Source organism: Bacillus sp. ISL-51 (assembly GCF_018613535.1).
Lineage (GTDB): Bacteria > Bacillota > Bacilli > Bacillales > Bacillaceae > Bacillus.
Map to the genome: position 1 here is coordinate 114,667 of NZ_JAGGQB010000002.1, position 57,671 is coordinate 172,337.

47 protein-coding genes and 5 pseudogenes (2 of these 52 only partly in view) are annotated in these 57,671 nt (G+C 42.4%); 17 read left to right on the forward strand and 35 right to left on the reverse strand.

What is annotated here, in order from left to right; translation table 11 throughout:
- Window positions 1-1,384, reverse strand: the 5' portion of a protein-coding gene (locus J7E26_RS00710) for an ABC-F family ATP-binding cassette domain-containing protein (protein ID WP_214812892.1). Its footprint begins 506 nt before the window's first position; only the first 1,384 of its 1,890 coding nucleotides appear in the window; its start codon is at window positions 1,382-1,384; the stop codon falls past the left edge of the window.
- Window positions 1,385-1,633: 249 nt separating this feature from the next.
- Here J7E26_RS00710 and paiA point away from each other — a divergent pair.
- A pseudogene (gene paiA, locus J7E26_RS00715) lies at window positions 1,634-2,136 on the forward strand (spermidine/spermine N(1)-acetyltransferase).
- A gap of 23 nt (window positions 2,137-2,159) precedes the next feature.
- Window positions 2,160-2,782 (forward strand): annotated as a pseudogene (locus J7E26_RS00720) (FMN-binding negative transcriptional regulator).
- 178 nt (window positions 2,783-2,960) lie between these two features.
- On the opposite strand, the gene J7E26_RS00725 reads toward J7E26_RS00720, so the two are convergent.
- Together J7E26_RS00725 and yfmT are read right to left on the reverse strand one after the other, a co-directional pair.
- Window positions 2,961-3,815, reverse strand: a complete 855-nt coding sequence (locus J7E26_RS00725) for a methyl-accepting chemotaxis protein (protein WP_214800451.1) — start codon at window positions 3,813-3,815, stop codon at window positions 2,961-2,963.
- Window positions 3,816-3,830: 15 nt separating this feature from the next.
- Window positions 3,831-5,288 carry a benzaldehyde dehydrogenase gene (yfmT, locus tag J7E26_RS00730; protein ID WP_214800452.1) on the reverse strand — a complete coding sequence of 486 codons (1,458 nt, stop codon included), beginning with the start codon at window positions 5,286-5,288 and terminating at the stop codon, window positions 3,831-3,833.
- A gap of 247 nt (window positions 5,289-5,535) precedes the next feature.
- Here yfmT and bcaP point away from each other — a divergent pair, with 247 nt between their 5' ends.
- Window positions 5,536-6,921 carry a branched-chain amino acid transporter BcaP gene (gene bcaP / locus J7E26_RS00735; RefSeq protein WP_214800453.1) on the forward strand — a complete coding sequence of 462 codons (1,386 nt, stop codon included), beginning with the start codon at window positions 5,536-5,538 and terminating at the stop codon, window positions 6,919-6,921.
- Window positions 6,922-7,040: 119 nt separating this feature from the next.
- Entirely contained in the window at window positions 7,041-8,270 is a 1,230-nt protein-coding gene (locus J7E26_RS00740; RefSeq protein WP_214800454.1) for an MFS transporter, read from the forward strand.
- A 31-nt stretch (window positions 8,271-8,301) separates the two neighbouring features.
- On the opposite strand, the gene J7E26_RS00745 is transcribed toward J7E26_RS00740, so the two are convergent.
- The 6 genes from J7E26_RS00745 to ltaS all read right to left on the reverse strand — a co-directional run bounded on the left by J7E26_RS00745 (window position 8,302) and on the right by ltaS (window position 15,269).
- The gene (locus J7E26_RS00745) at window positions 8,302-9,240 is read right to left on the reverse strand and encodes a putative nucleotide-diphospho-sugar transferase (RefSeq protein WP_214800455.1); all 939 of its coding nucleotides are present in this window, start codon (window positions 9,238-9,240) and stop codon (window positions 8,302-8,304) included.
- A 15-nt stretch (window positions 9,241-9,255) separates the two neighbouring features.
- Entirely contained in the window at window positions 9,256-10,416 is a 1,161-nt protein-coding gene (locus J7E26_RS00750; RefSeq protein WP_214800456.1) for a glycosyltransferase family 2 protein, read from the reverse strand.
- A 28-nt stretch (window positions 10,417-10,444) separates the two neighbouring features.
- Window positions 10,445-11,356 carry a putative nucleotide-diphospho-sugar transferase gene (locus tag J7E26_RS00755; protein WP_214800457.1) on the reverse strand — a complete coding sequence of 304 codons (912 nt, stop codon included), beginning with the start codon at window positions 11,354-11,356 and terminating at the stop codon, window positions 10,445-10,447.
- A 24-nt stretch (window positions 11,357-11,380) separates the two neighbouring features.
- Window positions 11,381-12,349: a GDP-mannose 4,6-dehydratase gene (locus tag J7E26_RS00760; protein ID WP_214800458.1), complete on the reverse strand. Its 969-nt coding sequence runs from the start codon at window positions 12,347-12,349 to the stop codon at window positions 11,381-11,383.
- A gap of 6 nt (window positions 12,350-12,355) precedes the next feature.
- Entirely contained in the window at window positions 12,356-13,120 is a 765-nt protein-coding gene (locus tag J7E26_RS00765) for a glucose-1-phosphate cytidylyltransferase (RefSeq protein ID WP_214800459.1), read from the reverse strand.
- 220 nt (window positions 13,121-13,340) lie between these two features.
- Window positions 13,341-15,269, reverse strand: a complete 1,929-nt coding sequence (ltaS, locus tag J7E26_RS00770; protein WP_214800460.1) for a lipoteichoic acid synthase — start codon at window positions 15,267-15,269, stop codon at window positions 13,341-13,343.
- A 659-nt stretch (window positions 15,270-15,928) separates the two neighbouring features.
- On the opposite strand from ltaS, the gene J7E26_RS00775 reads away from it, so the two are divergent.
- From J7E26_RS00775 to J7E26_RS00790, 4 genes are read left to right on the forward strand one after another with little or no spacing between them, the layout of a single operon-like run.
- Window positions 15,929-16,522: a hypothetical protein gene (locus tag J7E26_RS00775; protein WP_214800461.1), complete on the forward strand. Its 594-nt coding sequence runs from the start codon at window positions 15,929-15,931 to the stop codon at window positions 16,520-16,522.
- Window positions 16,515-16,808 carry a winged helix-turn-helix domain-containing protein gene (locus J7E26_RS00780; RefSeq protein WP_214800462.1) on the forward strand — a complete coding sequence of 98 codons (294 nt, stop codon included), beginning with the start codon at window positions 16,515-16,517 and terminating at the stop codon, window positions 16,806-16,808. The genes J7E26_RS00775 and J7E26_RS00780 overlap by 8 nt, the downstream gene beginning before the upstream one ends.
- A gap of 19 nt (window positions 16,809-16,827) precedes the next feature.
- Window positions 16,828-17,718, forward strand: a complete 891-nt coding sequence (locus J7E26_RS00785) for an ABC transporter ATP-binding protein (protein ID WP_214800463.1) — start codon at window positions 16,828-16,830, stop codon at window positions 17,716-17,718.
- Between the two features lie 14 nt (window positions 17,719-17,732).
- A complete protein-coding gene (locus tag J7E26_RS00790) occupies window positions 17,733-18,473 on the forward strand; it encodes an ABC transporter permease (protein ID WP_214800464.1) in 741 nt (246 codons plus the stop codon).
- A 215-nt stretch (window positions 18,474-18,688) separates the two neighbouring features.
- Here the strand turns inward: J7E26_RS00790 and J7E26_RS00795 are convergent, their stop codons facing one another.
- Window positions 18,689-21,874 (reverse strand): bifunctional cytochrome P450/NADPH--P450 reductase, encoded by a 3,186-nt coding sequence (locus J7E26_RS00795; RefSeq protein WP_214800465.1) that lies wholly within the window; start codon window positions 21,872-21,874, stop codon window positions 18,689-18,691.
- 161 nt (window positions 21,875-22,035) lie between these two features.
- On the opposite strand from J7E26_RS00795, the gene J7E26_RS00800 reads away from it, so the two are divergent.
- Window positions 22,036-23,106 (forward strand): DUF3900 domain-containing protein, encoded by a 1,071-nt coding sequence (locus tag J7E26_RS00800; RefSeq protein WP_214800466.1) that lies wholly within the window; start codon window positions 22,036-22,038, stop codon window positions 23,104-23,106.
- 36 nt (window positions 23,107-23,142) lie between these two features.
- Here J7E26_RS00800 and J7E26_RS00805 read toward each other — a convergent pair.
- The 5 genes and pseudogenes from J7E26_RS00805 to J7E26_RS00825 all read right to left on the reverse strand — a co-directional run.
- Window positions 23,143-23,280 (reverse strand): annotated as a pseudogene (locus J7E26_RS00805) (oxidoreductase); the annotation flags it as partial.
- Between the two features lie 132 nt (window positions 23,281-23,412).
- Window positions 23,413-24,057: a Bax inhibitor-1/YccA family protein gene (locus J7E26_RS00810; protein WP_214800467.1), complete on the reverse strand. Its 645-nt coding sequence runs from the start codon at window positions 24,055-24,057 to the stop codon at window positions 23,413-23,415.
- 91 nt (window positions 24,058-24,148) lie between these two features.
- Window positions 24,149-24,450: pseudogene (ribR, locus tag J7E26_RS00815) on the reverse strand (FMN riboswitch-binding regulator RibR).
- A 31-nt stretch (window positions 24,451-24,481) separates the two neighbouring features.
- Complete coding sequence (locus J7E26_RS00820) at window positions 24,482-24,655, reverse strand: YezD family protein (RefSeq protein WP_214800469.1); 174 nt, start codon at window positions 24,653-24,655, stop codon at window positions 24,482-24,484.
- A gap of 179 nt (window positions 24,656-24,834) precedes the next feature.
- Window positions 24,835-25,698 carry an STAS domain-containing protein gene (locus tag J7E26_RS00825; RefSeq protein ID WP_214800470.1) on the reverse strand — a complete coding sequence of 288 codons (864 nt, stop codon included), beginning with the start codon at window positions 25,696-25,698 and terminating at the stop codon, window positions 24,835-24,837.
- A gap of 161 nt (window positions 25,699-25,859) precedes the next feature.
- On the opposite strand from J7E26_RS00825, the gene J7E26_RS00830 reads away from it, so the two are divergent.
- The gene (locus tag J7E26_RS00830) at window positions 25,860-26,222 is read left to right on the forward strand and encodes a VOC family protein (protein ID WP_214800471.1); all 363 of its coding nucleotides are present in this window, start codon (window positions 25,860-25,862) and stop codon (window positions 26,220-26,222) included.
- A gap of 83 nt (window positions 26,223-26,305) precedes the next feature.
- Complete coding sequence (gene hmoA / locus J7E26_RS00835) at window positions 26,306-26,632, forward strand: antibiotic biosynthesis monooxygenase family protein (protein ID WP_214800472.1); 327 nt, start codon at window positions 26,306-26,308, stop codon at window positions 26,630-26,632.
- A 33-nt stretch (window positions 26,633-26,665) separates the two neighbouring features.
- Here the strand turns inward: hmoA and J7E26_RS00840 are convergent, their stop codons facing one another.
- From J7E26_RS00840 to J7E26_RS00880, 9 genes are all read right to left on the reverse strand, one after another.
- Window positions 26,666-27,355 (reverse strand): YetF domain-containing protein, encoded by a 690-nt coding sequence (locus J7E26_RS00840; protein WP_214800473.1) that lies wholly within the window; start codon window positions 27,353-27,355, stop codon window positions 26,666-26,668.
- 97 nt (window positions 27,356-27,452) lie between these two features.
- Window positions 27,453-27,731 (reverse strand): YesK-like family protein, encoded by a 279-nt coding sequence (locus J7E26_RS00845; RefSeq protein WP_214800474.1) that lies wholly within the window; start codon window positions 27,729-27,731, stop codon window positions 27,453-27,455.
- A gap of 32 nt (window positions 27,732-27,763) precedes the next feature.
- Window positions 27,764-28,297 (reverse strand): GNAT family N-acetyltransferase, encoded by a 534-nt coding sequence (locus J7E26_RS00850; protein WP_214800475.1) that lies wholly within the window; start codon window positions 28,295-28,297, stop codon window positions 27,764-27,766.
- A 91-nt stretch (window positions 28,298-28,388) separates the two neighbouring features.
- Window positions 28,389-28,958 (reverse strand): spore coat protein CotJC, encoded by a 570-nt coding sequence (cotJC, locus tag J7E26_RS00855; RefSeq protein WP_214800476.1) that lies wholly within the window; start codon window positions 28,956-28,958, stop codon window positions 28,389-28,391.
- 14 nt (window positions 28,959-28,972) lie between these two features.
- Window positions 28,973-29,236 carry a spore coat protein CotJB gene (cotJB, locus tag J7E26_RS00860; protein ID WP_214800477.1) on the reverse strand — a complete coding sequence of 88 codons (264 nt, stop codon included), beginning with the start codon at window positions 29,234-29,236 and terminating at the stop codon, window positions 28,973-28,975.
- The gene (locus J7E26_RS00865) at window positions 29,220-29,468 is read right to left on the reverse strand and encodes a spore coat associated protein CotJA (RefSeq protein WP_061520246.1); all 249 of its coding nucleotides are present in this window, start codon (window positions 29,466-29,468) and stop codon (window positions 29,220-29,222) included. Before J7E26_RS00865 ends, cotJB begins: the two co-directional genes overlap by 17 nt.
- Before the next feature lie 210 nt (window positions 29,469-29,678).
- On the reverse strand, window positions 29,679-30,536 hold the full coding sequence (gene ant(6) / locus J7E26_RS00870) for an aminoglycoside 6-adenylyltransferase (RefSeq protein ID WP_214800478.1): 858 nt from the start codon (window positions 30,534-30,536) through the stop codon (window positions 29,679-29,681).
- Window positions 30,537-30,807: 271 nt separating this feature from the next.
- On the reverse strand, window positions 30,808-31,104 hold the full coding sequence (locus J7E26_RS18575; protein WP_214984624.1) for a hypothetical protein: 297 nt from the start codon (window positions 31,102-31,104) through the stop codon (window positions 30,808-30,810).
- A gap of 159 nt (window positions 31,105-31,263) precedes the next feature.
- On the reverse strand, window positions 31,264-31,983 hold the full coding sequence (locus J7E26_RS00880) for a YebC/PmpR family DNA-binding transcriptional regulator (RefSeq protein ID WP_214800479.1): 720 nt from the start codon (window positions 31,981-31,983) through the stop codon (window positions 31,264-31,266).
- 320 nt (window positions 31,984-32,303) lie between these two features.
- Between J7E26_RS00880 and J7E26_RS00885 the strand changes: the two genes are divergently transcribed.
- The 3 genes from J7E26_RS00885 to J7E26_RS00895 all read left to right on the forward strand — a co-directional run bounded on the left by J7E26_RS00885 (window position 32,304) and on the right by J7E26_RS00895 (window position 35,421).
- A complete protein-coding gene (locus J7E26_RS00885; protein ID WP_214812894.1) occupies window positions 32,304-34,310 on the forward strand; it encodes a T7SS effector LXG polymorphic toxin in 2,007 nt (668 codons plus the stop codon).
- A 19-nt stretch (window positions 34,311-34,329) separates the two neighbouring features.
- On the forward strand, window positions 34,330-34,785 hold the full coding sequence (locus J7E26_RS00890; protein ID WP_214800601.1) for a TIGR01741 family protein: 456 nt from the start codon (window positions 34,330-34,332) through the stop codon (window positions 34,783-34,785).
- A gap of 174 nt (window positions 34,786-34,959) precedes the next feature.
- Window positions 34,960-35,421 carry an antitoxin YezG family protein gene (locus J7E26_RS00895; protein WP_214800481.1) on the forward strand — a complete coding sequence of 154 codons (462 nt, stop codon included), beginning with the start codon at window positions 34,960-34,962 and terminating at the stop codon, window positions 35,419-35,421.
- 482 nt (window positions 35,422-35,903) lie between these two features.
- Here J7E26_RS00895 and brxL read toward each other — a convergent pair whose 3' ends face one another.
- The 7 genes from brxL to J7E26_RS00930 all read right to left on the reverse strand — a co-directional run bounded on the left by brxL (window position 35,904) and on the right by J7E26_RS00930 (window position 49,199).
- Complete coding sequence (gene brxL, locus J7E26_RS00900; RefSeq protein WP_214800482.1) at window positions 35,904-37,961, reverse strand: protease Lon-related BREX system protein BrxL; 2,058 nt, start codon at window positions 37,959-37,961, stop codon at window positions 35,904-35,906.
- An 18-nt stretch (window positions 37,962-37,979) separates the two neighbouring features.
- The gene (gene pglZ, locus J7E26_RS00905) at window positions 37,980-40,538 is read right to left on the reverse strand and encodes a BREX-1 system phosphatase PglZ type A (RefSeq protein ID WP_214800483.1); all 2,559 of its coding nucleotides are present in this window, start codon (window positions 40,536-40,538) and stop codon (window positions 37,980-37,982) included.
- 78 nt (window positions 40,539-40,616) lie between these two features.
- The gene (gene pglX, locus J7E26_RS00910) at window positions 40,617-44,138 is read right to left on the reverse strand and encodes a BREX-1 system adenine-specific DNA-methyltransferase PglX (RefSeq protein ID WP_214800484.1); all 3,522 of its coding nucleotides are present in this window, start codon (window positions 44,136-44,138) and stop codon (window positions 40,617-40,619) included.
- 14 nt (window positions 44,139-44,152) lie between these two features.
- On the reverse strand, window positions 44,153-47,737 hold the full coding sequence (gene brxC / locus J7E26_RS00915) for a BREX system P-loop protein BrxC (RefSeq protein ID WP_214800485.1): 3,585 nt from the start codon (window positions 47,735-47,737) through the stop codon (window positions 44,153-44,155).
- A 19-nt stretch (window positions 47,738-47,756) separates the two neighbouring features.
- The gene (locus tag J7E26_RS00920) at window positions 47,757-48,323 is read right to left on the reverse strand and encodes a DUF1788 domain-containing protein (protein WP_214800486.1); all 567 of its coding nucleotides are present in this window, start codon (window positions 48,321-48,323) and stop codon (window positions 47,757-47,759) included.
- 11 nt (window positions 48,324-48,334) lie between these two features.
- A complete protein-coding gene (locus J7E26_RS00925; protein WP_214984628.1) occupies window positions 48,335-48,952 on the reverse strand; it encodes a DUF1819 family protein in 618 nt (205 codons plus the stop codon).
- Window positions 48,953-48,962: 10 nt separating this feature from the next.
- Window positions 48,963-49,199, reverse strand: a complete 237-nt coding sequence (locus tag J7E26_RS00930) for a TIGR04540 family protein (RefSeq protein ID WP_214984630.1) — start codon at window positions 49,197-49,199, stop codon at window positions 48,963-48,965.
- A gap of 190 nt (window positions 49,200-49,389) precedes the next feature.
- Here J7E26_RS00930 and J7E26_RS18130 point away from each other — a divergent pair.
- Both J7E26_RS18130 and J7E26_RS18135 read left to right on the forward strand, forming a co-directional pair.
- Window positions 49,390-49,845 (forward strand): annotated as a pseudogene (locus J7E26_RS18130) (recombinase family protein); the annotation flags it as partial.
- A complete protein-coding gene (locus J7E26_RS18135; protein ID WP_214984632.1) occupies window positions 49,785-50,129 on the forward strand; it encodes a recombinase family protein in 345 nt (114 codons plus the stop codon). The pseudogene J7E26_RS18130 and the gene J7E26_RS18135, both read left to right, overlap by 61 nt.
- 488 nt (window positions 50,130-50,617) lie before the next feature.
- Here J7E26_RS18135 and rlmD read toward each other — a convergent pair whose 3' ends face one another.
- The 3 genes from rlmD to J7E26_RS00950 all read right to left on the reverse strand — a co-directional run bounded on the left by rlmD (window position 50,618) and on the right by J7E26_RS00950 (window position 56,267).
- Window positions 50,618-51,997, reverse strand: a complete 1,380-nt coding sequence (gene rlmD / locus J7E26_RS00940; RefSeq protein WP_214800487.1) for a 23S rRNA (uracil(1939)-C(5))-methyltransferase RlmD — start codon at window positions 51,995-51,997, stop codon at window positions 50,618-50,620.
- Window positions 51,998-52,054: 57 nt separating this feature from the next.
- Complete coding sequence (locus tag J7E26_RS00945) at window positions 52,055-52,966, reverse strand: diacylglycerol kinase (protein ID WP_214800488.1); 912 nt, start codon at window positions 52,964-52,966, stop codon at window positions 52,055-52,057.
- A gap of 154 nt (window positions 52,967-53,120) precedes the next feature.
- Entirely contained in the window at window positions 53,121-56,267 is a 3,147-nt protein-coding gene (locus J7E26_RS00950) for an efflux RND transporter permease subunit (protein ID WP_214812895.1), read from the reverse strand.
- Window positions 56,268-56,395: 128 nt separating this feature from the next.
- Here J7E26_RS00950 and J7E26_RS00955 point away from each other — a divergent pair, with 128 nt between their 5' ends.
- Window positions 56,396-57,241 (forward strand): TetR/AcrR family transcriptional regulator, encoded by an 846-nt coding sequence (locus J7E26_RS00955; protein WP_214812896.1) that lies wholly within the window; start codon window positions 56,396-56,398, stop codon window positions 57,239-57,241.
- A 73-nt stretch (window positions 57,242-57,314) separates the two neighbouring features.
- Here J7E26_RS00955 and gatB read toward each other — a convergent pair whose 3' ends face one another.
- On the reverse strand, window positions 57,315-57,671 hold the end of the coding sequence (gene gatB, locus J7E26_RS00960; protein WP_214800491.1) for an Asp-tRNA(Asn)/Glu-tRNA(Gln) amidotransferase subunit GatB. It continues 1,074 nt past the right edge of the window; the window shows 357 of its 1,431 coding nt (coding positions 1,075-1,431); the start codon falls outside the window, past its right edge — the gene reads right to left on this strand; it ends in the stop codon at window positions 57,315-57,317.

The window sequence follows — 57,671 nt, forward strand, 5'->3', positions numbered from 1 at the left end:
GCACATTCGGCTCCTGCATCAAAACGTTCAGCAAGTACAGACGCCGTTTTTCCCCGCCTGACAGCTTTCTGATATACGTCTGCTGCATCGGGCGCGGGAACAGAAAGCGTTCGAGCATTTGTTCCGCGGTGATGATATCACCTTCGGCCGTTTTGACGATTTCCGCGGTTTCTTTTATATACTCAATGACTTTCATGTCACCGTTCATTTCACTATGGTCTTGGGTATAGTAGCCGATTCTTACCGTCTGCCCGATGGTGATGCTGCCGATGTCAGGTTCAATCCGCCCGGCGAGGCTGTTCAGCAAGGTTGTTTTTCCGATGCCGTTCGGCCCGATGATACCGATTCTTTCTCCCGGTATGACAAGCTCGTTAAATTGGCTGATGAGCGCTTGTCCGCTATAAGTTATCGTCACGTTTTCGGCTTCAATCACCTGTTTGCCGAGGCGGTGGGAGCCTATCGCAAAGTCGAGTGAGCCGGAAACGGCGGGCCCTTTTTGCTCCTTGAGCGCCTCCGCTCTGTCAACTCTCGCTTTTTGTTTCGTCGAGCGTGCTTTTGCGCCTCGTCTGAGCCAGGCCAGTTCACGGCGCAGCAGGTTTTGGCGCTTTGTTTCCTTTTGTTCGGCCAGCACTTCCCGCTCGGCGCGTTTTTCCAGAAATACTTCATAGTTTCCTTTATACGTATAAAGGCTCCCTCTCTCAAGCTCATATATTCTGTTCGTCACCCGGTTTAAAAAATATCTGTCGTGCGTCACGAGCATAACAGCGCCGGGATATTGGGACAGATACCCTTCCAGCCATTCAATTGTTTCATTGTCCAAATGGTTTGTCGGCTCATCCAAAATGAGCAGATCAGCAGGCTGAATGACATTTTTCGCAATAGCGACCCGCTTTTTCTGGCCTCCGGACAGCTCGCTGACATCCTTCATCAAGTCCGTGACGCCAAGCTTGGTTAAGACTGTTTTGGCTAACGTGTTTGCCTCCCACGCGTTGTTTGCATCCATCTTGCCTTGCGCATCAAGCAGATTTTTCTGGCGTTTTTCATTTTCCGGCTCTTCATTCAGCGTCTGAAGCGCTTTTTCATATTCTCTCAGCGTTCTCATGACGGCAGAATCACCTGAATAAATGTGCTCAAGCACGGTTTGTCCGGCCGGAAGCTCCGGGTCCTGATGCAAAAATTCAATATGCACGCCGCCTGATGCCGTAATGGTGCCTTCTTCGGTTGATTCGATGCCGGCAATGGCTTTCAGCAGCGTTGACTTGCCCGTTCCGTTCGGTCCGATTAAGCCGATTCTCTCATTCTCTTCAATATGAAAGGAAATATGATCAAATAATGTCTTATCTCCGTATGTTTTATAAAGGTTTTCCGCTTTTATGATGCTCATGGTTCCTATCAATCCTCACGTAAGTTCATGTGTTCATTTTAAATCAGGCGCTGGAATAAAACTAGTAAAAGGACAGACAAATTTCTTGAAGAGGATGATTTTGCCCGAAGAATGTTTGCGCGTCTCCTTCTATACACCAGAGGGGAAGAGGTGATGACATGATCAGCATCAGTTTGTGCGTAATCGTGAAAAACGAAGGAAGTGCTGGCAGGCTGAAGTATTGATGATATAAAGGAGCGGCATATATAAATGACGATAAATATAAAAAAGTGCACCGTTGAAGATTCACGCAACCTTCAAGAAATAAGTTATGAAACATTTCATACGACATTTAAGCATCAGAATTCACCCATTTGGAAAAGGCATTTGACTTAAAACAATTAGAAAAAGAATTATCCAATATTTCTTCGCAATTCTTTTTTGTTTATTTTCATAATGAAATCGCTGGATATTTAAAGGTCAATACCAATCATGCTCAGTCTGAAGAAATGGGTGATGAATCACTTGAAATCGAGAGGATTTATATAAGGAATAAATTTCAAAAACATGGACTTGGTAAATATCTGCTAAATAAAGCGCTGGAAATTGCGCTGGAACGTAATAAAAAGAAAATCTGGCTGGGCGTATGGGAAAAAAATGAAAATGCTATTGCTTTTTATAAGAAAATGGGGTTTGTTCAAACCGGAACCCATTCTTTTTATATGGGTGATGAAGAACAAATTGACTTTATCATGACCAAAACACTCATATAACTTTTTTTGAAAGGCGGATGATGATGTATATTCCAAAATATTTTAAGGTCACAAATGCTGATGAAATTTGGGATTTTGTTCAAAAAAACTCTTTTGGCACAATCATCACAACAGAACAAAGGAAACCGATTGCCACTCATTTGCCTTTGGGGTTAAATAAAAAAGGTGATGATTACTATATTACTGGGCATTTGGCTTATGGAAATCCCCAGTGGAGAACATTTGAAACTTGCGAAGATGTGCTTGTTATGTTTCAGGGGCCACACGCTTACATCTCTTCTTCTTGGTATGGGCATGAAGAAGTTCCGACATGGAATTATCAAGCCGTCCATGTATATGGCAAAGCAAGCATTTTAGAGAAAGATGAATTAATAGAGGAATTAACAACAATGATGGAAAAATATGAAAAACACCGAGAAAATCCAATTTTATGGGATGAACTTTCTCCTCAACTCCTAGAAAACCAACTGAAAGGTATTGTTGGGTTTAAGATTAAGGTGGGAGAAATTCAGGCTGCATATAAAGTAAGCCAGAACCGAAATGAAACGGATATATGAACATCATTGACCAATTACAAAATGAAGGAAATCCAAATTCGAAACAAATGGCAGAACTGATGGAAAAGAGATTTAAAAAAGAAATATAAGGCCGCTTTTATTAACTTCTCAGGTACAAGGATGAAAGAACGGAGCTGTCATATTGGCAGTTTCTCTTCAGATGTTGAAGAAGAAATTTTAAAAAAAGCCTGTATCACTGATTACTTGGTAATCGGCGAATACAGGCTTTATCTATCGATATTTTTAACCAGAAGCTCCCCTGATTTTTTATGATTCTCCCAGCACGTTTTCGGCCATCTTCGCTAAATGCTGCGCGCTTCCCGAAATTTCCTGCATTGTCGCTGAAATTTGTTCAACTGCCGCTGCTTGGCCGTCTGTGTTCTGGTTGATGGATTCAATGGAATCCTCAAGCCCTTTCAGCAGGCTGTGTATTTTTTTCGTAATTTGATCAATCTGGCCGACATTGTCCTTTGAATGAGTGGCAAGCTTGCGGATTTCGTCCGCTACGACGGAAAAGCCCTTCCCTGACTCCCCGGCTCTGGCCGCTTCAATGGCCGCGTTTAAGCCGAGCAGATTGCTTTGATCTGATATGCCTTTGACGGTAACGGAAATGTCGGCGATTTCTCCGGCGCTCTCACTGACCTGTTTCGCTTGGGTAGAAATGCCTGACATCTGTGCTGAGAAACCGTTAATGGATTCAGAAATATCTGCTACGGCAGAAGCCGTCTGCTCAACGACTGCAGACAGACTTTCGGCCACATCATGCAGCTTCGCCGACTTTTCAAGGCTTGTGCCGAGACCGACGCCCCCGATGACTCTTCCGTTTTCATCATGAAGCGGAATCGCTCTGGCAATGAGCGGAAATCCGAACAGCTCTTTTGGAACCATGCTTGTTTTTTTCTGATTCGTGCGGATGGCGTCTGTAATGATATCCCCTTTTTGCAGCGGGTCACCCGGCTTTACATTCAGGGAAAACGTCTTAGCCGGAATATTCACGATTAATTTTTCTGTATCATAAATGCCGATGGTGATATCATCCTGGATCAGGCTGTTTAAATAAGGTGCGACTTTGATAAAAGCGTCGAGCAGCCCATGTGTGTCTTGCTCCGTCTTTATACTCATCTCTTTCACTCCTTCTTAATATGGAAATTGCCGTTTTTCGTGCTGAACGGAAATCCATTTCAATGTTGTAAATTCCTCAAGGCTCCACTCGCCGTTCAGCCTGCCGAGGCCTGATTGCTTTTCACCCCCGAACGCCACGTTCGGTTCATCATTAATGGTCGTATCATTGACATGAATCATGCCTGTTTCGATCCGCTTCGCAAATTCAACGCCGCGCTCAATATTTGCCGTATGCACCGCTCCGCTTAAACCGAACGGCGTAGCATTTGCAATGTCTGCCGCTTCGTCTTCTGTATCAAACGGCATAATGCAAACGGCCGGACCGAATAATTCTTCCTTCGCGATGCTCATGTCCGGTTTCACGTCTTTTAAGATTACAGGCTCAGCGACCGTTCCTTTAAATTCACCGAGAAGCACGGGAACGGCTCCCTCTTCAATGGCTTTTTCTACAGACCGTTTCAAGCCCTCCGTCTGTCTCGTGTTAATCAAAGGCCCGATAACCGTATCAGGGTCCATCGGATCTCCGACCTTCAGAGAAGATACCTTCGCTTCATAAAGTTCTGTAAATTTGTCATACAAAGACGTATGAACCAGCACACGGTTTGCTGACATACAAATTTGCCCTTGATGCGTAAACCGGCTGAACACCGCCGCATTGACCGCATATTCAATATCGGCATCCTCAAGCACGATCAGCGCGCTGTTTCCGCCAAGCTCCAAGAGCGGTTTTTTAAAGTGCTTGACCGCAAGCTGCCCGATATAGCTGCCCACACCCGTTGAGCCTGTAAATGAGATGATGCGCGGCACCGGATGTTCGACAAAGCTGTCGCCGATCTCCGTGATATCAGTAACGATGACGTTCAGCAGTCCGTCCGGAATTCCGGCCGCTTCAAAAATTTTCGCAATGAGCGTGCCGCCGCAGATCGGCGTTTCCTCATGCGGCTTCAAAACGACGCCGTTCCCCGCTCCGAGCGCCGGCGCGACCGATTTCACGGAGAGGAAAAACGGGAAATTAAACGGGCTGATCACCCCGACAACTCCGGCCGGAATTCGGTACAGCCTGTTTTCTTTGCCGTCAATCGTCGACGGCAGGATCTTCCCTTCCATCCGAACAGGAAAGGAAGCCGCTTCTTTTATCATATTTTTGACAAGTCCGATTTCAAACTCAGCCTTCAGCCTTGTTCCGCCAAGCTCCTCCATCATTAAGTAAATGATGGCTTCTTCATGCTCCTCGATGAAAGATACGGCCTTTTCCATAATAGAGCGCTTTTTGAAGGGGTTCACTTTGTCCCATTCTTTTTTCGCAAGAGCCGCGGCGCGATACGCAGCATCTACATCGTCAGGCGTCGCTTTTCGGAATGAGGTTATCACTTTTTGAGTATAAGGATTTCTGTTTTCCAATACGTTCCGGCTGCCGCCTTCCCTCCATTTGCCGCCGATAAACTGCTGATTTAATTCTTCATATTGAAACATATAAACATCTCCCTTTAATCGAAACTTGGAAAAATTGTGGATGAGTCATTTTTTGTATCGGTTTTAACGTGAGAAAATTGAACTATTTCAGAATAAAAATACGAATTCTGCCATACACTGACGCTTTTGAGCTTTTTCCTTTTAAAGTGGAAAATTCTTTAATTGACTGTACGAAAGTTCGACAATATAATACAAACGTCAGTGTATATAATGATTAGAATATTATGAATTTTCCAGGAGGAACAATATGTCTTCACTTTTTCGAAAAAAGCCGCTGGCAGATCTAAAGGCCCAGAGCAAACAGACCAGTCTTTCCCGCTCGTTAAGCGCTTTTGACTTAGTCTTACTCGGAATCGGCTGTGTCGTCGGCACGGGGATTTTTGTTATCACCGGAACCGTTGCCGCCACTGGCGCCGGCCCGGCTTTAATTCTGTCGTTTGTTCTCGCGGGAATTGCCTGCGCGCTTGCAGCTTTTTGTTACGCAGAATTTTCTTCATCCATACCGATCTCGGGAAGCGTGTATACATATTCGTATGTGACGCTTGGAGAATTTCTCGCGTTTTTGATCGGCTGGGATTTAATGCTTGAATATGTCATTGCTCTCGCTGCAGTTGCGACTGGCTGGTCCTCTTATTTTCAGTCGCTTCTTGCCGGTTTCGGGCTGCATCTCCCGCCGGCGTTAATTGCCGCTCCGGGAAGCAAAACGGGCGCGGTCTTTAATCTTCCGGCCGCCTTGATTATTTTGGCCATTACCGCTATCGTCTCAAGGGGCGTGAAAGAAAGCACACGTTTTAACAACGTAATCGTTTTAATGAAAATCGCAATCATTCTGCTGTTTATTGTCGTCGGTTTCGGTTATGTAAAGCCGGAAAACTGGTCGCCGTTTATGCCGTTTGGGATGAAAGGCGTCATCGCCAGCGCCGCAACCGTTTTCTTCGCCTATCTGGGATTTGACGCCGTTTCAAACGCATCGGAGGAAGTCAAAAACCCGCAGAAATCCATGCCTGTCGGAATTATCGGCGCGCTTCTTATCTGCACCGTTCTCTACATTACGGTATCGCTTGTTCTGACGGGGATGCTTCCTTATACAAAACTGAATGTCGGAGATCCCGTGTCATTTGCGCTGCAATTTGTCGGTCAGAACAAAGTAGCCGGCATCATTTCAGTCGGCGCCATTATCGGGATTACAACGGTCATGCTCGCGCTTCTTTATGCTCAGGTGCGGCTGACGTTCGCCATGAGCAGGGATGGTCTTTTGCCCGGCATGTTTTCAAAAGTGCACCCGCGGTTTAAAACGCCGTTTCAAAACACGTGGCTCACGGGGATTATCGCAGCAGGAATTGCAGGCTTTATCGATCTCGGAACATTGGCTCATCTTGTCAATATGGGAACATTGGCGGCATTTACCGTCATTGCGCTCGCCGTCATCGTATTGCGAAAGAAACACCCGGAGATCAAGTCATTTTTCCGTGTTCCTTTCGTACCTGTCGTGCCGATCATCAGCGCATGTCTGTGCCTCTACCTCGCATACAGCCTGCCCGGCGTCACTTGGCTGGCATTTGTCATCTGGATTGCCGCCGGCATGATCATCTATATGGTCTATTCGAAAAAACACAGCTTATTAAATAAATAAAAAAGAGGCTCTTCCTTCGGATAAAAGAAAGAAGAGCCTTTTTTGCTCTTGATAATTCCTTCACCTTATGAATAATATGGTGTATGTTTCGCTTACATATAAGAAGGAGGAGAATGATTTTGGCAATTGCCGCCCCACTGAAAGAAAAGCCTGTTCAACGGCCCGAAACGACCGTATATTCCATCCTATTCATTATCGGAATCTGCCATTTGCTTAATGATTCGCTGCAAGCGGTGATTCCTGCGATGTTTCCTATTTTAGAACGGTCGATGAGCCTTACATTCACGCAGCTCGGGATTATCGCCTTCACATTAAATATGGTGTCTTCCGTCATGCAGCCCGTCATTGGCTGGTACACAGATAAACGCCCGATGCCGTATGCTTTGCCGCTCGGCCTCACCTCGAGCATGCTCGGCGTATTAGGTCTCGCGTTTGCCCCGTCTTTTCTGACGATTTTATGCTGTGTTTTCTTTATCGGCTTGGGCTCCGCAGTCTTTCATCCGGAAGGCTCACGCGTCGCTTATATGGCCGCCGGCACCAAACGGGGCTTAGCCCAATCGATTTATCAGGTCGGCGGAAATACCGGCCAGGCGATGGCGCCGTTAATTACCGCGCTGATTCTCGTCCCGCTCGGACAATTCGGCTCTATCTGGTTTACCCTTGTTGCCGCAATCGCCGTGCTGTTTTTGATTTATATCGCCAAATGGTACAGAGAACGGCTTCTTCACCTGCGCGCTTCGAGTAAAAAAACGCATGCCGCCGCCCAGCAAACGATGATTACAAAGCCGATTATTGCCGCACTTATTATGATCATTTTTTTAATTTTCGCACGCTCTTGGTATGTCAGCGCAATCGGTAATTTCTATACGTTTTACGCGATGAATGCTTATCATGTAAGTATTCAGCAGGCGCAAAGCTATATTTTCGTGTTTTTATTTTTCGGCGCTGTCGGCACATTTCTCGGCGGGCCGCTTGCAGACCGTTTCGGGAAGCGGAACGTGATCATCTGCTCATTGACGGCATCGGCGCCGCTGACGATTTTTCTCCCGTTTGCGGGTCCTGCTATCGCCTATGCCGTGCTGGCCCTGATCGGTGTCGTCCTGATGTCCAGCTTTTCCGTGACGGTTGTATACGCGCAGGAGCTTGTTCCGGGTAAAATCGGCACAATGTCAGGACTGACGGTCGGGCTCGCCTTCGGAATGGGCGCGATCGGCGCTGTCGCTCTCGGCGCCCTCATTGACACGGCCGGATTGACGCCGACAATGACCGCCGTCGCCTTTTTGCCCCTTTTAGGGCTTCTCGCTTTTATGCTTCCGAGTGATAAGACGTTAAAAGAATGGCATTCATAAAAAGAATCCTCCTGTCCATTGGCAGGAGGATTTATGTTTGAATCGTATAAAAATGAGTGTCAGGCACCGCATACTTCGGAATAAACCCATCCCTGAAATCGGGAAACGCCTGCTGAATTTCATCAATCCATTTTTTCAGATTGGCGATATACGGCATATAAATGATGTCAACAGTTGCCTGGTCATCAATGTAATAGTACCAGCATAGGTTAAATTCGTTCTCCGTGACGAGGGTAAAGCCGGAGAAGTGATAAAAAATCAGCGGAGTGTCATCCACATAAACAGCCCCGTCACGCAGGCTGACCTCATATCGTTCAATATTCCACAGCGCCGTATTGGCGCCGATCGAATTCACGACATGGACGTGTTCAAACTGCGCAGGCCACTTTTCAACATATCTTTGATCACCGTATGTCTTTTTTTCTTCATTCATCTCCACCGTACAATAAGAGATGCAATCCTGCCTCCACTGCCATACCGCCCTGTACGCTTCCTCTGTATTCCGCGCGCCGACAAAACCGGTGTTGTACCGACCCGTCCGCTTGTAATAAGGCATAAACCGTTCAGAATTGCGGTGGTCTGTCAGAAACAGCGACGCATCCGGCTTTTCTCTAAACAAGCTTTCCAAGTCAGAAAAGAAAAAGAGATCGGTATCCATATGGGCAAAATATTCAGCTTCGTCATACTCGGACATGACATGGAACAAAAACGCCGGTTTGAGCGTCCAGCAATATTCATGAAACGTTCGGCTGCTTTTTGCCTCAAGCAGCTCCGGGTCCTCCATTTCATGGAGCTGTACAAATGTCACATGCTCCCACGGCACCTGCTGAAGCAGCTCAAACGCTTTCTGATCGACGCACAGCACATACAGATGAAAATCGCGGCAATGCTCATGGAGAGAATGAATCATCGGCATCAATTTAAAGATATGTGTCCTCGAAACAATAGTTGAAAAATGATATTTACTCACCATACCACATCCAATTTAATTAAGATCCACATGCAGTAAATCAGCAATCAGCGCTTTAAGCGCCCTTCCAAAGTGCGTAACGCCCAATTTCTTTTCCGCTTTCAAAAGAAGCTTTTGCGCCTGCTGCAAGTCGAAGCTTTTTTCCGTGACACGCGGGGTCTTCGTTCGCCAGTCAGGGTCAAGGTTGCGGTCTTTGACCACATGCAGCAGCTCAAGAAACAAATGCAGAAGGCTTTCATATTTCTCATATTCAAGCAGCTCTTCAATGTCTGCCATGATGCTGTTGGTTAAGTCCGCATCAAACGGGCCGTTAAATGCGAGGTGCACGCCAAGCGAGTGAATGTTATTGTATTTGTCGCACATGTAGGCGATATTCGTCCGAATGTCATCAACGGAAGCACAATTGCTCGGATGCTCCTGATGGACGCTCATGATATCGCGCCGCAGCTGAAAGGACAGCCCCGACTGGTGGAGCCTGATGCCGAGATCATAATCTTCAAATCCGTATCTGACGATGCCTTCATCAAACAGGCCGAGGTCTGCCACATGCTTTCTTTTGACGGACGAATTATTTGTGATGAAAAAACGCCACGGCAGATGATAGCCCTTCAAATCATCTCCGTATTTTTCTAAAATGCTTTTGAGCACTTTAATAAAATCGGTATCTAAATCAAAGCACTTTTCAATAAAACTGCCGTCTTGAATTTCGCATTCATCAAGAAGGGGCTCTTTATCGCCGGGCATCTCTTCATACAGCTCAGCGAGTTTTTCTTTATGCTCTTTTTCAAAACGGTCATAATAAAAGCTGTAAATCCGTTTCCAGAACATACCGCACACGACAAGACCATCCTGATTTTCGTGCGCTTTGATATGCTTTGCCACCAAATCCTTTTCGGCAAGCATGTCACTGTCATGGAAGATTAAAATGTCACCTCTGGCATTGCGGACCGCCTGATTGCGCCCGTATGCGATGCCTCTGTTTTCTTTAATTCTGACAAAGCTCAGCGGAAAATTCGCGCTGAATGATTCAAGCATAGATAAAGTACCGTCCTCTGAGCCGTTATCAGCCACAATGACTTCAAACGGCTCTGTGCACTCCTGTTCATTTAGAGACAAAAGGCTGTTATAAAGCCTCTCCCTTGAATTATATGCGGGTACAATGATGCTTGCCTTCACTTTTCGGTCACTTCCTGTATATGATCTTTTATTTGTTATCATCCTCAGATGCAAACCCGTTGAAATCAGGACAAACAGCGCTGACCGTCTCAATCACATGCGGCAGAATGTCCTGATAAAGCTGATGGACGAAAGGCAGATCCGTCCGGGTCGTCTCATGAATCAGCCGAATGTCATCGGCGCTGACGATTCGATATCCGCTGAAATGATAAAAAATCAGCGGATGTCCGTCCTCCAGAACAAGACGCCCGTCCTTCCATGAAAATGTGTGTTTTCCATAATTCCAATGGCCGATATTCACACCGGGCGTTGTGATGTCACATACATTCGGAAACAGATCAGGCATATAATCCAAATAGCCTTGATCCCCGAATTTTCCTTCTCCCGGAGCGTTTTTGCATTCCTCAAGGCAGCGCTGTTTCCACCACTGAAGACAATCAGTTCCGGATTGATCGGTTTTGAAGCTGAGAAAACCGGAATTATACCGGCCTAAAAGACGCTGGAGCATGTCAATTTCCTGTTTTTCAAACGATGGGATGACGATATCGCCGCGTGACAGGAGCACCGAACAATCCGGCTGATTGTCAAAAATCGGATTAGGGTCGGCGAAGAAAAACAAATCGGCGTCAATATACGTGACACGCTCTAAATCAGGATGTCTGTCCACCACGGCTTCGAGGAATACCGGCTTCACCGTCCAGCAGTATTCGCTTTGGTCTCTCGTTTTTTTCAGTTCAAGAAGCTCCTTGTTTTCCAGCGCAGCTACCGGAATCAAGGTGACATTCTCCAGTTTCATCGCTTTCAGCACCTGATAGGTGTCATCGTCCATACATAACGTAAAAACGGAGGCGTCCGCCTGAACCTCTTTCAATGAGCCGAATAAAGCGATGGCCTGATACAGCCTTCCTTTTGATAAAACAGTGCAATATGCGCTTGTCACGTCTTTTTCTCACCTCTATGTCAGTTACTTTTGAAAAAATGCTTTATACCACTCGATCGTTTTTTCAAGCCCTTCATCAATGGTGTGCGCAGGCGTCCAGTTCAGAAGCTTCCTCGCTTTTTCCGCTGATAAATATTGATGCTTGATTTCGTGGCTTCCTTGGTTAAGCACCTTCGGCTTAAGGTCACTGTCCATGGTCTTTAGGATTTTTTCCACCAGCTCCAGCACCGTCAGCTGAATTTCATTGCTGAAGTTGAACGCTTCTCCCGCCAGACCTAGCTCCTCCATTTTTTCAGCGAGCAGGAGGTATGCCTGCACCGCATCCTCGATGTAAAAATAATCACGGATAAACGTGCCGTCGCTGCGGATTTCCGGTGCTTCTCCGTTCAGCACGAGCCGGATCGTCTGCGGGATAATCCGGTTAAAGTTCAAATCACCGCCGCCGTACAGATTGCCGCAGCGCGTGATGCAGACCGGAAGGCCGTACGTATTAAAATATGTGTGGCTTAACAGATCGGCACAGCTTTTTGATACGTCATACGGATGCTTTCCTTGAAGCGGCATGTTTTCATCGTACGGCAGATTCGGCTGATCGCCATACGCCTTATCACTGGAAGCAACGATGACCCGCTTGATGAGCGGATGCTTGCGGCACGCTTCGAGGACGTTCCATGTGCCGAGAATGTTGGCTTCAAATGTGGAGATCGGATTCCGGTTCGCGACACCGACGATTGCCTGGGCTGCAAGGTGAAATACCGTGTCAATCTCGTACTCCCCAAGCGCCCGTTCAATCACATCCAAATCTTCAAGAGCGCCCTGGACGATGTTCATTTGCTTCACTTGCTCTCCCTGATAAAGATTCGACTTCGGCACCGCGTCACGGACAAGCCCGGTGACATTGGCTCCCTGGTCAATCAGCTCCTTTACCAGATAGCTTCCCAGCAGACCTGTACAACCCGTCACAAACACATTTTTATTTTTCCAAAAACTCAAATTTGATCACCATACCTTCCATACATGTTGTCCTTGATCCCACATCTTGTTGACCTCGAGCAGATTTTTATACGTATCGATCGCCGTCCAGAACCCATAATGCCTGTATACCGCCAGTTCTCCGTCCTCAGCCAGCTTTTGCAGCGGTTCTTCTTCAAACATAACATCCCGGTCCTCAGGCAAATAATCGAATACTTTCGGGCTCAGCACGAAGAAGCCGCCATTGATGATGCCGTCGCTTGAGGTTTTTTCAGAAAAGCTTTTCGCCATTCCGTCCTCCACTGTCAGCGTTCCGAATTGTGAGTTTTTTTCAATGCCGGTGACTGTGGCGGCAGCCCCTTTTGATTGATGATAGCTGATTAAATGAAACAGGTTGATGTTCGCCAGTCCGTCTCCGTACGTCATCAGAAAGGTTTCATCACCAATGACTTCCTTCGCCTGCAACAGCCGCCCCGCCGTCTGCGTAAGTTCACCCGTTTCTAAAAAGGTGATTTTCCACGGCTCAGACTCTCCCAATATCCGTACTTCACCGGTAGAGCTGTCCAGCGTCATACTGTGGTTTTTCCAATCATAGTCTAAGAAGTATTCCTTGATGAGCTCTCCTTTGAAGCCAAGAAGCAGGATAAATTCGTTTACGCCATAGTATTGATAGAGTTTCATGATATGCCATAGAATCGGTTTTCCGCCTATCATGGCGAGCGGTTTAGGACGTTCATTGGTGATTTCGCTCATTCTCGTTCCTTTTCCGCCGCAGAGAATGACTGCTTTCATCTCTACCCCTCTTCTCTATGAATATTGAAATCGAAACCGCTCATGTCAGAGAAACCCACTCGATAATTTGTCCGATTCTCTATCACCGGTTTCAAAATCTACTGTAAGATATGAGAGATTGGCACCCTTTGTGATCAAAAGCTGCCTCTTTTTTCAGAATGATCAAGATACACACAAAAAAAGAGCCTGACGGGAATATGTCCCGTCAGGCTCTTTCTGTTTATTTATTGTCTTCGTTGAGCTTTTCTTTGCCGTAATGATATTTGGACGGATCAACCGGCGTAAAGTCACTCAATTTGTGGAATCTGAGCAAGTCTTTGTACATGACGCTGTCTGACAGTTTCAGCTGCTCTGTCACTCTTGCTTTCAGGTTCTTCGTTTCTTGGTTGCCTTTTAGTTCTTTTCCTGTCTTCGTATCGTAAACGACGTTAGAAATTGATGTGTATTTCGGTGTAATGTAATCTCCATTTCGGAATGTGACCGTATCATCATGGTCTTTCGAGAAGAGGTCCGTACCGAAATTAATATATTTCTTAGAGTCAATGCCTTCAAGGTGAAGGATTGTCGGCATAACGTCCATTTCACCGCCGAACGTATGGTTCACTCCGCCTTTTTTGCCAGGAATGTGAATCATCAACGGCACGCGCTGGTTTTGAGCGTTTTGATAAGGCGTAATCTCTTTGCCGAGAATCTCCTTCATCGCGCGGTTATGGTTTTCAGAGATTCCGTAGTGGTCTCCGTACAGCATAACGACAGAGTTATCATATAAACCTGATGCTTTTAATTCTTTAAAGAATTCTTCAAGCGCTTCGTCAAGATAACGGGCGGTTTGGAAATAGTCATCAACCGTCGCGTCTCCGGTCGTCGCTTTTGCGATCGTTGCGTCTTTTTGATCAAGCGTGAACGGATAATGGTTCGTCAGCGTGAGTAAGTGCGCATAGAATGGCTGTTTCAGCGATTGAAGCTTAGGAATAGATTCTTTAAAAAATGGTTTATCCTTAAGTCCCATATTCACAAGGTTGTCGTCAGACATATCGTATGTGCTGGCGTCAAAGAATTTATCATAGCCGATATGTTTGTAAATCTGGTCACGGTTCCAGAAGGATTTGTAGTCGCCATGCATGACGGCGCTTGTATACCCTTCACTTTGGTCCAGAATGGCAGGCAGTGATTGATACGTATTTTCTCCTTTTGTCACGAAGGCTGATCCTTCAGGCAGACCGAAAAGACTGTTATCCATCATCAGCTCGGCATCAGATGTTTTCCCTTGGCCTGTTTGGTGGAAAAAGTTATCAAAGTACGTCATGTTATCTCCGCCGCGGGCGAGTTTATTCAAGAACGGCGTGACTTCTTTCCCGTTCAGCTTGTAGTTGATCAGGAACGACTGGAAGCTTTCTAAGTGAATCTTAATAATATTTTTGCCTTTGGCCTTGCCGAAATACTCGGCGTTTGGTTTTGCGTAATGCGACGATGTGTAGTTCTCAACGCTCGTCAGGTCATCACTGCTGGCGTATGCCCGCTGTGTTTCCGTCTGCGCTGTCTGCACGCCGTCATAAATCGTGTAATTATACAGGCCTAAATACTTCACAATGTAGTTGCGGTCAAATGTTCTTGTTAACAGCTCGGGACGGTCTTCTTCGGCAATCGATAAGTTAATGAAGAACAAAATAATTCCCGTAACGATGATTAACGATGTATACCGTTTTTTCAGCTTAAATTCTTTCAGTTCACGTCTCCACGCCAAGAGTGCGATTAAGATAATGATATCAACAAAGTATAAAATATCATGGCCGGACATAATGCTGAAAATGCCGTCTCCCATATTTCCGACATTGCCTGATTGCTTCAAGTTCGGGAATGTCAAGAAATCGTCAAAGAAACGATAGAATAGAATGTTTGCATACAAAATAAACGTCATGATGAAATCGATGACCACCATGATAATCGCTGATTTGCGGCCTTTCGCAAATAATGCCAGTCCTAAAAAGAAAATGGCGCTTGAGAACGGGTTAATCACAAGCAGAAACTGCTGTGTCGGACCCTTTACCCCAAGGTTGAATTCAGCATGATAGGCTAAATACGTTTTGGCCCAAAACAAAATAATAGCCAGTACAAAAAAACTAAGTCTGTAAGAAAATAATTTCTTCATGGCAACCTCTACTTTCCTAAACACTTTAAATCTGTATTCTTACTTTTTGTTTCAATTCCTGCTTTCCGTGCAAAATGAAAGCATCACACAGCCCCATAAACACACCATTTAAAAAAACGATATATTTATCATTCGTGTCATGCCCTTTGAACATCTATCCCGCCAGCCATTAGACGCAAGATATCCGCTCTTCGTTTCACATTTTTTTCTGTCATAAAAAGATACCTGTGTCAGACCCGGTCTGAAAAAGAATAGATACCGAATATAAGAATAACACAAACTGCTAAAAAACGAAAAATGAATATAGAAGACGGCCGCCTATTGGCGGGCTGAAGTTATTGTATGCACGGGGATGTAAAAATATAAATATTTTTTTGATTGATACAAAAAAGGACTGGATGTTTCCAGTCCTGGAAGCTGTCGGTCCTATCGATGACATGGTACACATACACCATTTTCTGCAACTGCAAGAATTATTCACAATTTGCGGAGTTTAAAACGTTTCAAGTTAGCACCCAAAGGATATTGGCGCCAAGGGCACCGCCTTCGCTCCCGAGATTCAAATAGTGGCGTCTGCCCCGACTAAAACAACTTTACAAATAAATGGAATTAGAATATACTCTGTTTCACAAAGTACTTTTCGAAAAGGAGCGTATCTTATGAGGAATCAGAATCTTCTTAAATCAGAGATAGCCGAAAACCTATCTCACATCAAGGTCTTGACGAACTACAAGACTGAGTACTCAAGACAAACCAGTCCGTATTTCATTATTTGGGGCTGTATATGGATTATTGCGTATTCCGTTTCTTTATTTAAGGTACCTTCTGTGGTCCTCGCTTGTGTCTGGCTTGTACTGGCAGTACTAGGTTGGATACTAACTTTGAAGACATACCTCAAGCAGAAACAATCTGATCCCATGCCCACTTTCTTAAAGAATCAATTAAAATGTGCATGGTTTGGATTCATCTTAATGGTATCCATTTTTGTTTTTCTGATTTTAATGGAATTATTGCCCCGAACAGGAGAATTTCTATCGTTTTTAATTGTTTTAATGGTGTCCATTATGTACATATTCTTGGGCATCGTTTTAACAAAAGAGATTTTTGTTATGGGATTTTGGCTGAGTATACTCGGTATGCTTACATTCTGCTTATTTCCTGATGCAATGAATATTGTTTTTGCATTTATTGGAGGAGGCAGCCTATTACTTACAGGAATGATTTTGAAAAGAAAAGGGCAAGGAAATGAGTAATGTTAACAATATCAATGATTTAATACATGCCAAAGTACGGTTGGGAATTATGAGTTTATTGATGACTTATGATAAATGTGATTTTACTTTCCTGAAAAAGTCATTAAACATCACAGATGGGAATTTAGGTTCACATCTGAAGAAGTTAGAAGATGCAGCCTATATAGAACTAACCAAGAAGTTCGTATCCAAAAAGCCTAAGACTATTGTTCAGATTACGAAAGAAGGGAAAGAAGCCTACAAGGAGTACATCAATACAATTGAATCGATATTTAACAATAAATAACATAGAAGGAATGGTGTAAATGCTGCAAATTGAACATATCAGTAAGCGCTATGGCACGACTTTGGCTTTGGACAATGTTGCATTGACAATCCCGAAAGGAGTCTGCTATGGACTTATTGGACCGAACGGATCCGGCAAATCAACCTTAATCAAGATCATCTCGCGCATCATCCGGAAATATGACGGTAAGATTGAATTTGTCGGCAATGAAAATGGCAGACTAGGTTATGTTCCACAGGATATCAGCCTTGAAGAAAAATTAACAGCAAAGACAAACATGGAATTTTTCGGGAAGATACATGGGCTGAATGGCTCTAAACTAAAGCAAACAACAAAAAAACTGTTAGAAGATATCGGGTTGTTAGAAAGGGCAAATGATGTTGTGGAGAACTTTTCTGGAGGAATAAAGCGTCGTTTAAATATCGGGTGTGCACTAATGCACGACCCAGACTTAATCATTCTAGATGAGCCGACCGTAGGTGTGGATCCGCAATCACGCCGTTACATTTTTAAAATGGTAAATCGACTCAAAAAAGCTGGTAAAACCATTATTTATGTGAGTCATTACATGGAAGAGATTGAAACTCTTTGTGACTATGTAGCTTTTATCGACAGAGGGCAAATTATTGATGAAGGAGAAATAAATGAACTGCTTAAACGACATGAAGAATCATCTATCATGTTTAACTCCTCATTGTCTCATGAATTAATAAAGAGCCATGGTTTCGAGTTCTCAGTCGTTAATTCAGGCCTGATAATAAAAACTAAAGAACCTTTAGAAACCATGGAGCGCTTAATTAGAATTAGTAAGGAAAATAATATTGTGCCTCATCAGTTGTTCTTATATAAGCCAAAATTAGAAGATGTATTCTTTAAACTTACTGGTACTGATTTACGTGATGAAGAATAAAGGGGGAATTTATAATGTTACCGCTCGCACACATTGAAACGATAAAACAGTTAAAGGATAAGTCTCTGTTTTTTTGGATGATTATATTACCCATTGTGTCCATCATATTGTTGATTGAGCTTTTTACGACAGACAGTACTGACAAAACTTTAGTAGCTTCTCAATCTGTAACCGGCATGAGCGTATTCTTTTCCACATTCATTATTATCTCCATCGTTATAAGTTTTGTAAAGGATCGGGAAAAAGGAATTGTATCAAGACTAGCAAGTACACCTTTAAAGCCTTATAACTTCTTCTTGGGAAAAAGTATCCCTTTTTTAGTGATAACTTTTATGCAAATTCTTCTCCTGTCCGTTCTAGGAATATTTCTGTATGATATTGAAATTAATAATTTTCTGGCGTATCTGTGGGTTGTTGTGTTGATATCTTTACTAGTTACATCCTGGGGAGTTGCTGTTTCAGTCTTTGCAAAGACTGAAAATACAGGTTTGGTCATGACTAATGTTATGGCATTAGGTACCGCAGTTGTATGTGGTTTATGGACCCCTTACGAACAATTACCAAGCTACCTTCAAACCATTGGAATGCTCTTTCCCCAGTACTGGGCGCATCAGGGGTTAATTCAATCGGTCTCGACGATATCTGGAGGAGAAAGTCTAATATGGGTAACACTTGTTGTACTGGGCTATACAATATTAGGATTTATAGTTTCTCTAATTGGATACAGACATTACATTAAAATGGCAAGAAATTAAACCGCTGTGGAATCGAGATTATAAAAAAGTGAGAAAGATGCACTTAGAAGATTAGTATCACGCTACTTTAATATTGGCGAAAAAAGCAACAAGGATTGTCATTTGATGAAACCAGTTCATATTTCTTTTCACTAAAAAATTTGCAATTCAACTAACACCTGCATCACAAAAGCAAAAAGGCTGGATTTCTCCAGCCCGAAACGCTAAGATTGTCCTTAAATTCCAGCCCAGACATCTTTCGCGTAGATGCCCTTTGTTTGGAGGTCTCCAAGCCACTCTTTCGCAGCCTGCTCATCTGCCCCATGGACCGATTGATACGCTTTTTGCAGCGTTTCCTCTACATCAGGCGCCATTTTGCTGCCGTCGCCGCATACGTAAAGATGCCCTCCCCGGTCAAGGATAGAAATTAATTCCTCGGCATTCTCCGCCATTAAGTGCTGTACATACGTTTTAGGAATGCCCTCCTTCCTGGAAAAAGCCGTATGGAGCGTTACGATTCCTTCTTTTTCATATGCTTCTAGCTCGTCCCGGTAAATAAAATCGTTATCGTTTCTGCATCCAAAATACAAATGAGCTTCACCAAGCGCCTTTCCTTCCCGCTTCAATGCCGCCCGTGCCTGCAAGAAACCGCGGAATGGGGCAACACCGGTCCCCGGGCCGACCATGATGATCGGTGTTGCGGGATCTTTCGGAAGCTGAAAGCGGGTTTCCGGCGTACGGACAAACATGATAATATCATCCCCCGCCTTACGGTCTGCCAAGTAATTCGAAGCGACTCCGCGATATTCTCCCAAGCCGCTCCATGCAGGGCCGCGAACGACGCCGACTGTAATTGAAGCTTGTTCCGGATTTTGCCGCGGTGAGCTTGAGATCGAGTAATACCGCGGTTTCAGCGGGCGCAGCAGCTCCAGGAACCGTTCAAACGGAAGCTCACACGCTTCATATTTTTCAAGAAGATCGAGCATCGAAATGCGTGATTTCAATATTTGTTCCTGATAAACACCCTCCTCCAGAAGATCTTCTAATTCACGTTTATGCGGAGGACAAACCGTATAGGCAGCAAGTTCCCGGATTTGAGCCCTTGTCGCCGCTTCCTGCACCTCGATGCTATAGCTCAAAAGGTCGTGTAAACTGACCGGCCGATCCAGCGGAAGATGGGATGCGCTCTGTCCGCTTGCCGTCAGGAGCACTTGGTCATTCCCATTTAAGCCGAATCTGCGGAGAATCCTGCTGATTTGTTCCCTGCTGTTAACAGGCAGCACCCCAAGGTGATCCCCCTCTTGATAAGCAGCCTCTTTCGGCAAAGTGATTTCAATATGCCTGGTGCTTCGGCCGCTATCGGCCGCCTGAAGCTCCCGGTTTTCCGCCACAGCTGCATAAACCGCTTCATACGACCGGGCTAAAGGAGAACCGCCCAGCCCGCTGACGAACTGAAGGCTCAGCGTACTTCGTTCCTTTTCAGCATTTTCATTAAGCTTGAGACCGAACGTTTTCATCGCGTCTTTCCACATGCTCCGTTTCCACTCATCGAGCTGGCCTTCGAAATCACCGCTTACATCACCCTCCCCGCGGGGAGAAAAGCGTTCCGCTCCCTTTTGGGCAAGCTTTTCATCAATCAATCTCGGCACATCTTGATATGTGGCGGCCCAATTATGATCACCGCAGCCAAAAACAGCATATTGAACACCCGCCAGTTCACCTTGCTGGATTTCTTCCAGCCATTGAACGAATTGTCCCGCGTTGCTCGGGGGCTTTCCGTTATAAGAGGATGTGATGATCAACAGCGCTCCTTCTTTCGGCAGTTTCTCAATCCGATCGTTAAGCGGAGCTGTTTCAGTCCGGACGCCGTGCATACTGGCAGTATCGGCAAGTTCCCTCGCAACGCCTTCTGCGGTTCCTGTATCAGAACCGTAAAGAATCAGCAAAGGACGATTATTGAGCCCGATAATCGAAGTGCCTTTCTTTTCTGTTTTCTCCTGCTGAACATCCGGCGTTTCTTTTTCAGCCGTCAGGACAGCCGCACGAACGGCCTCCCTGTTTCGGGGCTGCACTCGGATGTTAAAATCACCCGGCTTGAGCGTTAATGTTTGTTTAATATTCAATTCATAATCCGTATGGTCAATAAATGTAAATTGCTGAAGAATCATGCCCAGCACGAGCGTTGCCTCATGAAGGGCAAATTGCATGCCGATACATGCCCGCTGGCCGTTACCGAACGGTTTGTAGGCGTGATGCGGCACTTGATCCGGATGTTCAAACCGCTCCGGATAAAAATCTTCCGCATTGTCTCCCCAAGCGTCTTTGTCTCGGTGAAGCTGAGGGATTAAAACGGAAATTCTGTCTTTTGTCGAGATTGGATATTTCCCCCCGATCACTGTGTCTTCCTTTGGATAAAGGCTGAATGCCGGAGCCGTCGGCCATAAGCGCAATGCCTCATTTAAAATCATTCGGATATATGTAAGCTCCAGTACTTGTTTATATGAAGGAACAGGATCTGTTAATACCCGGTCAACTTCTTCATAGGCTTTTTTCAAGGTATCAGGGTTTTTTAATAAAAAATAGATCGCAAAGGAAAGCAGGCCGCTCGTTGTTTCATGACCTGCGATTAAAAATGTGATGATTTGAAACCGGATATTTTCATCATCCAGTTTCTCTCCTGTTTCCGGGTCTTCCACATTCAGCATACGGGCAAGCAGGTCTTTTTCATCCTGACGGCCATTGGACTTACGCTCCGCAATAATACTGTCAACCAACGAAAACATGTTTTGAATATCATGATGAAATTGGCGCTTCGTCCTGATCATGAGCTTATCTTGAAAGTCGAGGCGCTGCATTTGATGCATCGCTTCATCAAGCGCGCGCACCATGCTGTTGATAAACGGGTGAGGCGTCTCTCTGTAATAACTGTTAAATCGATAATTAAATCCGCACAAACCGATCGTGTCTAATGTCAGCCGGGTCATATCAGCGGGCACGTCAACAACCTCATCAGGGTTAAGCCGGCCCCATTTTTGAATCAGCTGAACCGCAATATCAGTCATCATGGAATGATACTCTTTCATCGCACGCTGACTGAAGGTGGGCATAAGGATATTGTGCGCTTTTCTCCAGTTAGGCTCGTGCGTCCAGCTTGTAAATAATCCGTCTCCTGCAAAAGCACGGACTTTTTCCAAAGCGCCTTCAATACTTTTATCAAAGCGGGATTCATCGCAGACCTCGGCTACCAATTCATGGCCGGAAACAACGATGGTGGTGCCGGCCGGCGTATGCAGCTGAAAAATGGGGCCCTGCTCTTCCGCCAGTTTGATAAGCGACAGAGTCGGCCTGTCTTTATCAATTAACGGAAGATTTCCGAGCGGACCGAACGTTTTCGGCTGCGGAATCGGACTTGTTTCCCTCATCAAAAACACCCTTTCTGAAGTTTAATGCCTTCCTTTACACTACAGTGCCCTTTAACTCCTGCGATTATCCGCCTCCGTGGATAATTCCCCGATTGACGGATGATCGCAGTTTTTTCTATACTTGAAAGGTTGTCAAATACGCAAATAAGGTGAGTTCACATATGGATTTTGAAATCAAGTTTTTATCTTTTTATGTCATCCAAGTCGAAGGAAAAGACGAACAGGCGAACAAGCAGTTCAAACACTTTCAGACACTGGATACGGAAGAATTTGAAGAAAGCGAGCTGAAGGATTTTCTAGACGGCGAATTGAAAAAAATCGTCAAACGGAAAGCCGACCGGCACCCTCAATCCGAGCAGGTTCCGACAAAAATCGGCCATTTTATCGCGGAGCCCGGCCATGAGCTTGATTCAAATCCGAATTATAACCTCTTCAACCGCGCCCGGCTTGCGGATACAAAGGAAGCATTTATTGAAGTAAGCGAGCAGTTCGTCCGCACTTATCTCGATACGAGCGCGGTCCGCGGCGGCGTTTTTATCGTGGCATCAGCCGTGCCTCGCAAATATTTTGAGGACAAATTCGTCTTTATGATGAAATGCGATTTCGAGCCGAAAGTCGCCCGCATCTCAGACACAGCGTCTCTTATCAAAAAGGTCGAGATGGCCATCACGACGAAAAATATGAAAAGCATCCAATACCCGTATATGCCGGAAGAAGGAATGACCGAGGAGCACGAGCTGAAAATTCACCAATCCTCCCACGCCCGGTATTTTGAGGACTTTCTCAAATTTGTCGAATACGGTGAATCCATGCCGGAAATCATGAAAAACCAAGTCATGAATATGGTGCAGGAGCACGTGTACGAAACGTTTGAAGATAACAGCGAAGAGCTCCAGCAGTTTGAGCACGACATTGAAATTTGGGAAGCGAGCGAAAAGCGGGAAATCCAGGAACGCCTCGACACCCATCAAGTCATTGAAGCCTCTGCGCAAATCATCGAGCACTCACCGGAAGCCGAGCTGAAAATGAAAGTCGGAGAAACGGAGATTAAAGGATTGCTAGCCGATTTCGGCGATTCGATTCATCTCGCAAAAGTAAACGGGCGTTACGTCGCGCTGATTGAAGCAGAAACGATTTCGTTTGAGAAGGGCAGTTCGCCGGTGGAATTTCATAAACCGGAGGGGCTGCATGAGGTGATTGAGCGGATTCGAACCAAAACAGTACAAGATTGACCAAAGTCCAGACACCATGTTCTGGACTTTGTTTTTTTAATAAGGCTCTTTCAGCAAATCGCAGCACTCCCCGATGATCTCCTGCACGCCAGGTTCACCCCGTATCTCGCGGCGGACAATTTCAGATGACGGTTCCTGCACCTTTAAGGCCCGCTCCGCCCGTTTGTCAGCAAAATCTCCGGTATCATGCACTCATGAAGAAAAAACAGCCTTTACAAAAATGCTGGAGGGGCTGTTTGACAAGCTGATGCTGTTTTCTGACGGCAGACAGTAAAAGGCGCCCCTTAACAAGGGCGCCTTTTACGATTAATCATCACTATTCAAAATCCCGAAAAACCGAAGCAGGTTAATAAACAGGTTGATAAAGTCGATGTAGAGTGTCAATGCCATCAAGGGAATCATATCTGCCGTGATGTTCCGGTGTTTGATCTGGTTCAAATCGTACAAGATGTACAATGAAAATACAATCGTTCCGATCACGGAATATGCCATCATGGCGGCGGAATTCAGCGGGCTGAAGATATTAAAGATTCCCACCGCGATAAGTGCGATGACCGCGACAAGCAAAAAGGACCATAAAAACGATAAATCCTTTTTCGCCTTAGCTCCGATCGTGCCGAGCACCGCAAAAATCACAAATGAGGAACCGAACGCTTCCAATACGACATAAGCGCCCGCTGCGGACGCGTAATGGCTGATAATCGGAAACAGCGTCATTCCTGAAATGAAAGCGAATGTAAAAACAAACGCATATCCGACAGCTTTTTTTCTGCGCAGCCAAAATGCGGCGATGATCATGACCACCTCTAAGACCGACAGAGGCAGCATCAATGCCGGCGGAATGAATTGGCCGATATATAGACCGATTGTCGCAATAAGCAGCGTAAATACAAAAACCGTTAAGATGCGCTGCATAATAGATTGTTTACTCTCATAAGCAGTAGCTTGCATGTCAAATGTCCTCCCAAAAAATGATCGTTATAGGTCTATTATAAATAAAATGGGAGAAATTTGTATGATTTTAAGAAGATTTTAAGGATATTCAGGCCTGCCGTTTCGCTGCACACTCCTGTATGTTCATAAAATCATGCAGCTTTTTCGTCAGTCCGCCGTGCCCGAATCTGATACTCGTCTCCTGTCCGGGTGCTTTCACAAAGTCCAGAAACGCCAGCACATAAAGGCGCCTAACAGGAATGGGAATGATGCCCGCATCATAAAACCAGCCGTCAATCGTATTCAGCACTCCTTTATTAATTCCGTATTGCTTCGTGCACCAATGCAGAAAGCGCACTTCAGGCAGGTGCAGATGCCGGCTCTTTGGAAAGGACTGTATGAATGCTTCATATAAACCGCCTCCTGTCATTGATTTTTCGCATTATGATCGCTTTGCTTCCTTGCTCTTCAGGGAAAAACGGTATTTTTCCACTTTATCAATTTGTGTAACTTGGGAATTATGAACCGTGATCTGAACAGTTCCAAAATCAATGGTTTCCAGCGCACTGATAATTTTTTCAATCACCTGCGGATCAACGTTTGCTTTGGATGTCATCATGCTCCCCCTTTGCTGATCATAATCATTAGGATTTTTAATTCATACTATTCTCATAAGAATAATAATATTACTTTCCAATCGAGAAATCAATATCGTTCTAACAATTTTCTGAATGTTTTATTCCATACAAAAAAGGCATATCATCCTCATAACAAGAGATGATATGCCCTTCATTTCTATTGCAGTTCCTCAATAATACATCTGACGCCCATACTGGCCAGCGCCTGCTCCAGCGTTCCGTAGGTTTGGTATTCGGAAAAATCCAGCCCCAATTGGATGGATGTCTGCGCCACGTCAGGACGGATTCCGGAAAAGATGGTTATGATGCCAAGCAGAAATAATGTTTTAGACAGCGTATACAACTGCTGCGCCACCATTGTATCCACAATCGGCACACCGGACAGGTCAATCACAAGGCTTGTGAGCCGTTTTGAGACGCAGTTTTCCGGCACCGTATCCAAAATGATGCGCGCGCGTCTCGTATCAATCGCGCCAATGAGCGGCAAAACGCCAATGTTATCGGCGATTGAAATGACCGGGCATCCCAATTCTGAAATCAGCTCCTGCTGGGATGACAGTCTCGATATCATTAATTTTTGGTACTGCTCGGTAAAATCGGTGATTAATTGATCAAATGAGCTGTTCACGAGATGATTCCATCGGCGGGCGTCTTCCTTTGTGACAATGTCCTCTTGGTCATCCATAAAACAGGTGACCGCATCCCAAAAAACGGTTCGTGAATTGCCGATCGCTTCTACAACCTCGTGAACCTGCGCATCCTGCTCCACCCTGCTTTTCGCCACTGTTGCCGCCCATTTTTCCTTATTGTTTTGAAATACGGCCGGATCATCTAAAAAAGCGCTCGCAATGGTTGTATTCGTAAATGTATGCTGCTCGATTAACAGCTCCTTCATTTCCGGGCTTAATTGATCGGGAGAGTAAAACCGCCCTCTCAGCTTCCGTCTCAGCTTGAGCCAGCTTTCAGTCAGCTCGGCCGAATGTTTGATAATATAATGATGAAGTAATTGGTCTTTGTTCAAATGACGTCTCCTCTTTCACGCGTTTGTCCTATTTTTAAATTATAAATCGGAATCGCCAATCATACTAGGGGAAATGGAGGTGAGTCAACACATTGAGGACAATCGGTTGCTTTTTTCGTTTGCAGGATACACTATAAAGAGAAAACAAGGAGGTCTATATGATGATTAAAAAAATCGCTACAGTCGCCGTTTACACTGATGATCAGCAAAAAGCAAAGACATTCTGGACAGAAAAAGCAGGGTTTGAGGTCGTGACTGAGCATCCGATGGGCCCGAATGCATTCTGGCTTGAAGTAGCGCCAAAGGGTGCTGATACTCATTTGGTCATCTATCCGAAAGCGATGATGAAAGGGTCAGAACATATGAAAGCTTCTATCGTATTTGAGTGCGAGGATGTCTTTGCTGCGTACGAACAAATGAAAAAGAACGGCGTTACATTTTTAGAGGAACCGAAACAAATGGAGTGGGGCACCTTCGTTCAATTTACAGACGAAGACGGCAATGTCTTCCTGCTGAAAGCGTAACACATGGCCGTCATGTTCATTGACTTTGAGAATCATTTTCATTTACAATATATGAAGCGAGAAAAAGATTGGAGAGATTTCATATGTTCGTGCAATTAAGAAAAATGACCGTAAAAGAAGGACATGCCGACAAAGTCATAGAACGCTTCAGCTCAGAAGGCGTAATCGAAAAGCAAGAAGGGTTGGTAGACGTGACGGTGCTTGAGAAAAAAGTCCGCCGCGGCGATGAAGAAGTTGTCGTGATGATCCGCTGGGAATCTGAAGACCACTGGAAGCAATGGGAAAAAAGCGAGGACCACATTGCAGCCCATAAAGCAAATCAAGGCAAGCCTAAGCCTGATTACATGCTGGGAACAGATGTCGGCATGTATCATGTGAGAGCCGTAAAAAAAGGCATTCATGAGAAATAAAAAAGAGCTTTTGCCGACAGGGCAAAGCTCTTTTTACTTTTTCTCCTCATAAGGAAGAACATAAAGCGGTTTATCAGCCTTCCATTCGGCAAATAAGACATCCTCTGCCCCGCTGATGTTTCGCTTTTTCAGCTCTTCTTTCAGCTGCCGCTCTTCCAATCCGGCTTCTTTAAGATTCTCATACAGAACCTCGCCGTCAATGATAAGAGTGACCGGTAACGTCACCTGCTTCGGCTTGATCTGCAAATCTCCGTTTGTCGGCGTATCATGGATGAATTTTGGCAGCACGCTGACTAAGCCGTTCGTTTCTAAAATTGCGTATTCCACTTCTTGAATGGAAAAACAATTGGCCTGTCTGAGAAGGCTTTGCAATTGATTGATGTCCAGTTTATTCTTTTTCAGCACATCATATTTGAGTTTTCCTTGGCGGATGACAATATTCGGCTCGCCCTCTAAAAGCTTTCTCGAGCCTTTTACTTTTTGTGTAATCAGTTCAATGAGAAAAATCAAAACGCCCCATAAAAGAGAAGCGAAAATAATTTCCCATATTCTTACCCCTTTGTCATACACCGCATTACCGACCAATTCGCCGAGAATTAACGCGGATATGAAATCGAATGGCGTAATTTGTGAGAATTGCGTCTTACCTAACAACTTTAAAATCACAAATAAAATGCCCAAACCGCATACTAATTCCCAAGCAACTGTGATTAAATGTCCCATAATTAGCACCTACTTCTTAAAAGTCATTACCATTATGGACATTCGCCTATTTTCTATACAGCGGCTCAATACACAAAAAACGCAGCCTGTGCCGCGCTTACCGTTTGCGGTCTGATCTGATGATTCGAAAGCACACCTCTGCGATATAACCGGCAACAGCACCGAACCCTGCAAAGATTGCAAACAGCCCGAGGCCCATGCCTTCCCAGCCGCCGACTCCGAAAATACTGTATACAACCGTTCCGAAAGCAAGAAGAGCAAAAATGGCCAACAGCCATTCCGGCCACATCTTTTTCGGCCATTTTCTGCGGAGGAAAGCGGAGACCCCGCCTGCTATACAAAACGCTAACAAACCGATTATAAAAAAATACCCCATGCTTCCACCCCAATCATGTAAAAACGCGGCTCTTATTTCACTAATTCTTTTTCAAACAAAAGATAACCCGCGGCCTTTCCTTTTGATTCATACCCCATCCGTCTGTAAAACGATTGAAGCGCCATATTTTCAGAAACGCAATCGAGGCGGATTTTCGTTTTTCCCGGACAATAAACGCCCGTTTCCGCCCAAGATAAAATGGCCCGGCCCAGTCCGCGGCCGGCAAACTCTCTGGCAATCGCGAGCCGATGCAAATACACAGACTCCCCATGGCCGTCTTCGCCCCACAGCCGTCTGTCCCACTCACTTGCTTCGGGAAGCAGCATGACAACACCGGCCAGTTCTCCGTCCCGCTTGAATAAAAATACATGCCCCTCGGCGATCGAGCCGCGCATGTTATGCGTATCTTCACCATGTAAAAGGCCGCTCCACTGGTCAGATCCCTTGTCGCGAAGCCATTTCGCCGCTGACACGAGCAGATCCATGACCGCTTGAGCATCTTCCGGCCGTGCAAGGGAAGCTTGAAAAGTCCCAGTTGTATCGTTTGTAATCGTAAAAGATGACATAAAGGCCTCCTGTATTGTCAGAATATTGGACACCTTCATTATAAAACAAACTCCGCCCAGAAAAAAACAGCCTTCTTCATGGAGGGCCGTTTTAGAAAATCTTCTTCTTGCCGCGTTCTTCTTTCAAAATCTCAACCGCTTCCCTGAAGCGCATGGAGTGGACGATTTCCCGCTCACGCAAGAAACGGAGGGAATCATTTAAATCAGGATCATCTGAAATGTCAATAATCCACTGATATGTCGCTCTTGCCTTCTCTTCTGCCGCGATGTCTTCATATAAATCAGCGATCGGGTCCCCCTTCGCCTGTATGTAAGTTGCAGTAAACGGGACACCGGCCGCATTTTGATAAAACAGCGCGCTGTCGTGATTGACGTAATAATCGCCAAGCCCCGCGTCACGCATCTGCTGAGGCGTCGCGTCCTTTGTCAGCTTATAAATCATCGTCGCAATCATTTCTAAATGCGCAAATTCCTCCGTGCCGATATCAGTCAGCAGCCCGATGACCTTATCAGGTATCGTATAGCGCTGGTTTAAATACCGGAGCGCTGCGGCCAATTCGCCGTCCGCCCCGCCGTATTGCTCAATGAGATATTTCGCCAGCATCGGGTTGCAAGTGCTGACTTTTACAGGATATTGCAGCTTTTTTTCATATACCCACATTCACTGATCCCTCCCTATACTTGCCATGGCCAAGGACCGCGGCCCCAATCCCACTGTGCCCCAGCCTGGCTGACGCCGTATTGCAAAAGCGGGCCGTATTCCGGCTCAAAACGTTTTCTGAGCTGCTTTGAGTACCGGGAATATTCATGAAACTGCTGAAGCGCAAGGCGGTCATGAGGATGCGTATCAAGATAAAGCGTCAGTTCCACCAAGACAAAATCCGCCGCCTGTATTTGCTCCAGCAGCCGGTAATATTCATCATCAATCTTTTTCGCCATATTCGATTCCCCCCCGATAAGGATTATCATAGAAATCATACAGATCCTTCCAAAGGGTTCCTTTCTTTAATGCCTCCATCGGAGAAAATTGCTCTAAATGATACGGCTGAAACCTCATATAAAGCTGCGGCGGCGTACTGTAATACTTTCTCCCGATCGGCGGGCACGGATCAAACCTGCTGTGGAAGGGCTTATAGGATTTGATCGGTGTAAACGGCTCGTTTTCTTTCATAACGATCCTCCTTTCCAAGAAACACATGACCTTAATAGGTATGAACATGGAAAGGCATTTATGCCTTTACGGTTCAGGATCATTTCGTCCAAAAAAGCCGGCATGCACAAAGACATGATCTGAGCGGCAAAAAAGTCCGCTCATTAGAACGGACTTTACTCGTGACTTTTCTCATACGGATACAGCTTTGTTCTCTTATATATAGTTTTGTCAAGTTAAACGTTGAAGGAAACGATCATAGTTTTTCAACGAATAATCCGTAATTTGTTTATCATACTCAGGATATTTATATCCTAATGCAGAAGCCGCTGACTTTGAATAGGTTCTAAAGAGATCATAACAATCAAATAATGCCTTCCACACGCTTTCATAAGTATTGCCGACATAGGTATTCAGCAGGATTTCCCAGTCTTTTACGTCCATGTATTTTTGAATATACTTGTAATTCTTCCCCACACTTAATGAAAACTGATTTTCTATCCCAATATTCCAAGCAATCATACGCAATACATTAGGTCTTAAAATGTCATTCATATGATCGAGCGCATACAGTATTTCGTTACGCATTAACCCTTTAATAACATAGGTTGAAACCATCCAAAATTCATTACAGCAATCATCAAACTCCCTGGAAGTTGGTTTCTTGATATGATATTGTTCATCAGCCGCCATCATCCTGCGGCGGATTCGGTCATCCTTGTCTAATAATACTTCATCACTCTCTGCAAAATAATGCTCTGTTTGATTTACAGGGATCAAGGTTAAATCGATTTTATGATCATCTTTAAAAAGCATTAAATAGGAGAACCAGCCTCCGAGCTCCGGAGGGAAAAGTTCCATATCTTCAGGTTTTTGCATCATCATTCTTTCTCCAAACTGAGCCAGCCATCCGTCGTCGGACGTGAAAGAGTCCATATCGGTCACAAAATAAGAAACATCATAGTCTTGAAATCGGTCTCTCGGTACATTTTTATTGGTCCTTGACCCCTCCAATGTGACAAGGCGGATTCGCTCGTCCTTTTTTGCAATATCAAGAATTAAATTCATCATTTCGCTTTCACTTCTCACATGTAAAACCCCCCGACAAAGAGATCAGACCCTTTTTGATGATGCTGTTCATAAACGGTGATTTTTCCCCAATAACTTAAAAGGAATTTTATCATATTCGTTTTACTGAGTGCAGTTATAATCAACAGAAAGAAAAGGTCTGTAAGCCTGCTCATGATTTGCAGAAAACCCTATGTACTTGTTGATTGATGATTTTGTTCCAACAGTACAATTCAGCTGCAAGAACATGAGAAAAACACTCTTGCTGCTCAAGAGTGCCCTTCTCTTATGATTAGGCATACTGGCCGGCCCGATGATGGAACGGATAATGATGGTGGTATCCGCCATAGCCTCCGCCGTAACCTCCGTAGCCATAGCCCGGATATCCGAAGCCGCCATAACCTCCGTAACCTCCGTAGCCGTAGCCCGGATATCCTCCAAAACCGCCATAGCCTCCGTAACCTCCGTAGCCATAGCCCGGATATCCTCCGAAGCCCCCGTAACCGCCATAACCGCCTGGGTAGCCTCCAAATCCGTAGCCGCCGCCAAACCCTCCGTAGCCTCCGTAAATCGGTCTTCTTTCATTCATGATCAATCGCTCCTTCACATAGGTTACAGTCCAGCTTATGAGATTTGGAACGAAACGTATGGGCATCCGCCCATTTTTTACAAAATAATAAATGAATCTCTTTACAAGGCCTGCATAAATAAAAAAAGACCGGAACATGTTCCGGCCTTCTGTCTGACTTTATTCGCCTAAATCTACATTATGGTAGACCTGCTGCACGTCTTCCAGATCCTCTAATACATCAATAAGCTTTTCAAACTGAGCTTTCGCTTCTTCCGGCAGCTCAACTTCATTTTGCGCCAGCATCGTCAGTTCAGCCACGGTAAATTCTTCAACGCCTGCATTTTTAAAGGCTTCCTGCACGGCATGGAATTGATCAGGCTCAGCATAAACGATGACACTGTCATCCTCTTCTAAAATATCGCGGACATCCACATCAGCTTCCATCAGCAGTTCAAGCGCTTCATCAGCCGATTTGCCCTCAACCCCGATAACAGCCGTCGCATCAAACATGTAAGCGACAGACCCGCTGACGCCCATGTTTCCGCCGTTTTTCCCAAACGCAGCCCGCACTTCAGGCGCCGTCCGGTTCACGTTATTTGTCAAAGCGTCAACGATGATCATTGACCCGTTCGGCCCGAAGCCTTCATAACGCAGCTCATCAAAATTCTCTTCCGCACCGCCCTTCGCCTTTTCAATCGCACGCTCAATGATGTTTTTCGGCACACTGTACGTCTTCGCGCGCTCCAGCACTACTTTCAGCGCTTGGTTTGACTCCGGATCAGGCTCGCCCTGTTTTGCCGCCACATAAATCTCACGGCCAAACTTTGCGTAAATCCGGCTGGTATTCGCATCTTTTGACGCTTTCTTTTCTTTAATATTGTTCCACTTACGGCCCATTTTGTTCCACTCTCTTTCACGAATTGAATCTGTATGATAAATACTCTTTTTCTATTATACCTCAAGTGGTTTGGTTGTTTCGAGTGTAAGACGTTAGAAAAAGCAGCCAGCAGATTTTCCCCTGTCAAAATAACGGCGGAGTAGCTGAACGTGCCATTAACGAACTCTGACTTTTGTATGTATGAAACACAAAAATTCAGTATACAGGAACTAAGTCGCAAGCCAAAAGATTCATTTTATCCTCATTACCTATTTCCTACACTGCACATCCGGCAACACGTGGTAAAATTTTGATATCGAACAAAAGAAAGGATATGGTCATGAAAGTTCTCGAAGCAACCACCCTGCTTTCCGCCGCAAAACAGCGCGCGGGAGAATACAAAGAACTCCGCGGCCACATGGCCAGCCTGAAAAAATCGTTCCAAGGCATGGCTGACCTCGGCGGCAATGATTTCTCAGGCAAAGGCGCCGACAACATCAAAGCCTTTTTCCAAGACCACGCAGGCGTCGCAGACAGCTGGCTCGAACTGATCGACATGAAAATCGCATTTCTTACAAGCCTAGCGGGAAAAGTTGAAGACGCCGGACTCTCCCAGTCGTATGTGGAAGAATCCTTTTTAGAGCACGAGCTCACCCACGCCCTCAGTAAATCAAAGGCAATTATGGAAGAGCAGAAAAAAGACATGCGCTCTATTTTGGGAGAAATCGAAGACATCATCTCGCTCGATCTCTTTTCCACCGAAAGCGTGGATCACAAGCTCCAATCAGCCGACAAAAAGAGAAACGAAACGATACATAAACTCGGCAAACTGGATCATGATTTAACCGCAGAATACGCAGAAACCGAAGCAAATGAACATTTCATCCAAGCAGATTTTCAACAGCTCCAAAACGCCACAGGCAAAGGAAAAAGCGCAACGCCGCTCCACTACAACGCCAAGGCGTACAGAGAAAGCGACATTCATAAGAAAAAAGGTGAGATTGCGAGGCATTCGGAGGCTTATTTGACGATTAAGAAGGAAGAAGCGAGAGAGCGGGAAATTGAAAAACTGAAAGAAAGACTGAAAAACTACGATTATACGAATGCCGATGAGTTCTACTCCATGGCCAAAACGATCGGCTACGAAAACCTGACAAAAGAACAGCAGCGCTACTTCACCCAGATTGAAAACACGCATGAGCTCACAGACGGTTTCAAAGGCGTTGCGGTCGGTCTTTATGATTCAGGAAAAGACGCGGTCACAGGCCTGTGGGATATGATCACAGATCCAGGCGGAACTGTTGAAGCCATTACCGGAGCGGTGGCTCACCCTATCAAAACGTATGAAGCCATTTCAGCCGCAATTGAAGAATCGTACAAAAGAGACATGGTCAACGGTGACACCTACTCAAAAGCAAGATGGGTGTCGTATGCTATAGGCACCGTTGTGACATCAGTTGTCGGCACAAAAGGCGTCGGCGCCGTCTCAAAAACAGGCACAGCCGCCAAAGTGACGGCCAAAGTCAAAACAGCAGCAAGCAAGTCAGCAGCTGCCCAAAAAGCCATAACGGTCTCAAAACAAACCGTTGATCAGATCAAGCAAAAGGTCAACACAGGCATTGAAGTATCAAAAAAACACGTCAAAAACAAATTAAATCAAATCGGAGATCTCACCCTTGCGGACATTCTCCCCTATCATCCCCGTCACGACTTAGTGCCGGCAGGCGTTCCTTACAACACAGTCAACGGGATTACGCTTAAAGAGGAACTCCAGAAATTCGCCAAGGTCATCCTTCCGAAACCGTACGGAACCTCTGCAAGCGGCAGACGAACACCGACACCACATGTACCGCCGGTAACCGTTAAATACGGCGAGCATTATGCGAAATGGACCAGAAAGAAAGTCTTGAAGCCGAATGTCATCTACAAAACAAAAGAAGGCTACACGTACACCACTGACAACTATGGTAGAATTACAAGTGTCAAAGCAGACTTGCAGCTGGGAGAAGCAAACCGAAACCAATATGCACAGTCAAAAGCAGGTAAACCAGACCGTCTGACAGATGACGACGGAGGCCACCTAATCGCCACTCAATTCAAAGGCTCAGGCCAGTTCGACAATATCGTGCCGATGAATTCTCAGATTAATAGAAGCGGCGGGAAATGGTATGAGATGGAGAAGGAGTGGGCTAAAGCTTTAAGCAGAAAACCACCTAAAAAAGTAGCAGTTCAAATTGAATCAGTCTATTCTGGAGATTCACTTAGACCATCATATTTCGATGTAACCTATAAAATTGGAAGCAGGAAAGAAATAAGTGTCTCTATTAAAAATCAGCGAGGGGGTTAACCTAATGGAAACTAAGAGAATGCAAGATTTGTATCAACTTATTGGAGAAAAACTAAATGACATCATACCTGATGAATGGACAAAGATTTACCTGTATGCAGAAATATTAGATGATTCCACAATGGTTCTATTTCACTTCAAAACACCAGAAAGTAATCAAATTATCTATTCACAAGATATACCTAGCCATTACAACGTAAGCAAAGATATTTTCAAGACGTTGTTAAGAGAACTAAGAGAACTTTTTGAAGAATTAAGAACTGAGCATAGAAATAATAACGATGATGTTTGGACTAATCTTACACTAACATTGGATAATAGCGGAGAATTCCAATTAGATTATAATTATGATGATATTTTAGCATCGGAATTAGATGGATACGAAAGAATCGCAATATGGGAGTATAAAAACCTTGGTATTTTGCCTGAAGATGAGGACGATAAAGAATTTGTAACAAACTACTTCGGCCTATAAATCAATAACGGCTCAGCACTTCTTTGCTGGGCTATTTTAAAACCATTTTGTAAGTAAGCTATCGTTATGCAAACACCCCATAAGAAATTTAATAATAACAGTCTTGATATAAACCAATAAAAAAATACTTAGAAGACTATCCTGAAAATCCAATCTAATAAAGTTGGGAAAACGATGTTAGAAAACATTTATCTGCAAATAGCTGATGTCATAAGAAGAATGATCCCTTCCGAATGGAACAAAGTAGTTCTTTATGCAGAAGTACTAGACGGCTCCAGAGAAGTGTACTTCTTCTTCCAAACGCCAGAAAACGAAGAGTATATTTACTCTCACGACATTCCAGAACATTTTCAGGTCAGCAAAAAAATTTATACCGAACTACTACTAGACCTCCAAGAGTTGTTTAAGCAGTTACACACTGAGTTTAAAGAAAATAATCCCGAAGCATGGACAAATTTGACACTGAATCTTGAAAGCAATGGAACGTTCTCAATTGATTATGATTATGAAGATGTTATTGCATCTGATTTGGACGAATACGAAAGACAAATGATCTGGGAATACACTAACTTGGGTATTCTCCCTGAAGACGAAGAGGATAAAGAATTTGTTAAGGATTATCTAAATATTAAATAATGGCTTCAACAATTCAAAGGTAGAGGATCATCAATGGAAACTGAAAAAATAAATGATAGATTCCCTCCGAATGGATGAGGGTTACTCTATATGCCTTTTTGTGTTGACTCTTAATTCCTCAAAAAGTTAAAATAATTGCTTTAAATTCGAATAAATATAAAAAAAGCGTCTAGAATAAAATTTTTTTATGCATTTAAGTATTGAATACGCCAAAAAAATTGATTATAGTCCTTATCGCCAACCCTATCACCTAATGTTTCTTGAAGCACCTTGCTGCAGCTAGGTCTATGGATCTTACTATAGAAGAGTAGAAATATTTGATAGAGTTGGCGGTTTTGTCAAAGTTAATATCTATTTCCTTTGTGGCCCAGCTTCTTTACAGAAGAAATGAAATTAAATGGTTTCTAATTCTTGAAATATTCCCCAATGTTGAAACAAGGAACTCAAAACAGAATTCCTTGTTTTTATGTTATTTCTTTAATCTAGCTCACACCTAAAGCCTTAAATACCGCATCTATCGGATCAGAATAAAAAACTGGCTGCACTTTTACCAATAAATCTGGTGGAACTGTTTGCAAATCCATAACCGATGCTGCTGGTATTAATACTTTTTTGGCCCCAGCATCTACACATACTTGTAAAGTATTTGCAAATCCCTCAACTTTGGAAATAGTACCCCCGACTGTCATATTACCAATAACGACTAAACTCTCCTGCGTTGGCTTTCCCAACGCTCCTGAGCAAAGACCAATTAATTCAGCAATCGCTAACTCATCCGTTAGGCCAATTCCTTGAAGATCACTTATGTGCATGAGATAGTCTTTTGTTTTGGTACTAATCGTATTACTAATACTTTTACTATTAGCCGTAAAGAAACGAAATGCTGTATCAAGGCTTTCCTTTGCATCACGGTTTGAACCAACACCTGATTTATCAAATTTACCGGTTCCACTAACAACTTGATTTTCGAGCTTATAAATGCCAATCATTCCAGAATGGCTATGTCCAACAACGTAAACATGTCCTGGTTTACCCATACCTTCTGGAATTAGTTTACCTCCACCTTGTTCTGGGACTGATATGTAATGTTCCTCTAACGTTTCATTATCAATATAAGAGAACATCACATCATAAAACTCCATTCCACCAATTTTCTTTAACTGTTCCTTAACACGTCGACGGCCCTCAAGTGCATACTCCAGTACCTCACTTAATTCTTCTTTTGTAAAATCTCCATGTGGATAAAGGAGCTTCAACATTCCAGAAACAGTTCTCTTTACCGCATTCGTATCACGCTGGTTTAAATTATTACCTAGCTTGAAATAGCGATTAATTGCATCACTGAATGTACGTTTACGCATTTCACGGAAAAATTCTGCAAGATAATCAACAATAAATCCATATTTTTCAGTGATAATGTCAGGTCGCATTTTCGGAATCTCCCAACCAGGAAGGTAATAGTGCATCCGATCAAAGAATGCCGAATCATTTGCCATTTCTTCAGGGAATGGTGCAAACAAGTGTAATGTTTTAATTAGTGTGTCCACACTTTGATTGATATTGCCGACAAATACCATGGAAGCAGAAGCATTCTTTTCTTCTTTACCTCTAGCAAAAGAACCTGATGCCATGTAGTCCTTCATAATTTGAATGCCGTCTTTATCTTTAAAACGGATACCCGCAACCTCATCAAAAGTAACACAGTCCCACATTCCGACAAGACCTACTTTTCTTGTAGACATATTATAAAATAGATTTGCTACGGTTGTTTGTCCACCCGAGACGAGAATCGAATTCGGTGATAACTCCTTATACACATGAGATTTTCCTGTACCACGAGGCCCAAGTTCACACATATTGTAATTATTTTCCACAAGAGGAACCAACCGCAGTAACAAATGCCACTTCACCCGCTCTTCTAGTTGAGTTGGTTCCATTCCTACTGAACGAATTAAGACATCAATCCATTCATCTTTTGTGAAGCTCTTTCTCCCATCAAATACCTCTTGAATGTCCATATTTGGCATTTGAATTGGTTGTAAGCTGCTAACATTAAAGGGATTTGAGTTTCGAACCTCTTCATCATAAAAATAATCAATTTTGACCATACACCATATGCCACCGACAAGGAGCTTATCAAATTCTTTCACATACATGGATGAAATGGGAACGCCTTTTAAACCAAGGTTTGAAAACTCCGCTTCATAAGTATCAATTTTGGGATTTAATGCAACTGTTACCTTGTCAATAACGGAGTATTGGCCATATTCCCGAATGCGTGATTTTATCTTTTCTGCCTCATCAGGACGAACAAAGTTTTCGGATAGAATTTTCTTCACCCGTTCAAGGCCTTCACGAATACTGTCCTCATCGTCAGTTGCAGCATACATCCCTAGTAAATACTCCAGCACGTATACTGGAACGTTCGCTCCCTCTTTAATAAGGGTCGTTAAATCTTTACGTACAACTCTTCCGGCAAAAACGTCATTTAACTTTTTATCTAAATCAACCGTTAATCCTTCATTCGCTCTTTCTTCCACTTACGGTCCTCCTCCCTATTAAAAATCGAAGTCGCTGATAATGCCCAAATTGATGTTAAATGGTATTTTTTCCACTACAACACCTGTCTCAGTATCCTTTATGGTTAAATAATATGTTTTATTTCGATCATAAGGAATGCTCTTTAATACAAACCTTATTTTAAAAGTACGATCAGCAGGATTATCAAACGGGCGATCTCCTATAATCGTTTCCTCGTTAGATATTACAATTCCTTCCTCATCAGCCATATAGATGACAACTGTTCGAGGGGTTGTCTTGTCTTCCACCTTTTCGGTTTGGAAAAATTCAAGATTATAAATGCTATTTGTTATCTTACGGGTTGTATTTGTAAGTTTAATATCAACTTTTTTAATTACCTTGGCACCTTTTTGTCCAGTCCGTTTGTTTTTAAACGATAAGAGTGGGACGACAATCTCTTGCAGACTTGCACCACCATGAACAAAATTAATACCTGAACCTTGCATTTTGTATCTGAATGTTGCCTTTGGCAAATATGCTGTTAATTGCTGCTCATTTTTTATTATGGATGACAGGTTGATAGCTAATAGTCCTGATACTTCACGCTGATCCTTTGAAAGTATATAGCGACGTTTAACTTCAATACTATCTATTGAATCTTGTCCAATCTTATCACTTTCTTCTAATTCCTCCCTTTGGTAAAGGAAACCATGATCGGCAGTAATAAACACATTTGTTCCACTCAAATCATCCCGAATAATTTTAACTAAGTCATACAATTGGTTTAATGAAGTTTCAACAGCATTAAATGTATAAACTTCTGTTGAAGCCTTATCTCCCATTGCATCAATCGTATCGTGATAGATGTATATGAGTTTTTTACCCTTAAAGGTTTCTCTTCTTCCTGCTTTATTCATTGCTAGTACATCTTGAAAATGAACAGCAATGCTTTCAGCCACCTTTGATTCAATAATCTTTTTCCGATTTTCCAAACCAGAGGAATCTTTTCCATCAACAAATACCCTAGCATTTGTATCTATGTCAATTTCATTGTGTGGTAAGAGTGATGGCATTCCAATTTTTGTAACGGAAGGCACAACACCGAGTAATGTTTCCACATCACAAACTCCCATTGTCTCAGTATTAAGACGATCAGCCAACTCAACACCTATTTCATAACGCATCGCATCCGAAACAATAACAAAAACTCGTTCCCCATTTCTAACTTTAGAATCAATGAATGAAGAATAAAAGTCTTGCTGATTTTTTATTCCGGGCAATGACCAGTCCTGTGTCATTTCAGACTCAATCGCTTGCGACCAATGGGAACTCAGCTCACCCATATACCAGTTCGTATATAGATTTTCTACCAACATTTTTAACTTTTTCAATAAATCATGATTACTTTCTTCATCATAAGCCACATAAAACTTACGGTAATATGTATCCATTAAATGATAGTCATTTACATATGCTTGATACAAATCAATTGCCCGTCCTTGTGGGATACCTTGACGATGTTCTTTATAAAACTCATGAATTTTAACAGTGTAATAAAGTGCCTCATATATGGAAGCAAATTTATCATAGTAATGCTTAGCTCTTCTCAATTTAATGAGTTTCGTGTATTCTTCATAATCCTCAAGCTGTGTAACCAATCCATTAGCTATGTAAATGATGATTACACGGTCAATATATGGAAAATTATCCGCCTGTTTAAAAGTTTCAACAGGTAGATTATTGATAATGTTTGAAAGTTGAATTTCCTGCTCAGCCATTTCCGCATATTCATCAAATACCACATAGTCAGTTTTGTGGTGCATCCAATGGTCAATAAACACAACAGCATTTGTTTTATTTCGATTAGAAATGAAGTTTTCAAGATCTCTAATATTTTCCTCTCCTACGGTTTGACCGAATGCCGTTACTATTAAATAGATGAACAATGTTTTTAGACTTTTCTTCTCCCGATCATAACCATAGTGATTAGAAACATAATTCCAGAACACATCAATATCAAAAAACTTTTCCATAAGGGATAAGTATTTATTCTCATTGTCCTCCAGCGTGTCCAATAACACAGCCTTTAAAACTTCTTCAAAGTCTGGAGTTTTTACGTTGCATAAAACACTCATAATAGAAAGTTCAATAATTTGCTCTGAATAGGTTTCTATATTTAATGCTGAAAACTTTCTAAAACGGTCCTTATTATTAAAGAAACGTTCATACTTTTTGATTACTGCCCGAAGTGATGGGTCTATATTCAACTCACTTAAAAAAAGTGAAATTCGATCTGCGTAGAACGTTTTTGAATAAAAAACTGTGTCTGCTAACCAGTTGTCTTCAACGCCCAATTCCATATTTGTATAAATCAAGTAAGAAGACATAGGATCTTCTTTTTCAAGCAAATATTTCGTCTGAAACTGGTTACGATCTGTTAGCGTATGAACCTTTACTTTATCAACGGTAAGACGTTCAATGTCCTCAGTAAACACATTATCCTTGTCCACCCAAAACACAATCTTCCGTTGTTCCCCATCTTTTAATGGCTCATTGAATATATTTGATAATGCAGATTCAATTTGATTTATGTTCATTTACTTCACCTACTTTCTCTTTACATTATAGTGCAAAGATACACCAGCAAAATACTGATGTATCTCCACTAGTGTTAATTAAATTTTTGCGACGAGTCCTTTAAATTTTTCATAATTTACTTTAACACCATCATCTAAATCAATTTCAATTTGCATATCTGCCATATGGTGTAATAGCTCATCATATGCTTTCAATTCATCTATTTTCTTTTCAAGGGATTTCAGTTCTTTCTTTGCATTACTAATCTCTTTTGCCGATGAATCACCGTCAATGATATTAAGCCAGTCTTTCTTTTCTGCATCCAATCTAATTTGATATTCATGCAAATAATCCGTTCGAATACGAGATAATGTCGTTTTATCATAACGGTGCATATAAATTAAACAATTAAACGCCTTTTCCTTACCAGATGTAAACAACCAGTATATTGGTCGCTTACTGTATGTCTTGATATGGTCCTTATAAAAATCATTCAAGAAATAACGACGCAGCGTTTCCTTCGGTGTTTCATCCTTTTTCCTTCCAAGTACATCTGCAACAAAATTGAGGTTTTCCGATAAAGTTTCTTCTCCAAAAGTAATTCTGATAAAGTTAACAAACCTTGATACAATATCATCTTCAAAATGTGCACCTGGTAGAATAGGCAGAATATTATCCTTGTCTGCTTTGACTGTTTTATATCGTAAATGGTCAAATTCACCACCAGCATATATTATTCCTTCTTCATCTAATGAATAACGGCCAAAAGAACATCCAACTACATATGAAATGAAGCTCTTTATGTCTCGTTCTAAATCAGCCTTTCGAATTGTTACATCCTTTGCATCGACATCTGGAATGATTTCTTCATTTAAACCATAAATATCAATAATAATTCTATTGAGTTTTTCCTCGTTTGTTTTAAGTTGATTGAATTGGTCGTTAGAATAATTCTCCCAAGATTTATATGCTGATTCAATAGTTGAAGATCCATTTGAGTGTTGAAGTAACGGGTGTTTCTTAAAATTCCAAGATGTTTCGAAAGAATCCCAATCATTCTTTGAGATATATATACAATCTTGGGTAATTTGAGTTATGCTTTGCTTTCTCTCATCAACTATAAAAGGTAAACTACCCACTGTATTAACTTCAAAATTCATAGTTGAACTTAATAATCGAAGTAAATATTCAGTAACCTTTGAATTTAATATAGCAAGCAGGAGTGGTATATTTTCTTCATCAATATTACAGATTCCTGAACCTCCACTCCCAAATAGCGAATTATTCATGTATCTACAAGCAAATTTGCTGCTACTAATTGCTGTATAAGTTAAACCCTGTTTAAAAATGAAATCCAAATTATAATTATGCGACCTTATTCTTCCTGTTTTCTCATCTTTGAAATTTCTTATTTCATATCCGTCGTTTTCCCAATTTACAACAAACTCCATATTTCCGGCCCATTTTCTAAATGGTCCACCCTTACTATAAGGGAACCATTTTTTTTCAGACTCTTGTGCTTTAATTCTTGATTCAGCTTGTAATCCGATATTATTGAATGGAACCTCATACCATAATCTCATAAATCTATCATTATTCGCCGTTGCCATTCCAATTCTTGTTTCAGATACTGTTTCGATTTTTTCGTTTGACCCGAAGTTTTTGATAACATTTTCACTAGCCCAAAAGGAAATTGGACTCCCAGGAATTTTATTGAAATTCGATTGATTAAATGAATAACGGTAGGAAACTGATGGATCTTTTACAGCTTCCAATGTCTTGATGGGTTGATTTTTTGCACCTTTAAAATCAGAAAGTTTAACATATTCGCCAGCTACCCCACTTAGATAGTTTCTTAAAGTAAATGTACAAATTGGTACTGTAGCACCCTCAAATCCTGAATATTCCAACTGTACTAAACTGCTTATACTTTTACTATTTATAATACTTTTTCGCAACTTTTCATACGAAGAAATAAACATCCATACAAAAGGTGTCATAAAACCCATTTGACCATTGTTTACTGTAGAATAATAACTTAATTCAATAAATGCTGAAAACAAGTCCGACTTAACATCTGGATAATATTTTGCCAAATAATTTGCTACTTCTGGAGTTACATAATTATTCGCAGCGTAAGGTGGATTTGAAATAAATACATTATATTTATCCCCCATAATTTTAGCCTGTTTTATTAACATACTAAACAGTGGAATAATACGACTTTTTATTTCCTCTTCAAATAAATTCCCTTGAACTTTTTCAATAGTATTTAAACGTTCTTTTATAAAAATCCCATCACTAGATTCAAGTTTTATGAGAGAACCAATTGCCTTTGCATCTTTAAATTGATTCACGAACAATTTTACCTTTTCAAAACTCACCCCAGAAGATTCTCCAGCTATAAATTCAATTTCTTCTTCTGTTATTGTATTTGTCTCTTGAATAGAAGCTAAATTCATCTTCAATCCATCCCGCTCAATACTCCTTAAGAAACGTTTGTTATACTCCAATGCTTTCATTATTAATGAAAAACTAGCCAATTGATATGCACGATCGTCAATGTCTAATCCATATAGATTTTTTTCTATAATTAAACGTGGAATTTCACGTTCCATATATCCACATTTTATATATATTTCAAATAGCACATCGAACATGTAGACTAGGATATGCCCACTTCCCATTGCCGGGTCGAAACACTTAATATCCTCTATATTTAACTCTTTATTAATATACGGAGCGAGTTTATCCCCATAATCTCGTTCTGGGTTTGGATTTTCAAGATAAAACTCCCAATGATTTATAAGATCTCTGTGCTCTGGATGAGACTCAATCCAGTAACGTCCCAGTGCATTTTGAACCATATAACGAACAATCCACTCGGGTGTAAATAACTGCGTTGCAAATGGGATTTCCTCGGGTTTATATCTCTTCTTCGCTTTAATAACACGTTCATTCTCTTCTGCAATATAGTATTGATACAACCAGCCAATTACCTCGACCTTTTTCCAGTTATCTTCTGGAATAATCTCAGTGCTTGTCATTTGGCGAATAAAGGAATCCGTTGCCAAAAGACCTTCTGGAAACAAGATTTCTGTATAGTCATCAATTGTTTCAAACATGAATGGCATATAACGATTCAAATCATTACAATGTTTAATAATGAGGTATTTGAACAGTTCCTCTGAGTTATTGTTCATTTTTAGCTCATAGACATATTCCTTATCCAAATCTAAATCTAACGATAGAGCTTCTTTCATCATGTCTGGCTCTGAACTACCAGCATTGGTAGAAGAAAGTACCCTTACTTTGGTTGGTAAATATTCGTTTACCTCCATAAAGCGTAAAGCGGTGAAACGGTTAAACCAAGTATAAGCAACTTCCTCCATCACTCGCTTAAATCCAATTTGATTAATACGGTCAATTAATCTATCTCTTTGAGCCTTTTCTAACTTTGAAAGCTGTCTGCCATCTATAAAGATGGCATCTGAGCTTTCAATATCCGCTTTTTTTATGTTGTCTTCTTTAATTCCAATCTTCATGGCTCTTGCTTCGACTTTTTTCAACAACTCTCTTCGTGCGTTCGTAGCAAAAGTCTTGAGTGCAGATTTATTCATTCCATTCACCTCAATTACTCTACAAACTCAATTTGTTTATTTTCTTTAATTATCTGCTTTAGCTTGCTGGATAAAGCATTGATGTACTTATCAACATCATCTTCTGTGGTTAGTGTTTTTACATTGACTAATTTTGTTACTTTTACTGGTTGCTTTTGAATAACTGGAGTCACAGGCGATACTGGAGGGTCAACTACTTCAGCATCAGGACGATTTCTTTCCTCCTCTTCTTTTTTACGTCTCCATTCTGCAATCTCCCGCTCAATGTACCCTTCCATTTTTTCCTTGAAGCTCGTACTTTGAGAAACTGTTGCATCAACTTTATAAATATCTGTAAAAGTATCTATATTAGCATTAAGTTCTCGGTAGTAACGATTTACTCTTTCTTTAGTTTCATTGGAAACACCATATTGTGATGTCAATAATGATAAGTAATCACTATCATCTTTTAATTTTTTATGAGCATTTTCTCGCTTCTCATTTAGGACACTATATATTTGTTCATCCATTGCATGAATTAGTTCTGGAATGTCCTTAATCTTTTTGTAAGGTATAGGGTCCTGAAGTATTGACTGCAGCTTATTAATAACTCCTTCTACCTCTGCACCTATCAAATAGGATTTACTTTCATCATATTTTCGTAAGGCTGCTAATCCATCATCAAAAATCTTTTTCTGATTAGTACCGAAGAAACTTTTGACATAGACGATATCCTCTTCCCAATCAAGCAAGTCATCTTCTAATTCCGTCAACTTATTGAAATAAGATACATTGTCTAAGCCACTGTGGAACTGCTCAAAGTATTCTAATCCTTTATCGAGTAAACTCATGCCAGGATACTTTCTACCTTCATAACGGGCTTTATACCCCTTGATTTCGTCTATCTGTTTTTCAACTTGTAGTCGAATGTCCTTCAATAGTCCATCTTCATCATCAGCTAAATCTGTTTTATTGAAAACATCTTTACAAATACTTTTAGCTGTTTTAATTAGTTTTTCGTCAACTTTTACCCTCTTCAACACAATGGCTTTGTCAGCTTCCTGTGTCTTTGTAAAAATCGTTACAAGTGTATTAACATTATCTTCAGGTTCCAAGTATTCTGCACTATACCGAATTCGAATACGTTGTTCTTTTAATAATTGTGCAATTATTCCTGCTATATCAAGCGTCTTCCAACCATATGGCTTGTCTCCGAAACGGTCGAATAAAATCTTAATTCGTATCTGCTTTTTCAAGTCGTCTTGTAAACTGATAAAATCAGATACTTCCCGCTGAGCCAACTCATTTGGATTTACCTTCAAAGTTTCTTCAAAAGACAATTGTTCATCATTTGAAGCAAGGATTGAAATTAAGGCCCTCTCATTATCTAAATGTTCCTTTACATAACTGAGTTTTGTATAGACATTATCGACTAGCATTGTGAAGGCAGCATTCACTTTCTCACGAACAGTAGAGCCTTTTATTTCTGCTTTGTCGCCATTGATAAAGAAGGCACTGTCCTTAATGGCTTCCTCCAAAAACTCACGAACCCTTCTTCGGCGTTCACGAACTTCTGCTTGTTTATTATTAAAGATATTTTGAATATTTTCAGGAAGTTGCGTAATATTCGTTTTCTTTCGGAACTCCTCAATACGCAATGCTTCACCGATTTCCTCTATATATGCCTCATTACCACCAAGTTTAATAATCATTTCCCCGTTACCTGAAGTCATCATCATTAATTCTTGCTCGGACTTATGGTAATGATCTGATAAGGGAGAAAGAATTTGCATTCCTATATTGGATGTCTGATTCCCATAATTTTTCTCATCCATTTTTTGATTGTAGGTAAATGAGTATTCACTGCTGTAACGGAAACGCTTTTCATCATATAGGTCTTGGAAGATGTAGTTTGCTAACTCCCGCTTAACGATGTCTTCATCAATAGTAAGGGATTTGATTTCCCTATTGATGTCTTGTTCGTCATCTGTTAAAAAGATAAAATTATCCCCATTTTTCTGTACCAACGTTTGGGATATTAGCTTACGTAAAGAAACTTTAATTTTCTCTTTAAACTGTAACTTATCCTCATCAATATGTGTAACCATTAGAGTAGCAATATTATCGAGATTTGCTGGCAGTTCTTTTACATATTTAATCATGAACAGAACCTTTAATAGATCAATGTTAAAGTCATCATCTTTTAAAGCAGGATTTTCATATGCACCCTCAATTACTCTTGAAATAGATGGGTTCAGAAATTCTTTTATTGTGTCATAGAAGGCATAGAAAGGAATAAGCGTACCTTCCTCAGCATTTTTATAATGAAGTCCAGCCTCTTTAAATGCCGATAACATGGATCGTTCCCCTTCTGATAAATGTTTACCAGAGGAGCCGTGTTTACGCACTTGTTCGAATACATTTTGTAATAACTTGAATTGGTACGGGATAAAAGGGTAAACATCTGCAAATTCCTGCTCATTGTCGTAACCACGTAAATCCGCTGTGCTTTCTCGGAAACTAATTAAATTCTTTAAAATCGCACTTTTTTCAGGATAAAGGACCTTCAATTTGTCATTAGCAAAATCTTTTTTCAATAGGATACGTTTTTTGATAACTTCATCCACCGAGATGGATGAAAGAGAAAGTCTTGTATCAAATCGCCCCTGGATACGAGAGAAGTCATCACCTTTGACTTTGATTATGCTATCAATACTTTCTTGGGAAGTAACCATAATCCAAACCTTACCCTTACAATGGGTTCCAAGATCTTCAGCAACTGTCTGCAAATTCAACATCAAACTACGGTTATCACCGATGTATTGTCCTATCTCATCCACTAGAAAGATAAGGTGGAAGTTTTCCCCCTTACTATTGATGTACTCATTTACGTCTTTCGCAAACTTTTCAATACTGATTTCGAAATTATTTACACCGTTCTCAAACCAATTTCGAGCAGACTCTTCCGTCATATCGGTTACTTTCGTTAAAGCACCGATGACAAAATCCGCATCAAAGTAAAAACTATTACGACGTTCTTCCCACGATTCACCAGCTAATGACTTAAATTCAGCTTTAAATGCCTCATAGACTCCCTGTTTATCCAGATACTTCTCCATTTCTGCCACACCGGGTATATCTCCGTAATAACCACGATGCTCATAAAAAACCTTCATAAAGACACGGAGAATTGCGTCTTCTTTTGATTTGTTATCAAGTGAACCTTTTGAATCTATGTTGAACAGAATGACTTCTGTTCCCACATCAGCCGTTCTTTGCATATTCGCATATACAAGAGGGTCTTGTACTTTTTCTTGAAAGAAATCAATTGCTTGCTTACCTTTTACCTTCTTATTTTCAAGCAAGTAAGCAAGGATTTTTAGAAAGTGTGATTTACCGGAACCAAAGAATCCAGAAATCCATACACCCATCTTATCTGTTGCATCATTAATCCCTTTTTGATAGTTCTCGTAAAACTTAGAAAGGTGTTTTTGCAGCTCACGGGTAACAACATACTCGTCCAATTCCTGATAAATATTACCTTCATCTTGTTGAGCTACTTTAATGACCCCACGAATATCACGTTCAATGTCTTTTTGAAACATATCTTTAATAATCATCTAAATTCCCCCTAACTCATTAATCGACTAATCGGAATGCTCGGTAATAGTTATCATCCTTAAACTTTCCAAACAATTGTAATGACTGACCATCATATTCACCTGGAAAAAACATGATTACAGGTATATTGTCCAAAACTTCTTGCAAATTATTTAGGATATTGTGAGATCGAACAAATGGGTAAACCTTCCCTATTCCTGTGATAAAAACCACATTATAGTCATCCACTTGTTCCTTAATTTTACTTAGAAACACCTCAGCCTTAGCAAATGTTGTCATCGCTTTAAACAATGCTTCTCTGCCTTGACGTTCTTCCATTTCAAAAATACGATCAAAAATCCTTTTTTCCTTTGTAATATCAATGAGCATCTTGTACAAATCAAACTCGATTACTCTTCGATTTGATCCTTCATAGTTCAATTGTCTTTTGATCCGTTTAACGTAGTCTCTGATATAAAGCTCCTGATTCGGTTCGTAGTCAAACACATAAAAACTAATTTCGTTGCCCAAACCACGGCCTTCAATAAATTTATCTTCTTTAATTTTATCAATAATTTTATCAGCCCTAGCTTTCAAGTTACTCATTCTGTCACCTCCTACTCACCCATAGCATGTATATAACGAGAATCGCCAATTTGAGCAAGATAATTTTTTATCGGTTCATCAATAATTAGCCTATTTAATTCTTTACTCTTCCTGTTTCTTAAAATACCGCCTTCATACAATACTTGGATGTAGGCACGTTTTAACTTTTCAACATTAATATTACTCCAACTAGCTACTTTTTCACTTTGCTCCGCTTTAGAAGAAAAGAAGAGATTAATGTCCTTCTTCTCTAGGAGGTAATCATTATTATGTAGCTTTTCCCCTATTACCTCATCCATGAATTCGAAGAACAGTAAATCAGTCTTCATAATGGCATATAGGTTAAGGGTTTTCCCAGTTTCAATAGACCCTTCCAAAAATAAAGCAGCAAGCGTTTCATCAATAACTTCTGCCCTTTTCATAACGGATGGCAGTGCTCTATTGATTCTTCCTTGGTTATTAAATTGAAACAGATTTTCTTCTTTTACTTTTTTTCTTATTTCATCTTTGGCTAAGCCCTGTTGTTTCAACTTTACAACCTGTTTTAACTCAAAAAGTAAAAAGGACGCCCCATTTAAACTTGAAGAATATCCTAAATCCATTGTCATGTAATCAAACCTTTCAGACAAGACTTGCTTCCTACTTAATATCCAATACTTTTCCTACCACAGCCAAGCGTCTTTTCCCACATTGCTGCTGGACTACTTTTGTAAACTGATTGTCCTTAATTAATTTTTCTCGATTATTTTCATATAAATTCTTAATTCCATCTATTAGCTCATTTTCTTTTATCTCTTCCCGCCAATAGGAATCAACTATCTTGTTTAAATCAACAGCTAAATCTCTCTGCGTACGGTAGAACAACTTCAATTCCACAGATTTCACCTCTAAGATAAATCTTACTTAATTCTTATTTTAGTCTTATTCTATTTGGAACTCAACGAAAAAGTAGGCTTGTTTCACTATTTAAATTTTAACATGTTCCCTTCAACTTATAGGGAAAATATCCTTTTCATTAGTACTAAACAGTAGATCATTAAAACCTGAATGAGCTAAGACAGAAAAGCGTCAACAGTTACAACAATTAATAGCCGATGCAAGAGCTAAGAAATTCGATGTGATACTGGCTAAAGAACTTTCATGTTTGGCACGTAATGGTCGCCTATCCTATGAGATTCGTGATATTGCTGAACAAAGCAAGATCCATATCATTACCTTAGATAATGCCATAAACACATTAGAAGGTAATGGGCAAATGTTTGGTATTTATGCCTGGATGTATGAACAGGAATCACAAAGTAAAAGTGAGCGAGTCAGAGCAACCTTAAGGAGCAGTGCACAAAAGGGATTATTCAAAGATCCTCCTTATGGTTACAATTTAGAAGATAGGAAACTTCGGATAAGCTCTGATGAAACACCAAACATCGATAGACGTATCTTTAGGGACTATCTTTCAGGTAAGTGCTTTATCACATTGCAAGGGAATTATATGAAGAAGGATTCCCTTCACCTGGACAAGTAGCTGGAAAGAAAAACGCTAGTGATAAGTGGCATGGCTCTTCCATTAGGAAAATTCTCGAAAATCCACATTATACCGGTGATTTAGTTCAAGGACGGGCCACGACTAGAAGTTTTACAAATAAAAATCGAGACCAAGTTTATATAGAAAAGCTTATTATTGTCCCCCATACACATGAGGCAATTATATTGAAAAACGATTTTGAAGCCATTCAGCAATTGATCAAGAGTAGAAAAAACACGTCCTCAGGCAGAAACGCCTCTGTTTACAAATACATCCTACTGTGAAGATTGTGGACGTAGATGCACTATAAATAGAACAGTAAGAGCTATATATGCGGAAACTACAACAAACATGGTGTAAAGGCATGTGGAATCTTTTAATTAAAGAAGCTGACTTTAATTTTGCATATTCTTGAAAGCAATCTAATCAACAGAAAAAGAATTCAGAAAAGCAACTTAGAATCTTTGAGAAGGAATTAAATCGGCTCAAACAATAGTTTATTGATGAAAAAATATCCAAAGCAGATTATGATGGAGTGTCAGCGATATCTATGACCACACGGACAGTATCAATTCTAAAAGCGAGCAATTGAAATCTTCTCTTGAAACCAATAACGATGAACTAGCATTCGATCAAATTAAATAACAGTTAGATACTGTTATTTAATTTCAAGAATTAACTCCAGAAATACTTCACCGCTTTATTGAGACAATTGAAATAAAAGCAGATGAAGTCCGAGAATTTTTTATCGGTTCTCGAACCCATCTGCTTCTTATTTAATTAATTTTATCAACGCCACACACTCCACATGATTCGTATGCGGAAACATATCCACTGGCTGCACTTCGAGCGTCTGATACCCGCCATCCTCAAGCACCCGCAGGTCTCTCGCAAGCGTGCCAGGGTTACAGGACACGTACACCACCCGCTTCGGTTTCATCTCCACAATCGTCCGCAGGAGCGCTTCGTCGCAGCCTTTTCTTGGCGGATCGACGACTAGCGTGTCGGCCGTGATGCCTTCTTCATACCATTTTGGAATGACGGTTTCCGCTTCTCCGACCGCGAATTCCGCGTTTGTGATGCCGTTTAGTTCGGCATTACGTTTCGCATCCTCAATTGCTTCCGGCACGATTTCAACGCCGTATACTTTCTTCGCCTGCTTCGCCAAGAAGAGAGAAATGGTTCCGATGCCGCAGTAGGCGTCGATGACGGTTTCTTCTCCTTGCAGCTCGGCGTATTCGAGCGCTTTGTCGTACAGCACTTTGGTTTGCTCTGGGTTGACCTGATAGAACGATCTGGCGGAGATGGCGAATTTGACGTCTCCGATGAGGTCGTAGATGTATTCTTCGCCCCAGATGACGTTCGTTTCGTCTCCGAAAATGACGTTTGTTTTTTTCGGGTTGATGTTTTGCACGATTGATTTGACGTGCGGGAATTTGGCGGTGATGTCTTCGATGATCTTCGCCTTGTGCGGGAAGTCGTTTGTTCTTGTGATGAAGACGATCATCATTTCGCCCGTGACCACGCCGTATCTGACCATGATGTGGCGGAGCCAGCCTTTGTGGCGTTCTTCACTGTACGCTTTAATGCCGTATGTCCCGCAGATGTCTTTGACCGCTTGGACGGCTTCGTCGTTTTTGGATTGCTGGATCAGGCAGGCGCTCATGTCGATGATGTCATGGCTTCTTTGCTGATAGAATCCTGCGACGAGTCCGCCTTCTCTTTCTCCGACCGGGACTTGGGCTTTGTTTCTGTAGTTCCACGGGTCTTCCATGCCGAGGGTCGGGTGGACGGTGACATTTGAGAGGTCGAGTTTTCCGATTCTCTCGAGTACATCTTTTACTTGTTTTTGTTTAAACAGCAGCTGGCCTTCGTAAGTCATATGCTGAAGCTGGCAGCCGCCGCATTGCTTGTAGATCGGGCACGGGGCGTCCGTTCTGTGCGGGCTTTCTTCTTTCAGCTCCATGAGGCGTCCGAAAGCGAAGCCTTTTTTGACGCGTGTCACTTTGATTTGGGCTTTTTCTTCCGGGAGGGCGTTCGGGACGAAGATCGGGAATCCTTCGACTTTGGCGACGCCTGCTCCTTCGTGTGTCAAGTCTTCGAAGACGACATCATAGTATTCGTTTTTTTCCACTGGCGGTTTGATTTTCATGTTTGTTCACCTCTTCTGTTAAGCAAGAAAAACTTGGCCGTGCAGGGCCAAGTTTTTTTAATCATCCAGCTGTTCCGCTTTTTCCTTCGACATGATGACGTGAATGTGGCGGTACAGATTCACGAATTCGCCCGGCAGCATGCCGCCGTACTCGCCGTCCAGGTTCAGCTGCATTTTTTCTGATACATTGACTTTCACGCGGTTCGCTTTTGTGTAAATAATGTGCTGATCGTTAATATGATCGCCTCTGAGCGCCATGCTCGCGACTCTGATAAATTCAGCGAGATTGGCTTTCTTCAAAATAATTAAATCAAACATGCCGTCATTCAGACTGGAATCAGGGGCAAGCTTCTCAAATCCGCCGACCGAGTTGGTCAGCGTCACTAAAAACAGCATGATTTCGCCTTGGAACAGCTTGCCGTCATATTCAATCTCGACCTCTGTCGGACGGAGGGAAGGCAGCATTTCCATTCCTTTTAAATAATAAGCAAGCTGGCCGAGCATTGTTTTCAGTTTGCTTGGCACATCATATGTCAGCTCCGTTAAGCGGCCCCCGCCGGCAATATTAATAAAATATTGTCCGTTGACCTGGCCGATGTCAATCGGGCGGGCGACGCCGTTAATGACGGTGTCAGCGGCGTTCAATATGTTCTCTCTCGGGATGCCGAGCGCTCTGGCGAAGTCATTTGTCGTGCCCACCGGGATAATGCCGAGTGTCGGGCGGCTGTCTAAAGGCGCGAGTCCGTTAACGACTTCATTAATCGTTCCGTCTCCGCCGGCGGCGATAATCAGGTCAAATTCCCGCAATGCGGCTTCTTTTGCGGCATGAGTCGCGTCTCCGGCGCATGTGGTGGCATGGGTGGAGGTTTCATAACCGGCTTGTTCAAATTTTTGCAGGACCTGGGCAAGATTTTTCTTAAAAAGCTCCCGGCCAGAAGTTGGATTATATATTATGCGTGCACGTTTCATTATCTCATCATCCTACTTAAGAGTATCCGATCCATTATTAACACTAACAACCTTTAATTATACTATGAGTTGAGAAAATCGCAACAATATGTACAGGATTTGGCAAAAGAAAAAAAAGGCCCCGGCTCCGTTTAAGGAGCCAAGGCCCGCTGTTTTACTCTTCTTCAGTTCCAGGTTTTTTCTTACGGAATTTCGCCAATACTTCATATACGATCGGCACAATCAGAAGGGTAAGCAAGGTCGAACTGATTAAACCGCCGATAACGGTGACACCGAGTCCTTTGGAGATAACCTGGCTTCCGCCTTCAAAGCCCAATGCCAATGGAAGCAGGGCGCCGATTGTCGCAATCGCCGTCATCAGAATCGGACGCAATCTCGTAGAGCCGGCTTCAAGGAGCGCTTCTCTCGTCGATATGCCTTCCGCTTCTTTATGGATGACGCGGTCAATTAAGACAATCGCATTTGTGACGACGATTCCGATCAGCATGAGCATACCGATCATGGCGTTCAGACTGACCGTCTCTCCCGATACATACAGTCCGACTAATGCGCCGATGACCGTAAACGGAAGCGAGAACAGAATCGCAAACGGCGCTAATGCTCCGCCGAATGTAATCACAAGAACAAGATATACGATCGCAACTGCGGCAAGCATTGCTAAACCGAGTTTCGTAAAGGAATCCGCGATATCTGCGGATACACCGCTGGTATCGATCGATACATTATCCGGCAAATCCAATTTATCAACTTTCTTTTGTACGGCCGCTGACACTTTCGTTACATTGTCAGATGCGACTTCTGCTGTTATGTCAGCATATAACTTTCCATCGCGTCTGGACACTGTATCTGATGTCGAGCCGTTTTTCACTTTCGCTACCTCGCCGATTTTTACTTCTTGGCCTGCAGGCGATGTGATGGTTTTATCCTCTAATTCTTTCACACTCTTATACTGGTCTTTTTCAGTCTGAATGTTGACGTCAAGCTCTTTTCCGTCTTTCTTCACCATTGTTAAAGGCGACTGTGACGTTTGTGACATGAGAGCTTGGGAGATTTGCGAAGCCGTTAAGCCGAGCTTGCTGAGTTTCTCCTGGTCAGCAACGAATGTGTACTCATCATATGTGCTGGAAAGGCCTGAATTTACGCCTTTCAGATCCTTCCGCTTTTTCATGATGTCTTCGATGTCTTTGACCGTGCCTTTAATATCAGACTCTGAATCTCCGTAAACGTAATACGTCAATTCATTGTTGTTGCCAGACGAACTGAAATTTTGTGTTTTCCATTCGCCGCGGCTGGATGTTTTTTTGATTTCATTTAAGATATTGTCTTTTTCTTTGTCAAAATCAGGCGTGTCTTCCTCGTATTTCACGTAGAACAATGCGCCGTTTGAGCTGCCGCCGAGCGGGCTTTGCGAACCTAATGAATATTGAACCGTGTCGACATGTTTACGTTTCAGCAGCAAGTCTTCAGCTTTTTGCGCAGCTTTTTCCGCTTCGCTTTTCGTTTCGCCCGGTTCAGGCGTATATGTGAGCATTATCGTTTTGTCTGCTCCTGACGGCAGATAGCTCGCGCCGATCAGCGGTACGAGGAACAAACTTCCGACAAGCATCAGAACCGCGACAATGGATGTAATCCATTTATGGCTTAAAGACCAATTCAGCACTTTTTTATAGAAATTGGCCAATCTGCCCGGCTTATGCTCTTTTGCTTTAACAGGCGCGCCTGAGAGCGATTTTTTGAATAAGCTGTGCGCCAGCATCGGCACCAATGTGATCGAAATCAAAAGTGATGCCGCAAGCGCAAAGACGATGGTTAATGCAAACGGCATAAACAATTGTCCGATCTGTCCGCCGACCATGGCAAGCGGCAGGAATACGGCAATGGTTACGATCGTTGAAGACATGATCGGTTTAAACATTTCCTTCGTCGCTTCACGAACCAATTGCTTCCCGCGTAAAGGTTCATCTTTCAGCCTCATGCGGCGGTAAATATTTTCAATGACGACAATGGAGTCATCGACCACCCGTCCGATGGCGACCGTCATCGCACCGAGCGTCATAATGTTTAAGGTGACATCAAGCTGATTCAGCACGAGAAGCGCAATCAGCAGTGACAGCGGGATGGAAACGATAGAAATCATCGTTGATTTAATATCTCTTAAGAATAAGAGAATGATCACGACCGCAAAGATCGCGCCGAAAATCGCTTTGCTTAACATCGTATCCACTGACTCTGTAATCGGCTCTGCCATATCAAGAGTCGAACTGTACTTGAACCCTTTATGGTCCTTTTTGTATTGATTCAGTTCATCTTTAATCGCATCGGCCACTTCTACCGTGTTGGCGTCATTGGCTTTTACGATGTTGATGCCGATGCTGTCTTTTCCGTTTGTCCGGGAAATGGATTCTGCTTTTTTCACGTCTTTAATATCCGCAATGTCAGAAAGCTTAACTGTCGGCACCTCTGTGCCCGCGCTTTGCTGCGTCTGCTGTGCTGCCTGCGCGCCTGCTGCAGACGATGCGCTTGCGCCTGATGCCGCGCTGCTTGCTGAGCCGGCTGCTGACGTGACCGGAATTCTCATATCTTTTAAATCTTTAATTGACGTAATATCGCCGTTGACGACAACTGATTTTTCTTTGTTGCCGAACGTGTACAGCCCAAGCGGCGTGTTGACGTCAGAGCCTTGGATCACTTTCTTGACTGTATCTTCATCAAGTCCGTACTCTTTCATTTTTTTGTCTTTGAAAGAGAATTCCACTTGCTCTTCCTGCTGTCCTGAAACTTGTACAGAGGCAACGCCTTGGATTCCTTCGAGTTTAGGGACAAGAGTGTTTTCCACGTTTTTAGTCAGATCTTCAAGCGAGCTCTTATCACTTGTCACACTGAGCGTCAAAATCGGGAAGGAATTCACGCTGAAGCGGGAAATATCAGGTTTCTTTGCGTCATCAGGAAGGCTGACATTATCCAATGCTTCAGAGACCTCGGTTTTTGCCTTGTCCATATCTTTCTCATAATCATATTCAATCATGACCGATGATACGTTTTCAGAGGAAGTGGACGATACTACGCTCACGCCTTCTAAATTTTGCACGGCCTGTTCAATCGGTTTCGTCACTTCATCCGCAACTTGACTCGGAGCGGCTCCGGGATAAGTCGTATTTACTGAGAGGTAGGGCATGTTTACGTCAGGTATGGATTCCTGCTTCATATTCAGACCGGCATACAGCCCAGCTATAGTAACGATAATCGTCATCAGCCAAACCGCGAATTTGTTCTTCAGTACAAAGTTAATAATGTGGTTCATCGTATCCTCCGTTATTTGTTATTGACTGACTGGTCATTCTATATAATACTAAACGGTATAACTCAACATCGTCAACAAAAAGCCAGTAAATTTTTCTAAATTTTTGAAAGATTAAGGGGAAGCACGTCATGAACGAAAAAAAAGAGAAAATCATAAAAACCGGCATCCGTTTATTTGCCAAAAAAGGATTTTCTTCCACAACCATTCAGGAAATCGCTGTTGAATGCGGAATATCAAAAGGAGCTTTTTATCTCCATTTTAAATCGAAAGAAGCCCTTCTTTTGTCAGCATGTGAATATTACATCGCCATGTCTATGGAAGAAGTAAAGAAAATTAAAGCAGAAAATCAAACTAAACCGCCTAAGGAGATTTTCAAAAAACAGATTGCCTATCAATTCCAGGAATTCTTGGAGCATAAGGACTTTATCATTCTCTTATTGAGTGAGAAGGTTATTCCTGAAAACCAAAAAGTAAAACAATCCTTTCATGAGGCAAATATTCAATTTAACAGGCTCTATCGGGAGGCTTTGCTGTCGTCTTACGGAGAAAGCATCACACCGTTTTTAGCGGACGCATCCGTTATGGCGCAAGGGATTGTGAGCTCCTATATTCATTTCTTGATTTTTAATGAGAACATGGCGTTTCAGACGGAACAGGTGGCGGAATTTCTGATCAAAAGGATTGATGACCTTGTGACGGGCCTGATTGAGGAGAATCCCGATCCGCTGCTGCCCGAGGACATTTTCATCCAGCCTCCGCCGCATATAGAAGAGCTGTTAAAGGAAATACGAAAGGCAAAAGGGCAGCATGGATTGCCTGAGGATGTCATCGTGTCGCTTGAGGTGATTGAAGAAGAATGCGCTAAGGAGGAGCCCCGCAAACCGATTATTAAAGGAATGCTTTCCAATTTAGCCGGCAGCGGCAATGATCAAATTGAGACATTGCGTTCCTCTATTGAAGCGTATTTCAGCTAGTGATTATATAAAAAGAGACCGGAGCTTTTCCGGTCTCAATGTCAGCAGCGCCTTCGGACAGGCGGCTGCTTTTTTATCGTTTCTTGATTTCTTCAAGTAAAATCTTGTTCACCATCGGCGGGTTGGCTTGTCCTTTTGAGGCTTTCATAATCTGCCCGACAAGGAAGCCGATCGCGCGGTCTTTCCCGTTTTTGAAGTCCTCGATGGACTGAGGGTTGCCGTCAAGCGCTTCTGTGACCAGCTTGAGAAGCACGCTTTCGTCAGAAATCTGCACGAGGCCTTTTTCTTTGACAATTTTTTCAGCGTCGCCGCCTTTTTCAATTAATTCTTTGAAGACCTTCTTCGCGATTTTAGAAGAAATGGTTCCTTTTTCAATCAATTGAATCATGCCGGCAAGGCCTTCAGGCGTCAGCGCCACATCAGAAAGCTC

Coding starts and splice junctions, on each gene's coding strand:
- J7E26_RS00725 (WP_214800451.1), bottom strand. CDS start 3,815: ATGAGTATAAAGACGGAGCAAGACACACATGGGCTGCTCGACGCTTTT.
- yfmT (WP_214800452.1), bottom strand. CDS start 5,288: ATGTTTCAATATGAAGAATTAAATCAGCAGTTTATCGGCGGCAAATGG.
- bcaP (WP_214800453.1), top strand. CDS start 5,536: ATGTCTTCACTTTTTCGAAAAAAGCCGCTGGCAGATCTAAAGGCCCAG.
- J7E26_RS00765 (WP_214800459.1), bottom strand. CDS start 13,120: ATGAAAGCAGTCATTCTCTGCGGCGGAAAAGGAACGAGAATGAGCGAA.
- ltaS (WP_214800460.1), bottom strand. CDS start 15,269: ATGAAGAAATTATTTTCTTACAGACTTAGTTTTTTTGTACTGGCTATT.
- J7E26_RS00775 (WP_214800461.1), top strand. CDS start 15,929: ATGAGGAATCAGAATCTTCTTAAATCAGAGATAGCCGAAAACCTATCT.
- J7E26_RS00780 (WP_214800462.1), top strand. CDS start 16,515: ATGAGTAATGTTAACAATATCAATGATTTAATACATGCCAAAGTACGG.
- J7E26_RS00785 (WP_214800463.1), top strand. CDS start 16,828: ATGCTGCAAATTGAACATATCAGTAAGCGCTATGGCACGACTTTGGCT.
- J7E26_RS00790 (WP_214800464.1), top strand. CDS start 17,733: ATGTTACCGCTCGCACACATTGAAACGATAAAACAGTTAAAGGATAAG.
- J7E26_RS00795 (WP_214800465.1), bottom strand. CDS start 21,874: ATGAGGGAAACAAGTCCGATTCCGCAGCCGAAAACGTTCGGTCCGCTC.
- J7E26_RS00800 (WP_214800466.1), top strand. CDS start 22,036: ATGGATTTTGAAATCAAGTTTTTATCTTTTTATGTCATCCAAGTCGAA.
- J7E26_RS00810 (WP_214800467.1), bottom strand. CDS start 24,057: ATGCAAGCTACTGCTTATGAGAGTAAACAATCTATTATGCAGCGCATC.
- J7E26_RS00820 (WP_214800469.1), bottom strand. CDS start 24,655: ATGACATCCAAAGCAAACGTTGATCCGCAGGTGATTGAAAAAATTATC.
- J7E26_RS00830 (WP_214800471.1), top strand. CDS start 25,860: ATGATTAAAAAAATCGCTACAGTCGCCGTTTACACTGATGATCAGCAA.
- hmoA (WP_214800472.1), top strand. CDS start 26,306: ATGTTCGTGCAATTAAGAAAAATGACCGTAAAAGAAGGACATGCCGAC.
- J7E26_RS00840 (WP_214800473.1), bottom strand. CDS start 27,355: ATGGGACATTTAATCACAGTTGCTTGGGAATTAGTATGCGGTTTGGGC.
- J7E26_RS00845 (WP_214800474.1), bottom strand. CDS start 27,731: ATGGGGTATTTTTTTATAATCGGTTTGTTAGCGTTTTGTATAGCAGGC.
- J7E26_RS00850 (WP_214800475.1), bottom strand. CDS start 28,297: ATGTCATCTTTTACGATTACAAACGATACAACTGGGACTTTTCAAGCT.
- cotJC (WP_214800476.1), bottom strand. CDS start 28,958: ATGTGGGTATATGAAAAAAAGCTGCAATATCCTGTAAAAGTCAGCACT.
- cotJB (WP_214800477.1), bottom strand. CDS start 29,236: ATGGCGAAAAAGATTGATGATGAATATTACCGGCTGCTGGAGCAAATA.
- J7E26_RS00865 (WP_061520246.1), bottom strand. CDS start 29,468: ATGAAAGAAAACGAGCCGTTTACACCGATCAAATCCTATAAGCCCTTC.
- J7E26_RS18575 (WP_214984624.1), bottom strand. CDS start 31,104: ATGAATGAAAGAAGACCGATTTACGGAGGCTACGGAGGGTTTGGCGGC.
- J7E26_RS00880 (WP_214800479.1), bottom strand. CDS start 31,983: ATGGGCCGTAAGTGGAACAATATTAAAGAAAAGAAAGCGTCAAAAGAT.
- J7E26_RS00885 (WP_214812894.1), top strand. CDS start 32,304: ATGAAAGTTCTCGAAGCAACCACCCTGCTTTCCGCCGCAAAACAGCGC.
- J7E26_RS00890 (WP_214800601.1), top strand. CDS start 34,330: ATGCAAGATTTGTATCAACTTATTGGAGAAAAACTAAATGACATCATA.
- J7E26_RS00895 (WP_214800481.1), top strand. CDS start 34,960: ATGTTAGAAAACATTTATCTGCAAATAGCTGATGTCATAAGAAGAATG.
- pglZ (WP_214800483.1), bottom strand. CDS start 40,538: ATGAACATAAATCAAATTGAATCTGCATTATCAAATATATTCAATGAG.
- pglX (WP_214800484.1), bottom strand. CDS start 44,138: ATGAATAAATCTGCACTCAAGACTTTTGCTACGAACGCACGAAGAGAG.
- brxC (WP_214800485.1), bottom strand. CDS start 47,737: ATGATTATTAAAGATATGTTTCAAAAAGACATTGAACGTGATATTCGT.
- J7E26_RS00920 (WP_214800486.1), bottom strand. CDS start 48,323: ATGAGTAACTTGAAAGCTAGGGCTGATAAAATTATTGATAAAATTAAA.
- rlmD (WP_214800487.1), bottom strand. CDS start 51,997: ATGAAAATCAAACCGCCAGTGGAAAAAAACGAATACTATGATGTCGTC.
- J7E26_RS00945 (WP_214800488.1), bottom strand. CDS start 52,966: ATGAAACGTGCACGCATAATATATAATCCAACTTCTGGCCGGGAGCTT.
- J7E26_RS00950 (WP_214812895.1), bottom strand. CDS start 56,267: ATGAACCACATTATTAACTTTGTACTGAAGAACAAATTCGCGGTTTGG.
- J7E26_RS00955 (WP_214812896.1), top strand. CDS start 56,396: ATGAACGAAAAAAAAGAGAAAATCATAAAAACCGGCATCCGTTTATTT.